The 49,215-nt window shown below is 73.3% G+C and carries 42 protein-coding genes (1 of these 42 only partly in view); 12 read left to right on the forward strand and 30 right to left on the reverse strand.

All coding sequences use genetic code 11. The features are described 5' to 3' along the window. Nucleotides 1–550: the 3' end of a Gfo/Idh/MocA family protein gene (locus ACIG47_RS23690; RefSeq protein WP_397433519.1), read on the forward strand. Its footprint begins 593 nt before the window's first position; the window shows 550 of its 1,143 coding nt (coding positions 594–1,143); the start codon falls outside the window, past its left edge; its stop codon occupies nucleotides 548–550. A 209-nt stretch (nucleotides 551–759) separates the two neighbouring features. On the opposite strand, the gene ACIG47_RS23695 is transcribed toward ACIG47_RS23690, so the two are convergent. Genes ACIG47_RS23695 through ACIG47_RS23730 form a run of 8 tightly spaced genes read right to left on the reverse strand, consistent with a single transcriptional unit; the run spans nucleotide 760 to nucleotide 7,542 of the window. Beyond that, nucleotides 760–1,119 carry a metal-sulfur cluster assembly factor gene (locus tag ACIG47_RS23695; protein WP_397415293.1) on the reverse strand — a complete coding sequence of 120 codons (360 nt, stop codon included), beginning with the start codon at nucleotides 1,117–1,119 and terminating at the stop codon, nucleotides 760–762. Nucleotides 1,120–1,130: 11 nt separating this feature from the next. Continuing rightward, the gene (sufU, locus tag ACIG47_RS23700) at nucleotides 1,131–1,610 is read right to left on the reverse strand and encodes a Fe-S cluster assembly sulfur transfer protein SufU (protein ID WP_397433520.1); all 480 of its coding nucleotides are present in this window, start codon (nucleotides 1,608–1,610) and stop codon (nucleotides 1,131–1,133) included. A 46-nt stretch (nucleotides 1,611–1,656) separates the two neighbouring features. Further along, the gene (locus ACIG47_RS23705; RefSeq protein ID WP_397415291.1) at nucleotides 1,657–2,967 is read right to left on the reverse strand and encodes a cysteine desulfurase; all 1,311 of its coding nucleotides are present in this window, start codon (nucleotides 2,965–2,967) and stop codon (nucleotides 1,657–1,659) included. A 41-nt stretch (nucleotides 2,968–3,008) separates the two neighbouring features. Further along, nucleotides 3,009–3,779 carry a Fe-S cluster assembly ATPase SufC gene (sufC, locus tag ACIG47_RS23710; RefSeq protein ID WP_397415289.1) on the reverse strand — a complete coding sequence of 257 codons (771 nt, stop codon included), beginning with the start codon at nucleotides 3,777–3,779 and terminating at the stop codon, nucleotides 3,009–3,011. A gap of 35 nt (nucleotides 3,780–3,814) precedes the next feature. After that, nucleotides 3,815–4,159, reverse strand: coding sequence for a non-heme iron oxygenase ferredoxin subunit (locus tag ACIG47_RS23715; protein ID WP_397415287.1), 345 nt, complete (start codon nucleotides 4,157–4,159; stop codon nucleotides 3,815–3,817). After that, complete coding sequence (gene sufD, locus ACIG47_RS23720) at nucleotides 4,156–5,358, reverse strand: Fe-S cluster assembly protein SufD (RefSeq protein ID WP_397415285.1); 1,203 nt, start codon at nucleotides 5,356–5,358, stop codon at nucleotides 4,156–4,158. The genes ACIG47_RS23715 and sufD overlap by 4 nt, the downstream gene beginning before the upstream one ends. A 1-nt stretch (nucleotide 5,359) precedes the next feature. Continuing rightward, on the reverse strand, nucleotides 5,360–6,796 hold the full coding sequence (gene sufB / locus ACIG47_RS23725; protein ID WP_397415282.1) for a Fe-S cluster assembly protein SufB: 1,437 nt from the start codon (nucleotides 6,794–6,796) through the stop codon (nucleotides 5,360–5,362). Next, nucleotides 6,796–7,542, reverse strand: coding sequence for a helix-turn-helix transcriptional regulator (locus ACIG47_RS23730; protein WP_397415280.1), 747 nt, complete (start codon nucleotides 7,540–7,542; stop codon nucleotides 6,796–6,798). Before ACIG47_RS23730 ends, sufB begins: the two co-directional genes overlap by 1 nt. 220 nt (nucleotides 7,543–7,762) lie before the next feature. Here ACIG47_RS23730 and ACIG47_RS23735 point away from each other — a divergent pair, with 220 nt between their 5' ends. The 4 genes from ACIG47_RS23735 (at nucleotide 7,763) to ACIG47_RS23750 (ending at nucleotide 11,976) form a co-directional block, all read left to right on the forward strand. After that, nucleotides 7,763–8,746, forward strand: a complete 984-nt coding sequence (locus ACIG47_RS23735) for an ABC transporter ATP-binding protein (protein ID WP_397433522.1) — start codon at nucleotides 7,763–7,765, stop codon at nucleotides 8,744–8,746. Further along, nucleotides 8,743–9,540: an ABC transporter permease gene (locus tag ACIG47_RS23740; RefSeq protein WP_397433523.1), complete on the forward strand. Its 798-nt coding sequence runs from the start codon at nucleotides 8,743–8,745 to the stop codon at nucleotides 9,538–9,540. Before ACIG47_RS23735 ends, ACIG47_RS23740 begins: the two co-directional genes overlap by 4 nt. Nucleotides 9,541–9,696: 156 nt before the next feature. Further along, entirely contained in the window at nucleotides 9,697–10,911 is a 1,215-nt protein-coding gene (locus ACIG47_RS23745; RefSeq protein ID WP_397433525.1) for a S8 family peptidase, read from the forward strand. 141 nt (nucleotides 10,912–11,052) lie between these two features. Next, entirely contained in the window at nucleotides 11,053–11,976 is a 924-nt protein-coding gene (locus tag ACIG47_RS23750) for a heme A synthase (RefSeq protein WP_397433526.1), read from the forward strand. Here ACIG47_RS23750 and ACIG47_RS23755 read toward each other — a convergent pair. Beyond that, nucleotides 11,957–12,649, reverse strand: a complete 693-nt coding sequence (locus tag ACIG47_RS23755) for a response regulator (RefSeq protein ID WP_397433527.1) — start codon at nucleotides 12,647–12,649, stop codon at nucleotides 11,957–11,959. The genes ACIG47_RS23750 and ACIG47_RS23755 overlap by 20 nt on opposite strands. Then, on the reverse strand, nucleotides 12,646–13,536 hold the full coding sequence (locus tag ACIG47_RS23760) for a sensor histidine kinase (RefSeq protein WP_397433528.1): 891 nt from the start codon (nucleotides 13,534–13,536) through the stop codon (nucleotides 12,646–12,648). Before ACIG47_RS23760 ends, ACIG47_RS23755 begins: the two co-directional genes overlap by 4 nt. Nucleotides 13,537–13,667: 131 nt before the next feature. On the opposite strand from ACIG47_RS23760, the gene ACIG47_RS23765 reads away from it, so the two are divergent. The 5 genes from ACIG47_RS23765 to ACIG47_RS23785 all read left to right on the forward strand — a co-directional run bounded on the left by ACIG47_RS23765 (nucleotide 13,668) and on the right by ACIG47_RS23785 (nucleotide 17,822). Continuing rightward, nucleotides 13,668–14,381 (forward strand): ABC transporter ATP-binding protein, encoded by a 714-nt coding sequence (locus tag ACIG47_RS23765; RefSeq protein WP_397433529.1) that lies wholly within the window; start codon nucleotides 13,668–13,670, stop codon nucleotides 14,379–14,381. Continuing rightward, nucleotides 14,378–15,163 carry an ABC transporter permease gene (locus tag ACIG47_RS23770; protein ID WP_397433530.1) on the forward strand — a complete coding sequence of 262 codons (786 nt, stop codon included), beginning with the start codon at nucleotides 14,378–14,380 and terminating at the stop codon, nucleotides 15,161–15,163. The genes ACIG47_RS23765 and ACIG47_RS23770 overlap by 4 nt, the downstream gene beginning before the upstream one ends. Further along, the gene (locus tag ACIG47_RS23775) at nucleotides 15,160–15,918 is read left to right on the forward strand and encodes a hypothetical protein (RefSeq protein ID WP_397433531.1); all 759 of its coding nucleotides are present in this window, start codon (nucleotides 15,160–15,162) and stop codon (nucleotides 15,916–15,918) included. The genes ACIG47_RS23770 and ACIG47_RS23775 overlap by 4 nt, the downstream gene beginning before the upstream one ends. 87 nt (nucleotides 15,919–16,005) lie before the next feature. Next, nucleotides 16,006–17,010 (forward strand): ATP-binding cassette domain-containing protein, encoded by a 1,005-nt coding sequence (locus ACIG47_RS23780; protein WP_397433532.1) that lies wholly within the window; start codon nucleotides 16,006–16,008, stop codon nucleotides 17,008–17,010. Further along, nucleotides 17,007–17,822: an ABC transporter permease gene (locus tag ACIG47_RS23785; protein ID WP_397433533.1), complete on the forward strand. Its 816-nt coding sequence runs from the start codon at nucleotides 17,007–17,009 to the stop codon at nucleotides 17,820–17,822. Before ACIG47_RS23780 ends, ACIG47_RS23785 begins: the two co-directional genes overlap by 4 nt. Here the strand turns inward: ACIG47_RS23785 and ACIG47_RS23790 are convergent. The 14 genes from ACIG47_RS23790 to ACIG47_RS23855 form a co-directional block, all read right to left on the reverse strand. Next, a complete protein-coding gene (locus ACIG47_RS23790; protein WP_397433534.1) occupies nucleotides 17,804–21,316 on the reverse strand; it encodes an AfsR/SARP family transcriptional regulator in 3,513 nt (1,170 codons plus the stop codon). The two genes, ACIG47_RS23785 and ACIG47_RS23790, sit on opposite strands and share 19 nt — an antisense overlap. A 109-nt stretch (nucleotides 21,317–21,425) precedes the next feature. After that, nucleotides 21,426–22,406, reverse strand: a complete 981-nt coding sequence (locus ACIG47_RS23795; RefSeq protein WP_397433535.1) for a hypothetical protein — start codon at nucleotides 22,404–22,406, stop codon at nucleotides 21,426–21,428. A 292-nt stretch (nucleotides 22,407–22,698) separates the two neighbouring features. Next, on the reverse strand, nucleotides 22,699–23,367 hold the full coding sequence (locus tag ACIG47_RS23800; RefSeq protein ID WP_397415252.1) for an NUDIX domain-containing protein: 669 nt from the start codon (nucleotides 23,365–23,367) through the stop codon (nucleotides 22,699–22,701). Continuing rightward, nucleotides 23,364–25,040 (reverse strand): CTP synthase, encoded by a 1,677-nt coding sequence (locus tag ACIG47_RS23805; protein ID WP_397415249.1) that lies wholly within the window; start codon nucleotides 25,038–25,040, stop codon nucleotides 23,364–23,366. Before ACIG47_RS23805 ends, ACIG47_RS23800 begins: the two co-directional genes overlap by 4 nt. 127 nt (nucleotides 25,041–25,167) lie before the next feature. Further along, nucleotides 25,168–26,883: a murein biosynthesis integral membrane protein MurJ gene (gene murJ / locus ACIG47_RS23810; protein WP_397433536.1), complete on the reverse strand. Its 1,716-nt coding sequence runs from the start codon at nucleotides 26,881–26,883 to the stop codon at nucleotides 25,168–25,170. After that, a complete protein-coding gene (locus ACIG47_RS23815) occupies nucleotides 26,880–27,839 on the reverse strand; it encodes a hypothetical protein (protein WP_397433538.1) in 960 nt (319 codons plus the stop codon). Before ACIG47_RS23815 ends, murJ begins: the two co-directional genes overlap by 4 nt. 59 nt (nucleotides 27,840–27,898) lie before the next feature. Then, entirely contained in the window at nucleotides 27,899–28,870 is a 972-nt protein-coding gene (locus ACIG47_RS23820; protein WP_397415243.1) for a copper transporter, read from the reverse strand. A gap of 90 nt (nucleotides 28,871–28,960) precedes the next feature. Next, nucleotides 28,961–30,184: a putative cytokinetic ring protein SteA gene (steA, locus tag ACIG47_RS23825; RefSeq protein ID WP_397433539.1), complete on the reverse strand. Its 1,224-nt coding sequence runs from the start codon at nucleotides 30,182–30,184 to the stop codon at nucleotides 28,961–28,963. A gap of 5 nt (nucleotides 30,185–30,189) precedes the next feature. Beyond that, entirely contained in the window at nucleotides 30,190–31,932 is a 1,743-nt protein-coding gene (recN, locus tag ACIG47_RS23830) for a DNA repair protein RecN (RefSeq protein ID WP_397433540.1), read from the reverse strand. Between the two features lie 8 nt (nucleotides 31,933–31,940). Further along, complete coding sequence (locus ACIG47_RS23835) at nucleotides 31,941–32,888, reverse strand: NAD kinase (protein WP_397433542.1); 948 nt, start codon at nucleotides 32,886–32,888, stop codon at nucleotides 31,941–31,943. After that, nucleotides 32,885–33,829 (reverse strand): TlyA family RNA methyltransferase, encoded by a 945-nt coding sequence (locus tag ACIG47_RS23840; RefSeq protein ID WP_397433543.1) that lies wholly within the window; start codon nucleotides 33,827–33,829, stop codon nucleotides 32,885–32,887. The genes ACIG47_RS23835 and ACIG47_RS23840 overlap by 4 nt, the downstream gene beginning before the upstream one ends. 11 nt (nucleotides 33,830–33,840) lie before the next feature. Continuing rightward, nucleotides 33,841–34,026, reverse strand: a complete 186-nt coding sequence (locus tag ACIG47_RS23845; protein ID WP_397415232.1) for a hypothetical protein — start codon at nucleotides 34,024–34,026, stop codon at nucleotides 33,841–33,843. 295 nt (nucleotides 34,027–34,321) lie between these two features. Beyond that, entirely contained in the window at nucleotides 34,322–35,329 is a 1,008-nt protein-coding gene (locus tag ACIG47_RS23850; protein ID WP_397433544.1) for an HAD-IIA family hydrolase, read from the reverse strand. After that, nucleotides 35,326–36,345 (reverse strand): hypothetical protein, encoded by a 1,020-nt coding sequence (locus tag ACIG47_RS23855; RefSeq protein ID WP_397433545.1) that lies wholly within the window; start codon nucleotides 36,343–36,345, stop codon nucleotides 35,326–35,328. The genes ACIG47_RS23850 and ACIG47_RS23855 overlap by 4 nt, the downstream gene beginning before the upstream one ends. Between ACIG47_RS23855 and ACIG47_RS23860 the strand changes: the two genes are divergently transcribed. Continuing rightward, nucleotides 36,298–37,839 (forward strand): hypothetical protein, encoded by a 1,542-nt coding sequence (locus ACIG47_RS23860; RefSeq protein ID WP_397433546.1) that lies wholly within the window; start codon nucleotides 36,298–36,300, stop codon nucleotides 37,837–37,839. The two genes, ACIG47_RS23855 and ACIG47_RS23860, sit on opposite strands and share 48 nt — an antisense overlap. A gap of 18 nt (nucleotides 37,840–37,857) precedes the next feature. Here the strand turns inward: ACIG47_RS23860 and ACIG47_RS23865 are convergent, their stop codons facing one another. After that, nucleotides 37,858–39,675: an L-lactate permease gene (locus tag ACIG47_RS23865; RefSeq protein ID WP_397433547.1), complete on the reverse strand. Its 1,818-nt coding sequence runs from the start codon at nucleotides 39,673–39,675 to the stop codon at nucleotides 37,858–37,860. A 275-nt stretch (nucleotides 39,676–39,950) separates the two neighbouring features. Between ACIG47_RS23865 and ACIG47_RS23870 the strand changes: the two genes are divergently transcribed. Continuing rightward, on the forward strand, nucleotides 39,951–42,281 hold the full coding sequence (locus ACIG47_RS23870; RefSeq protein WP_397433548.1) for a hypothetical protein: 2,331 nt from the start codon (nucleotides 39,951–39,953) through the stop codon (nucleotides 42,279–42,281). A gap of 48 nt (nucleotides 42,282–42,329) precedes the next feature. Here the strand turns inward: ACIG47_RS23870 and glcF are convergent, their stop codons facing one another. From glcF to ACIG47_RS23895, 5 genes are all read right to left on the reverse strand, one after another. Next, nucleotides 42,330–43,667 carry a glycolate oxidase subunit GlcF gene (gene glcF / locus ACIG47_RS23875; protein WP_397433549.1) on the reverse strand — a complete coding sequence of 446 codons (1,338 nt, stop codon included), beginning with the start codon at nucleotides 43,665–43,667 and terminating at the stop codon, nucleotides 42,330–42,332. Next, complete coding sequence (locus tag ACIG47_RS23880; RefSeq protein ID WP_397433550.1) at nucleotides 43,667–44,950, reverse strand: FAD-binding oxidoreductase; 1,284 nt, start codon at nucleotides 44,948–44,950, stop codon at nucleotides 43,667–43,669. The genes glcF and ACIG47_RS23880 overlap by 1 nt, the downstream gene beginning before the upstream one ends. Then, entirely contained in the window at nucleotides 44,950–46,425 is a 1,476-nt protein-coding gene (locus ACIG47_RS23885; RefSeq protein WP_397433551.1) for an FAD-linked oxidase C-terminal domain-containing protein, read from the reverse strand. The genes ACIG47_RS23880 and ACIG47_RS23885 overlap by 1 nt, the downstream gene beginning before the upstream one ends. Before the next feature lie 100 nt (nucleotides 46,426–46,525). Then, nucleotides 46,526–48,112, reverse strand: a complete 1,587-nt coding sequence (aceB, locus tag ACIG47_RS23890) for a malate synthase A (RefSeq protein WP_397433553.1) — start codon at nucleotides 48,110–48,112, stop codon at nucleotides 46,526–46,528. A gap of 120 nt (nucleotides 48,113–48,232) precedes the next feature. Then, nucleotides 48,233–48,979 (reverse strand): IclR family transcriptional regulator, encoded by a 747-nt coding sequence (locus ACIG47_RS23895; RefSeq protein WP_397433554.1) that lies wholly within the window; start codon nucleotides 48,977–48,979, stop codon nucleotides 48,233–48,235. Nucleotides 48,980–49,215: the final 236 nt, after the last annotated feature.

The following is a 49,215-nucleotide window of genomic DNA, read 5'->3' on the forward strand; positions in this document are numbered from 1 at the left end:
CGAACCGCTTGCGCGCGTGCTCGGCACGTTCGAGAGTCTGTCGGCCGTCGTCGCCAATCAGCGCGGTGACGGCGTCCGCCTCTCCGATGGCGCGTCGCTGCCGAAGGACTCGCCGGACGAGATCGTCGTCGCCGGCGTTCTCGACGGCGGGATCGTCACTTCGCTGCACTACAGTGCCGGGCACCCTGCCGGCACGGCGACGGTATGGGAGATCCAGGGCACCGAGGGCAGTCTGCGTGTGGAGTCGGTGTCGGGCTACATCCACTTCACCGATTTCACGATCACGCTGCGCCGCGGCAGCGAGCCTGTCCAAGTGCTCCAGGTACCCCCCGATCATGCGGGCCCCGACCTGCACCTCGACGCACCCGCGGCGGGGGTCGCCCGCCTCTACGCCCAGTTCGCCGCCGACCTCCGCGACGGAACCGCCGATGCGCCGGATTTCGCGGTGGCACTCGATCGCCACCGGGTACTCGAGGCGATCACACGGGCCGCCGAGACGGGTCAACGGCAGCATCTCTCCCGACCCGGCCGAGTGAGCTCCAGTCGGTGAACCCGGGAGAGACACTGCCTCAGGACCCGAGGAGATGGCGATCCGCGAGCTGACCCTGACTCGAGTCGCACAGAGCTGACCCGCACCGTGTCGGCCCGGCGCTCGGCCGTGCGACCCGCCCGCAGACGCCGGCGGGCTCCACCTCTACGATCACCAGGTCAGGCGGCATTCCCCGCGTTCAGGGACCTGCCGCCTGACCTCGTCGATCCTCAGACGTTGAACCCCAGCATCCGCAGCTGCTCCTTGCCGTCGTCCGTGATCTTCTCCGGACCCCACGGCGGCATCCAGACCCAGTTGACCCGGAACCCGTCCACGATGCCCTCGAGCGCCTGGGCGCTCTGGTCCTCGATCACGTCGGTCAGCGGGCACGCCGCGGACGTCAGCGTCATGTCGATGGTCGCGTGGTTGTTCTGGTCCACCTGGATGCCGTAGATCAGGCCCAGGTCCACGACGTTGATGCCCAGCTCGGGGTCGATCACGTCGCGCATGGCCTCTTCGACGTCCACCACGGTGGTCGGCGACGCGGCAGCCGCCGCTCCCTGCCCGACGTCGGTGCTCGCCTCGGTCATCGCATCTCTCCTCAGCTCGTGGCCAGCGCGCCGCTGCGCGCCAGCGAGTCCTTGAGCGCCGCCCAGCCGAGCAGCGCGCACTTGATCCGGGCGGGGTACTGGGACACGCCCGTGAAGGCGGTCGCGTCGCCGAGGGCGTCCTCGGCGTCGTCGTCGTCCAGGCCCTTGCCGCGGGACGACATCAGGTCGTGGAACAGGCCGTCCAGCCGCGCCACCTCGGCGAGGTCCGCGCCCTCGACGAGCGAGGTCATGACGGACACGGACGCCTGCGAGATGGAGCATCCCTGCCCCTCCCAGGAGACGCCTGCCACGGAGCCCTCCGGCGTGACGTCGACCCGGAGGGTCACCTCGTCACCGCACGTGGGGTTCACCTGGTGCGACTCCCCCGCGAGGTGTCCCGCCACGGAGGCGACGTCGACGAGCCCGCGGCCCACCGGGTGCTTCGCGTGGTCCAGGATCACCTGCTGGTACATCTGCTCGAGCGTGCTCACGACGCTGCCTCTCTCGATCTCACCGAACCAGATCTCCTCGAAGAGATCACTCTGCTCCGAAGAACGCCCGGACCCCCGCCAGGGCTTCCCGGAAGGCGACAACTTCTTCGACCGTCGTGTAGACCGACGCCGAGGCGCGCGCCGTGGCGGCCACGCCGAACCGGCGGTGCAGCGGCTGCGCGCAGTGGTGGCCCACCCGGACGGCGATGCCCTTGTCGTCGAGCACCTGCCCGACGTCGTGCGCGTGCACGCCGTCGACCACGAACGAGACGACGGCGAGGCGGTCGGCGGTGTCGAGCGGGCCGATCACCCGCACGCCCGGGATGTCGGCGATCTTCAGCATCTCGGCGGCGAGCTCCTGCTCGTGCCGCAGCACGCCGGCCATGCCGAGCTCGCCGAGGTACTGCGCCGCGCAGCCCATGCCGACGGCCTGGGCCACCATCTGGGTGCCGGCCTCGAAGCGCTGCGGGGGCGGCGCGTACGTGGTGGACTCCATGGTCACGACCTCGACCATGGACCCGCCGGTCACGGTGGGCGGCATGGCCTCCAGCAGCTCGCGCCGCCCGTACAGGGCGCCGACGCCGGTGGGGCCGAGCATCTTGTGGCCGCTGAACGCGGCGAAGTCGACGCCGAGCTCGTGGAAGTTCACCGGCAGGTTGGGCACCGACTGGCAGGCGTCGAGCACCGTGAGTGCACCCACCCGCCGGGCGGCCGCCACGAGGGTGCCGACCGGGGCGATCGCGCCGGTCACGTTGGACACGTGCGCGAAGGCCAGCACCTTGGTGCGCTCGGTGACGACCTCGTCGAGGGTCGACAGGTCGAGCCGGCCGTCGTCGGCCACCGGGATCCAGCGCAGCACGGCGCCCGTGCGGGCGCACAGCTCCTGCCACGGCACGAGGTTGGCGTGGTGCTCCGCCTCGGTGACCACGATCTCGTCGCCCGGCGCGAGCCGGAACCGCGCGGCCGCCTCTCCCCCGCGCCCGAGGGTCGCGTTGGAGAACGCGTAGGCCACGACGTTGATCGCGGCCGTCGCGCCGGGCTGCCAGACGATCTCGCCCTCGTCCGCGCCGACGAACGCGGCCACGGCCGCGCGCGCCTGCTCGAACGCCTCGGTGGCCTCCTCGGCGAGGAAGTGCGCGCCGCGGTGGACCGCGGCGTTGCGCTGCTCGTAGAAGTCCACCTCGGTGTCCAGCACCACCTGGGGTTTCTGGGAGGTGGCGGCGGAGTCCAGGTACACGAGGGGCCGGCCACCCCGCACCGTGCGCTCGAGCAGCGGGAAGTCCGCGCGGACGGCGGCCAGCTCGGCCGTGGAGAGCCCGGCGGGTGCGTCACCCGGACGCACGGTGGTGGTGGTCATGTTGTCCCCTCGCAGAACCTGGAAGATCGGGCGGTGGCGGGTCAGGCCGAAGCCGTGGCGCCCGCGCCGACGTACTTGTCGTAGCCCTCTTCCTCGAGGCGGTCGGCCAGCTCGGGGCCGCCCTCCTCGGCGATCTTGCCGTCCACGAAGACGTGCACGAAGTCAGGCTTGATGTAGCGCAGGATGCGCGTGTAGTGCGTGATGAGCAGGACACCGACCTCGGTGTTCTCCTTGGCGCGGTTCACGCCCTCGGACACGATGCGCAGCGCGTCGACGTCGAGGCCGGAGTCGGTCTCGTCGAGGATGGCGAAGCGCGGCTTGAAGAGCTCCATCTGCAGGATCTCGTGGCGCTTCTTCTCACCACCGGAGAAGCCCTCGTTCACGGAGCGCTCGGCGAAGGCCGGGTCCATGCGCAGGTTCTCCATCGCGCCCTTGACCTCCTTGCCCCAGGTGCGCAGGGCGGGGGCGGTGCCGTCGATGGCGGTCTTGGCGGTCCGCAGGAAGTTCGCGACGGAGACGCCGGAGACCTCGACCGGGTACTGCATGGCGAGGAAGAGGCCGGCGCGGGCGCGCTCGTCGACGGTCATGGCCAGCAGGTCCTCGCCGTCGAGCGTGACGGTGCCCGAGGTGACCGTGTACTTGGGGTGGCCGGCCAGGGCCGAGGCGAGCGTGGACTTGCCGGAGCCGTTGGGGCCCATGATCGCGTGGGTCTCACCGCTGGCGATGGTCAGGTCGACACCGCGCAGGATCGGCTTGGGGCCTTCCTTGGTCTCGACGCTGACGTGCAGGTCGCGGATCTCGAGGGTGGGCATATCGGTTTACTCCAGGGTTGCGGGAAAGTCAGGGGTCAGGAGACGGGCACGGTGACGTCGATGTCGACGAGCACCTTGTCGCCGTCGATGGTCACCGGGTAGACCGGCACGGGGCGCATCGCGGGGAGCTGGACGGGCATGCCGGTCCGCAGGTCGAACTGCGACCCGTGCAGCCAGCACTCCACCAGACAGCCCTCCACCTCGCCGTCGGACAGCGAGACGGCGCCGTGGGAGCAGATGTCCGAGACGGCGTGGAAGACGCCGTCCGCGTCACGGGCGACCGCGACCGGGACCGGGGCGCCGTCGGCGCCGTCGAGCTCCACGAGCATCGCCTCCTCCGGTCCCAGGTCGTCGGTCATGCACGCCAGCTGCGCGGTCATGCGGCCGGTGCCCCGGTGATCACGCTCATCGACTTCTCCAGCTCGGCCTCGATGGAGGCCAGCAGGCGCTCCTCGACGGACGGGACGCCGATCTCGTGGATGAGCTCGGCGAAGAAGCCGCGCACGACCAGGCGACGGGCCTCGATCTCGGGGATGCCCCGGGCCTGGAGGTAGAAGAGCTGCTCGTCGTCGAACCGGCCGGTGGCGCTGGCGTGGCCCGCGCCGGCGATCTCGCCGGTCTCGATCTCGAGGTTCGGCACCGAGTCCGCACGCGCGCCGTCCGTGAGGACCAGGTTGCGGTTGAGCTCGTAGGTGTCGGTGTTCTCGGCGTTCGCGCGGATCAGCACGTCGCCCACCCACACGGTGTGCGCGCCGGAGCCCTGCAGGGCGCCCTTGTAGGTCACGCGGGACTTGCAGTCCGGCACCGCGTGGTCCACGAAGAGGCGGTGCTCCTGGTGCTGGTCGGTGTCCGCGAAGTAGAGGCCCACCATCTCGACCTCACCGCCCGTGGCGGTGAACTCGGCGTCCGGCGTGATGCGCACGACGTCGCCGCCGAACGTCACCACGACGTGCTTGAGCTTCGCGTCGCGGCCCAGGCGGGCCCGGTGCGAGGAGGCGTGCACGGCGCCGTCGGCCCAGTCCTGGACGCTGACGACGGTCAGGTGCGCGCCGTCCTCGACCACGATCTCGACGGTCTCGGCGAGCGAGCCGACGCCGTTGTGGTCGATGACCACCACGGCCTCCGAGTGCTGCTCGGCGCGGACCAGCACGTGGGCCGCGGTCGCGTCGGACGAGACGCCCTCCAGGCGCACGGACGTCACCTCGGAGGCCACGGCCTCCTTCGGGATCGTCACGATCGTGGCCTGCTCGAACGCGTTCCACGCCGTGACGGCGGTGCGGTCGCCGGGCTTGCCGGCGGTGCCCAGGCGGGCGTCGTCACGGGCGACGGTCTCCACCGTCACCTCGGGGGCCGGGGCCACCTCGACGGTGACACCCGAGGTGCCCAGGTCCGCCTGGAACAGCGGCTGGAGGCGGTCCGCCGGGGAGAAGCGCCACTCCTCCTCGCGGCCGTGCGGGACAGGGATGTCCTCCAGGGAGAACGACGTGAGGCGCTCTGCTCGCGAGCCCTGGGGCTTGACGGCGCCGTGGGAGTGGGCGCCGTCGGCAACAGCGCGCGAGTGATCGGTCGTGAGAGTCATGTCAGCCGACGGACCCTTCCATCTGCAGCTCGATGAGGCGGTTGAGCTCGAGCGCGTACTCCATGGGCAGCTCGCGCGCGATGGGCTCGACGAACCCGCGCACGATCATGGCCATGGCCTCGGTCTCCTCCATACCCCGGGACATGAGGTAGAACAGCTGGTCCTCGCTCACCCGCGAGACCGTGGCCTCGTGCCCCATGGACACGTCGTCCTCGCGGACGTCCACGTACGGGTAGGTGTCGCTGCGGGAGATCTGGTCCACCAGCAGCGCGTCGCAGAGGACGTTGGACGCGGAGTGGGAGGCGCCCTCGAGCACCTGCACCAGACCGCGGTACGACGTGCGGCCGCCGCCGCGCGCCACGGACTTGCTGACGATCGACGAGGACGTGTTCGGCGCCGCGTGGACCATCTTGGCGCCGGCGTCCTGGTGCTGGCCCTCGCCCGCGAAGGCGATGGACAGCGTCTCGCCGCGGGCGTGCTCGCCCAGCAGGTAGATCGCCGGGTACTTCATGGTGACCTTCGAGCCGATGTTGCCGTCGACCCACTCCATGGTGGCGCCCTCGGCAGCGGTGGCCCGCTTGGTGACCAGGTTGTACACGTTGTTCGACCAGTTCTGGATCGTCGTGTAGCGAACGCGCGCGTTCTTCTTGACGACGATCTCGACCACCGCGGAGTGCAGCGAGTCGGACGTGTAGATCGGGGCGGTGCAGCCCTCGACGTAGTGCACGTACGAGCCCTCGTCCGCGATGATCAGCGTGCGCTCGAACTGGCCCATGTTCTCGGTGTTGATCCGGAAGTAGGCCTGCAGCGGGATCTCCACGTGCACGCCCGGCGGCACGTAGACGAACGACCCGCCGGACCACACGGCCGAGTTCAGCGCGGCGAACTTGTTGTCGCCCGCCGGGATGACCGTGCCGAAGTACTCCTGGAAGAGCTCCGGGTAGTCGCGCAGGCCCGTGTCGGTGTCGACGAAGATGACGCCCTGCTCCTCCAGGTCCTCACGGATCTGGTGGTAGACGACCTCGGACTCGTACTGGGCCGCGACACCCGCGACGAGGCGCTGCTTCTCCGCCTCCGGGATGCCGAGCTTGTCGTAGGTGGCCTTGATGTCCTCGGGCAGCTCCTCCCAGGAGGTGGCCTGCTTCTCCGTGGACCGCACGAAGTACTTGATCTTGTCGAAGTCGATGCCCGACAGGTCGGAGCCCCAGCTCGGCATCGGCTTCTTGCCGAACAGGCGCAGCGCCTTGAGACGCTGGTTCAGCATCCACTCGGGCTCCTTCTTCAGGGCCGAGATGTTGCGGACCACGTCCTCGTTCAGGCCACGCTGGGCGATCGCGCCGGCTTCGTCGCTGTCGTGCCAGCCGTACTCGTAGGCGCCGATGCTGGCGATGATCTCGTCGTCGGAGCGCTGCTCTGGCGCTTGCGTTTCTGCGCTCATCACTTTCCTTCGGTGGGGGTCGTGGCGGGAGTGGTCAGGTGCACGGGGATGTTCGTGGTGCAGGCGTGCGCGCCGCCCGCGATGGTCGCGAGCCGTTGCACGTGCGAGCCGAGCAGCTCGCTGAACGCGCGGGCCTCCTGCTCGCACAGCTCCGGGAACTCCTCGGCCACGTGCTGGACCGGGCAGTGCCCCTGGCAGAGCTGGACGGCCGGGGCCACGACACCGGCCGTGGGGCCGGTCAGCGGCGCCGGGACCGGACGCACGGAGGCGGCGTAACCGTCCGCCGACAGGAGCTGGACGAGCTGGGCCGCCCGCCCCTCGGCGGTGTCGGCCGTGAGGTGCGGGGCGTAGCTGCGGGCGACGGCGTCGAACCGCTGCCGGGCGAAGCCGGCCACGGCATCGCTGCCGCCCGTGTCCCGCAGGAACCGCAGGACCTGCCGGGCGATCTCCTGGTAGCCGCCCGCGAGCTCGGACTGGCCGCCGCTCGTGACGACGTACCGGCGGGCCGGGCGACCGCGGCGCGGCGCACCCGACGGCAAGGCCTCGTGGACCGTGATCTTGCCGTCCTCCTCCAGGAGGGTGAGGTGCCGGCGCACGGCCGGGGCCGTCAGCTCCAGGACCGCGGCGAGCGCGCCGGCCGTGACCGGGCCGCGAGACGCCACGAGCTCGAGCACCCGCCGGCGGGTGGTGCCGTCGGTCTCGTGGCTCGCCACGTGGCCGGCCGCCACCTGCGTCGGTGCGCTCATGCTGGTCACCTCCCCGTCGGTCCCGGGGCAGACCTCACCCCGCGTACGTACGCCCTCGCGAGCGCCTGTGCTTTTGAGAACATCCTTGTTCCCTAATTCGAGATGCGCAAGGAAGGCGAGCCTCAGTAACCGCCGATCGCGACACATCTCACACGGACGGCACACACCCGACGCACCCACCGCGACGACGACGCCTCCGGCCGCCGCCTACGATTGTGCGGTGCCCTTGCCCGACGCGCCCGCGATCGACCCCGCCCAGGCGGCCACCGCGGACGCCACCACCAGCCCCGCCGTCCAGGTGCGCGGCCTCGTCAAGCGCTACGACGGCCGCGCCGTCGTGGACGGCCTCGACCTCGTCGCACGACCGGGCGCCGTCACCGCCGTGCTGGGCCCCAACGGCGCGGGCAAGACCACCACGATCGAGTGCTGCGAGGGCCTGCGCTCCCCCGACGCCGGCACCGTGCGCGTGCTCGGCCTCGACCCCGTCGCCGACGCCCGTGCCCTGCGGCCGCGCGTCGGCGTCATGCTGCAGGACGGCGGCCTGCCCACCGGGGTGCGCGCGCTGGAGCTGCTGCGCCACGTCTCCGCCATGTACGCCGCACCGCGCGCCGTCGGCGAGCTCGCCGACCGCCTCGGCCTGCACGCCTTCGCCCGCACCACGGTGCGCCGCCTGTCCGGCGGGCAGCGGCAGCGTGTGGCGCTCGCCGCCGCGGTGATCGGCCGGCCCGAGGTCGTGTTCCTCGACGAGCCCAGCGCCGGCATGGACCCGCAGAGCCGACGCGCCGTCTGGGACCTCGTGCGCGAGCTGCGGGCCGACGGCGTCGCCATCGTGCTCACCACCCACCTGATGGACGAGGCCGCCGACCTGGCCGACCACGTGCACGTCGTCGACCACGGCCGGGTGATCGCGTCGGGCACGGTCCGCGAGCTGACGGACGGCGGCGCCGGCCCGGCCTCGATCCGCGTGGAGGCCACGCCCGGCCTGGACCTCGCCCCGCTCCGCACCACCCTCCGCCCGGGCGAGTGGGTGGTCGGCGAGGGCGAGCCCGGGGTGTACACCGTGACCGGGCCCGTCGACCCGGCGGCGCTCGCCGCCGTGACCGGGTGGCTCGCCGGACAGGGCGTGCTCGCCCGGTCGGTCACCACGGGCAGCCGGACGCTCGAGGACGTGTTCCTCGACCTCACCGGGAGGAACCTGCGATGAGCACCGACACCGCGCCCGCCACGCCCGCTGCCATACCCGCAGCACGCGCCGTCGCCGCTCCCGTGGTGCGCCGGATCGCGGCCCAGGCGTCCTTCGAGACCCGGGCGATCCTGCGCAACGGCGAGCAGCTCCTGGTGACGATCGTGCTGCCGGTGCTGGTCCTGGTGGCCCTCGTGCGCACGTCGTTCATCGACCTGGACACGCACGGGCTCTCGCGCGTCGACTTCGTGACGCCCGGCGTGCTCGCGCTGGCCGTGATGTCCACGGCGTTCACGTCCCAGGCCATCGCCACCGCGTTCGACCGGCGCAACGGCGTGCTGCGGCTCATGGCCACGACGCCGCTCGGCCGCACCGGGCTGCTGTCCGGCAAGGTGCTCGGCGTGCTCGCCGTCGAGGTGGTGCAGGTGGTCGTCATCGCCGGCGTCGCCCTGGCCCTCGGGTGGCAGCCCGAGCTGGGGGCACTGCCCGCCGTGCTCGGCGCGGGGCTGCTGGGCACCGCCGCGTTCACGGCCCTGGCCCTGCTGCTGGCGGGGACCTTGCGCGCGGAGGGTGTGCTCGCCGTGGCCAACCTCGTGCTCGTGCTGCTCACGGTGGGCGGCGGGGTGCTGCTGCCCGCGCAGCAGCTCGCAGGACCGCTCGCGCACGCGGCGGTGCTGCTGCCGTCCGGCGCGCTGGGCGAGGCGATGCGCGGCGCGCTGCTGCACGGCGCCGTACCCCCGTTCTCGGTGGTGGTGCTGCTGGCCTGGACGGCGGCGCTGGGAGCCGGGGCGGCCCGGTTGTTCCGCTGGCACTGAGCGGCGTCCGGGCCCCGCGGGGCAACCGCGCCCGAGGCTCGTCGGGGGAAACGCGTACCTCACCTCATACGCGGGAGGTATGACCTTTTCGTGGGGTTGGCGGGTGAAATTCGCCCATTTAGGGTTCACTTCACCTACATTCCCCAGGGAGGCAGCGTGACTTCCACTCACAGCAACCGCCGTCGGCTGATCGTCGGTGCCGGTATCGCCCTCGCCCTCGCGGCGGCCCCGGCCGCAGCGGCCGTGGCCTCGGCGACGCCGGACGAGGCGCCGGCACCCGTCGCAGGCGCGCTGGTCGACGACTCGTACATCGTGGTCCTCAAGGACAGCGATGTCAGCAAGAGCCAGGTCCGCAGCACCGCCAGCAGCCTGGTGCAGGAGTACGGCGGCCAGGTGCGCCACTCGTACACGAACGCGGTGCGCGGCTTCTCCGCGTCGATGTCGGCGGCCCAGGCCGAGCGGCTCGAGGCCGACCCGTCGGTCGCGTACGTCGAGCAGAACCGCGTCATGACGGCCACCGACACGCAGTCGCCGGTGCCCTCCTGGGGCCTGGACCGGATCGACCAGGAGAGCCTGCCGCTGGACGACTCGTACACGTACGGGAACTCCGGCAGCGGCGTGACCGCCTACATCGTCGACACGGGCATCCTCACCACCCACGAGGACTTCGGCGGCCGTGCGGTCAGCGGTACCGACACCGTGGACAACGACGACGACGCCACCGACTGCGCGGGCCACGGCACGCACGTCGCGGGCACGGTCGGCGGGGCGGCGCACGGCGTGGCCAAGGAGGTCTCGCTCGTCGCGGTGCGCGTGCTGGACTGCAGCGGTTCGGGCACCTACGACGGCGTCATCGCCGGCATCGACTGGGTGACCGCCGACCACGAGGCCGGCGAGCCGGCCGTGGCCAACATGTCGCTCGGCGGCGGCTTCTCGCAGGCCGTGAACGACGCCGTGTCCGCCGCCGTCGCCGACGGTGTCACGTTCGCCCTGGCGGCGGGCAACGACTACGCGGCCGACGCGTGCGACGGCTCGCCGGGCTCCACCCCGGAGGCCCTCACGGTCGGTGCCACCGAGGACACGGACGCTCGTGCCGAGTACTCGAACATCGGCAGCTGCGTGGACATCTTCGCGCCGGGCAGCGACATCACGTCGGCCTGGTACACCGGGGACACCGCCACCAACACCATCAGCGGTACCTCGATGGCCACGCCGCACGTCGCGGGCGCCGCGGCGCTCGTCCTCGGCGGCAACCCGGCCGCGACGCCGGCCGAGGTCGGCGACGCGCTGACGGGCTCCGCGCTGCAGGACGTCGTGACCGACCCGGGCACGGGCTCGCCGAACCTGCTGCTGAACGTCAGCGGTCTCTGACCCCAGGACCCCTGTCGGACGCTCAGGTCACCCAGGTGACCTGAGCGTCCGACGCGTCCTGACAGCTCGTCGGCAAAGAATCACACCCGGTGCGGCACCGGCACGGAAGGCGACGGCGCCCACGGGCACTAGCGTGGACCCGTGACCGCACCCGCAGCCCCCACCTCCTGGCTCCACGCGCTCCCCGCGCGCGTGGACCGCATTCGCCACTGGACCCGCGCCGTCCTGATCGCGAACCTGATCGGCCAGATCGGCATCATCGGCACCGGTGGCGCCGTGCGCCTGACCGACTCGGGCCTGGGCTGCTCCACCTGGCCGCAGTGCGAGCCGGGCAGCTTCACGCCGCAGTTCCACGAGGCGACGACGCTGCACCCGTACATCGAGTTCGGCAACCGCACGCTGACCGGTGTGCTGGGGGTCATCGCGGTGCTGCTCGCGGTGTTGGTGTGCACCGACCTGAAGCGGTCCGCGTCGTACCGGATGCTCGGCCTGGCGCCGATCGTGCTGGTGATGATGCAGGCCCTGATCGGCGGCATCGTGGTGCTCCTCCACCTGCACCCCGGCTGGGTGTCCCTGCACTTCGGCGTCTCGGGCGCGCTGGTCGCGTTCTCCCTCTACCTGTTGCACCGGCACGGCGAGGGCGACGGCGCCCCGCGGCTCGTGGTCTCCCCGCGCGTGCGCAACCTGGCCTGGGCGCTGGCAGGGCTGACCGCCGTCGTCGTGGTGCTCGGCGTGCTGACCACCGGGGCCGGCCCGCACAGCGGTGACTCCGAGGTGGGCTACCGGTTCGCCATCGACCCGGCGCTCCTGACCAGGTGGCACGCCGCTGCGGTGTGGGCGTTCACGATCGTGCTGGTGGGGTTCCTCGCGGCGGTGCGCCGCGGGCCCGCCACCGTGCGGCGTGCGGCCGTGCTCCTGCTGGTGATCACGCTGGCGCAGGGCGCCATCGGATACGTCCAGTACTTCACCGACCTGCCGGAGCTGCTGGTCGGGCTGCACATGATCGGCGCCGCCGCACTCATCGCGGGCACCACCCGGGTGTGGCTCACGACCCGGGTGCGCTGAGCGCGTCACCCGCGGACCCGACCAGGCCGTGCTCGTACGCCGCGATGACGAGCTGCGCGCGGTCACGGGCGTGCAGCTTGGCCAGCAGACTGCCGATGTGCGACTTGACCGTGCCCCTCGAGATCGTGAGCGCCGTGCCGATCTCGTCGTTGGACAGGCCGCGGCCGACCTGCGTCAGCACCTCGGTCTCGCGCTCGGTCAGCACGTCCGGACCGCGCGCCGGCCGCGCCGGTCCGGACCGGTCCAGGTAGTGGGCCACCAGGCGCTGCAGGATGCTCGGCGCGAAGAGTGACTCGCCCGCGCGCGTACGCCGGACGGCGTCCACCAGCCGCTCGGGTTCCGCGTCCTTGAGGAGAAACCCGCTGGCTCCCGCCCGCAGGGCGGCGTGCACGTGCTCGTCGAGCTCGAACATGCTGAGCACCAGCACACGTGTCCCCGCCAGGGCCGGGTCGGCGACGATGCCGCGGGTCGCGTCGATGCCGTCACCGTCGGGCATCCGGATGTCCATGAGCACGACGTCGGGCCGCAGCCGGGCCGCCTGTGCCACAGCGGTGGCACCCGTGTCGGCCTCGCCCACGACCGTGAGGTCGGGCGCCCCGTCGATGACGAGCCGCAGGCTGTGCCGGATGAGGGGCTGGTCGTCCACCACGAGCACCCTGGTCCGGTCGCTCATGGTCGCTCCGGGCGCGCGGCCGGTACGTCGTCCGTGCCCTCGGGCAGGCGGGCCGTGACACGGAAGCCCGGGCCGACCTGGCCTGCCTCGACACTGCCACCCAGGGCCGCCGCCCTCTCGCGCAGGCCAGGCAGACCCTGGCCCGCTCCTCGGTGCGGCTGCCAGCCGGCCACCGGACCGTCGTCCTCCGCGACGACCACCAGCGTGCCGGATTCGCGACCGACCGTGACGCGGGCGACGGTCGGCCCCGCATGCCGGGCCGTGTTGGCGAGGCTCTCCCGGACGATCGCGCACACGGTGAGCTGGACGCCGGCCGACACGTCGGCCAGGTCTGCGGCGGTCAGGACGGCCCGGACGCCGCCGGCCCGTGCGTCCTCGACGATCTGTGGCAGGTCCGCCAGGCGTTCCGCGGGCCGCAGGGGCGGCGCCTCACCGCCGGGAGCCCGGAGCACCGTGAGCATGCGGCGCAGCTCGGTGGTCGCCGCCCGTCCGGTCCGTTCGATGTCCGCCAGGGCTCGCACACGTTCCACGTCGCCCGCGGGGCCCTCCAGCGTGCGCGCGGCGGCAGCACGCACCGTGATCAGCCCCAGCCCGTGAGAGGCGAGGTCGTGCAGGTCGCGGGCGATGCGCAGCCGCTCGGCCTGCGCGGCACGTTCGGCCGCCCATGCCGTGAGGTCCTCCTCGTAGGCCCGGCGCTGCCGGCCCGACGTGGACAGTGCCCAGACGAGCACGAAGAACGTGATCACGGCGCCGACGAGCGCGGTGACCGCGACGGCGACGGGCCGCTCGACGCCGGTGGTCGCGAGCACGACGCCGAGCACCGCGAGGGCGAGGGCCGCGGTGAGCCACACCCGCGAGCGCAGCACGGGTCGAGCAGTCGTTTCCACCCGGCCGAGTCTAGGTTTCCCCGGGGTGCGGCACATCGGACCCAGGTCCGACAGACCATGGTCCGATCGGCCGCGCGAAGTCCTGCCCTGGGTCCGATGACGCGGCAGTGCGCGAGAGCTGGGATGGGGGCATGCTCCTCATCGAAGAAGTCGTCAAGCGGCACGGATCGCGCACCGTCCTCGACCGGGTCAGCCTGCGGGCCCGGCCCGGGCGGGTCACAGCGTTCCTCGGCCCCAACGGCGCCGGCAAGTCGTCGACGCTGCGCGTCCTGCTCGGCCTCGACCGGCCCGACGGCGGCCGGGCCCTGGTCGGCGGGCGCCCCTACCGCGACCTCCGCGACCCGTTGCGTACGGTCGGGTCGATGCTCGACGGCTCGGGTGCGCACCGCTCCCGCAGAGCGCGGGACCACCTGTCGTGGGTCGCGCGGAGCAACGGCATCCCGCAGCGACGGGTCGACGAGGTGCTGGAGCAGGTCGGGCTCGCCGGGTCGGGCCGGGTCCGGGTCGGCCGGTACTCGCTCGGCATGGGGCAGCGTCTCGGTCTGGCTGCGGCGCTGCTCGGCTCGCCGGAGGCACTCGTGCTGGACGAGCCGGTCAACGGGCTCGACCCGGAGGGCATCCGCTGGATCCGTGGCCTGCTGCGCCGCCATGCCGACGGCGGGGGCACCGTGCTGCTCTCGAGCCACCTGATGGGCGAGGTGGCCGGCGTCGCGGACGACCTGGTGGTGATCGCCGCCGGGCGCGTCGTGGCCACCGGGACCCTGGCCGAGGTCACTGCGGGCCACCCGAGCCTGGAGGACGCGTTCTTCGCGCTCACGGGCAGCACGCAGGAGGTGGACCGATGAGCCTTTCGGGCGCGTTCGCCGCGGAGCTGCGGAAGCTGTCGACGTTGCCGGCCGGCCAGATCGCGGTAGCGGGCACCGTGCTCGGCTCCGTGGGCATCACGCTGCTCAACGCCGTCTCCACCCGCGCAGGCCTGGAGGCCGGTTCGGCAGGGCCCACGGCGTTCACCTCCGCGTTCGAGGTCGGGTACGCGGCCGTCCCGCTGGGCACGGTGGGTGCCGTGGTCGTCGGCGTGATCGCGATGAGCAGCGAGTACGCGGCGAACAGCTCCGACGCCGGCACCGGTCGGCAGATCACCGCCTCGCTCGCCGCCGTGCCCCGCCGTGGCCACGTGCTCACCGCGAAGGCACTGGCGGTCGCCCTGCTCGTCGCGGCGACGGCGGTGGTGACGGTGCCGGTGAGCGCCGGGGTCGCCGCGCTCGTGATCGGGGGCGCGGGTGATGCGCTCCCGCTCGGCGTCGCCCTGGCCCGCATGCTCGGTGCGGCCCTGTACTGGATATTGACGGGCCTCATCGCGCTCGCCGTCACGGTGCTGGCTCGCAGCGGGCTGGTTCCACTGGTGGTCCTCGTGGCGAACAGCTCCCTCGTGTCGGTCTCGCTGCTGCTGACCACCGTCACTCCGCTCGCCCACTGGCTGCCGGACCTGGCCGGGCGCCGGCTCCTCGGCGGCCTGTCCACGGTCGAGGGCGGTCTCGACGCCGGTCCCGGTGCGCTCGTGATGTCCGTCTGGGCGTTCGGGCTGCTGGCCGTGGCGGGCGTCGTGCTCTCGCGGCGGGACGCGTGATCGCGGTGCGCCTCGCCCGTGTCACCGCGGCAGAGCTCGACAAGCTCCGGAGCCTGCCCGTGGTCATCCTCACGGTGGCCGGCACGGTGGCGGCCGGGGTCGTGCTCGCCGTCGCCCTCACCGCGGTGTCCGCACAGGGTGCGGGGCCGGCGACCCCGCCCGTCGCCACCGTGTCGGCGGGTCTCCCGTACGTCCAGGCAGGCCTGCTCCTCCTCGGGGTGCTGCCGGTCGCCCAGGAGTACACGGGCCGGCAGCTCGGGACCACGCTCGCGGCCGTCCCGCACCGGGGTGTGCTCCTGACGGCAAAGACGGTGGCGGCGCTCGCGGTGCTGGCATTCACCGCAGCCGTGGCCGTGGGTGCGATGACGATCGCCGCCCTGGTCACGGCCCGGTTGGTCGGCGAGCCTGCCGTCGCGATCGGGGCGGCGTCGGCCGGTGCGGGTGGGGAATCCGTGTCGCTCGCCGGCGCCGGCGCCTACCTGGTGCTGATCGGTCTGCTCGCCCATGGCACGGCGCTGCTGGTCCGTCACCTCGTTCCTGCGCTCGTGGCGGTGCTCGGGCTCGTGCTGATCATGTCGCCCCTGCTCGGCGGGCTCACCCGGCACGCCCGCTGGCTGCCGGACCGTGCGGCCGCGCAGCTCTACCAGCCCACCGACACGGTGCTCACGGAGCTGACCGGCGGCCTGGTCGCGCTCGCGTGGATCGTCGTGCTCGTCGGTGGGGCCGCCGTGCGGTTCGTCCGACGTGACCCGTGAGCAAGGCGTGACCCGTGACAGACCGGTGGCCGGGCGTGACAGCGGTCTGACAGTGCCGTGCGAGCGGCCCCGCGCACGCTGGGGACCATGAACACGAACGCGATCGAGGCACAGGGCCTCGTCAAGGTCTTCGGCGACAACCGCGCCGTGGACGGCGTCGACCTCACCGTCCGCACCGGGACGGTCTACGGGGTGCTCGGACCCAACGGTGCGGGCAAGACCACGACCATCCGCATGCTCGCCACCCTGCTGCGACCTGACGGTGGCGAGGCGCGCGTGCTCGGGTACGACGTGGTCCGCGACGCCGCCGCCGTGCGCTCCCTCATCGGCGTGACGGGGCAGTATGCCTCCGTCGACGAGACGCTGAGCGCCACCGAGAACCTGGTGGTCTTCGGACGCCTGCTGGGCCTGTCGGCGCGGGCCGCCAGGGCCAAGGCCGCCGAGCTGCTGGAGGAGTTCTCCCTGACGGAGGCTGCGAGACGGCCCCTGCGCGAGTACTCGGGCGGCATGCGGCGCAGGCTCGACCTGGCGGCGAGCCTGATCGCCAGGCCCCCGCTCATCTTCCTCGACGAACCCACCACCGGCCTCGACCCCCGCACCCGCAACCAGATGTGGGACACCATCCGCCGGCTGGTCGCGGACGGTTCCACCGTGCTGCTGACCACCCAGTACCTCGACGAGGCGGACCAGCTCGCCGACCGGATCGCCGTCATCGACCGCGGCACGGTCGTGGCCGAGGGGACCGCCGACGAGCTCAAGGCCACCGTCGGCGCCCAGTCGCTCCAGGTCGGGCTCGCCGAGCACGGCGACCTGGGCACCGCGCTCGGCCTGGTGCAGCAGGTGTTCGGCACCGCCGGGTCGGTGACGCCCGAGGGGCAGCGGATCACGGTCCCGGTCCCCCACGCCGAGGCCGTCACCGACCTGCTCGTCCGGTTCCGCGAGGCGGGTGTGCCCATCGCCTCCGTCAGCCTCGACAAGCCGAGCCTGGACGAGGTCTTCCTCACCCTCACGGGCCACGCGGCCGACGGCGACGCCGTCACGCCCGGGAGCCCCGCCGACACCCCGAACCACACCGAGAAGGTGACCGCATGACCACCGCCACCGTCGCCCCTGCGCCGATGCTGACCCGGCCGGGCCGGATCGGCCTCGCTACCACGCTCTCGCAGTCGGTCACCATGGCCTACCGCGGGCTGCTCAAGGTCCGGCACACGCCCGAGCAGCTCATCGACGTGACGATCCAGCCCATCATCTTCACGCTGATGTTCACCTACCTGTTCGGCGGCGCCGTCTCGGGCAGCGTGGCTGCCTACCTGCCGCTGATCATCCCCGGGATCCTGGCGCAGACCGTCATCACGGCGTCCGTGGTGACCGGCGTGCAGCTCCGCGAGGACATGGACAAGGGCGTGTTCGACCGGTTCCGCTCCCTGCCGATCGCCCGCATCGCACCGCTCGCCGGCGCGCTGCTCGCCGACACGGTCCGGTACGTCGTGGCGACCACCATCACGTTCCTGACCGGGCTGGTCATGGGCTGGCGCCCCGGCGGCGGGTTCGGTGGCGTGGTGCTGGCCGGGCTGCTCGTCATCGTCTGCGCCTGGGCCCTGAGCTGGATCTTCGCCTACATCGGGGTGATCGCGCGGTCGGCCACGTTCGTGCAGGGCGTGTCGTTCATGGTGCTGTTCCCGCTGACCTTCCTGTCCAACGCCTTCGTCGAGGTCAGCACCCTGCCCGGCTGGATGCAGGCGCTCGTCGAGGTCAACCCGGTGTCGCACCTCGTGTCCTCGGTGCGAGCGCTCGCGAACGACGGCGCGGTCACCGGCGACGTGGGCTGGACGCTGCTGAGCGCGGGCGTCGTCGCGGTGGTCTTCGCACCGATCGCCGTCCGCGCCTACCTCCGCAAGGCCTGACGGTCCGGCAGCGGCACCGGAACGGCCTCCAGGGTCGTCAGCGCGTGCTCCGCGAGATCCTCGCGCGGCACCGCGGCGACCCTGGCCCGTGCGGCGGCCAGCGCGGCCTCGCCGTGACGGTCGGCCGCGGCGGCGGCGAGCGGCTCGCGCCACAGCGCCTTGAAGTCCTGTCGCGAACCCATCCGCTCCGCCAGGGCGAGCAGCTCCAGCCCCGCGGCGGCGTCGCCGCCCGACCCGTCCGCCACGAGCACCGCCCCCACGGCCAGGCAGGCGGTGCCGAGCACGGGGTGGTCCGGGGTCTGCCGCATCCACTCCCGGTACAGCACCATGGCGCGACGGCGCACGAGGTCGGCCACCTGTCCCGCCCGGGCGAGCCGCCCGGCGTCGGCGAGCCGCACCACCCACGCGGACCCCACGATCACGGCCCAGGGTGCGGTCGGCGACGGTTCGTCGCCGCTTCCGGCCGCGGCGTGCGACGTCCCGGACAGGTCCGCGAACATGCCCGTCGCCTGCTCGTACAGGTCGAGACAGCCGGCGACGTCGCCCCGGGCCCAGAGGATCTCCGCGCGACCCGCCAGGACCACCGCGCGCGACTCGTCTCCCCCGCGCCCGGTCCGGTCACCGTCCCCGGCGCGCTCGACCCGCCTGCAGATCCGCTCGGCCTCCGCCAGGTCCCCGGCGGCGATGGCGGTACCCAGGTCCACCCAGTCGAGCTGGCGCAGTGCGTCGTCGGCCCCGATCGTCGTCAGCCCCGCGCGGGCCACGGGTGACCAGCGTTCCGCGGTCGCCGTGTCCCCCGCGCCGAACGCCGTGGTGGCCATGAACAGCGCGGCCCCGGCGCGGCTGGCCACGTCGCCGATGCCCTCGGACAGGTGGTAGGCCCGTTCCGCCCCGGCGAGCGCCTCGTCGAGGCGGCCGCCGTTCTCGGCCTCCTGGGAGGCGACGAGGTGGGCGAGGAAGGCGATGAGCGGGTCGGGCGAGTCGCGCAGGGCGAGCACCGCCCCTGGTTCGCGGGCGAGCAGCATGCTCGCCACGGCTCGGGTGCGGGGCCCGACCGCGTCACCGTGGTCCCGCAGCACCCGGCGCAGGCGGGCCAGGGCGCGCAGGTTCGCGCCCGTGCGGGAGAACGCGGTGGTGGCCGCCGCGTAGGCGAGGGCGAGCGCCGTGACGTCCGCCTCCGCGGCAGGGACGGGCCACCCGGTGACCGCCTCGACGACGGCGGGTGCCAGGTCCGCCGCGCGGTCCTCCGCACCGCGCAGCGTCCACGCCCCGCCGAGCGCGACGAACCCGTGGACCACCACGTCCGGCCGTCCCGCACGCACGGCCACCCGGATCACGAACAGCAGGTTCTCGTGCTCGCGTCGCAGCAGGTCGACGGCCGCCACCTGTTCCGGCCCGAGCAGCCGGGAGGTGCAGAAGGCGGCCACGGCCCTGCCCCAAGCCAGCAGCGCGTCGCGGACGGCGTCGTCCTCCCCCGCCTCCGCGAGGCGGAGCAGGCCGAACTCCCGCACGGTCTCCAGCATGCGGTAGCGCACGGGTGCGGACCCGTCCTCCTCGACCGCGAGCAGCGACTGGAGCACCAGCCCGTCGATGTCGTCCAGGACGTCGAGCGGCACGTCACCCGTCGGGTCCGTGCCCGCGCCGAGACGTCCGAGCGTCGCGGCCGCCTGCGCGGACAGGCCGTCGGGCAGCACCGCGACCCGCCGCCACAGCGCGCGCTGCGAGGGTTCCAGCAGGTTCCAGCTCCACTCGATGACCGCCTCGAGCGTGCGGTGCCGGTCGGGCGCGGTCCGGTCGCCGCCACGCAGCAGCTCGAACCGGGCGCCGAGGTGCCGCTCGATCTCCTCCACCGAGAGCGTGCGCACACGGGCGGCAGCCAGCTCGATGGCCAGCGGCAGCCCGTCGAGCCGGTCGCACAGGCGGGCCACGACGTCGTCAGGCAGCCGGGCGCCGGGGCGGGCCGCGAGCGCCCGCTGACGGAACAGCTCGACGGCCGGGCCCCGGACGCCTGCGCCCGACGCCGCGGCGAGCGGCGCGAGCGGGTACACCTGCTCCGCCGCGACCTGGAGGGGTGCGCGGCTCGTGGCCAGGATCCGGAGACCGGGTGCCGCCGACAGGAGAAGGTCCGCCCAGCGGGCGGCGCCGACCGGGACGTGCTCGCAGTTGTCCAGCACCAGGAGGGTCCGCGCGGTCCGGACCCGTTCGACGATGCGGTCGTGCAGGTCGCCCGCCAGCAGCCGGTCCCCCAGCCGGGTCGAGCCCGCTACGGACGACACACCCAGGGCGTTCGCGACCGCGAGGATCACGTCGTCGTCGCTGCGGACACCGGCGAGCTCCGCGACCGCGGCCGACAGCCCGCCGAGCGGGCCGGCGGCGACCTCGTCCTCGGCGACGGTGCGCGCGACCTCCTGCGCCAGCCGGGTCTTGCCGAGGCCGCCTGCACCGAGCACGGTCACCACCCGGTGCCGGGTCAGCTCGTCGAGGACGGCACGGACGTCGTCGTCGCGGCCGAGCAGCGGCGTGGCCGCGGCACGCAGGCCCCGGGCGGGGCGTGCGGTGGCCGGCCCGGTCTCCGCCTGGGCCGCGATGCGCGCGTGCAGGGCCACCAGGTCGGGTGCGGGTTCGGTGCCGAGCTCGGCGACCAGGGCGTGGCGCAGCCGACCGAAGACGCGCTCCGCCTCCTGCGGGCGGCCCGACGCCGCGAGCGCCGTCATGGCGTCGCGCGCCGCGTCCTCGTCGAGCGGGTCGGTGGCGAGGGCGTCGGAGGCCAGGGCTGCGGCCGTCGCGTGGTCCCGGGCGGCGACGGCGGCCTGGCGGCGCAGCGCGGTCAGCTCGGCACGGAGCCGGCCGGCGGTGTGGCGCAGCTCGGCCGCGAGGTCCGGCGTCGCCTCGGCCAGCTCGGCGCCGGGGTCGCCGCGCCAGGACGCGAGGGCGGCGTCCAGCAGGGCGGCGGCGTCCACGGCGGCGCCCGGGGCGCCGGGCACGTCCGTGGTGGCGCCGTCGGGCGGGGCCACGTCGGGCAGGACGCCGTCCGGCAGCGCGCCGTCCGGCAGCGCGCCGTCCGGCAGGGCGCCGTCCGGCGGTGCGTCAGCGGGCCGCGCAGCGGCGGGGGCCGACGGCAGGGTCGCCAGCAGCTCGCGCGCCTCGGCCGCGATCTCGTGCGCCCGGCCCAGGTCGCTCGGGCCGCCGAGCACGTACCCCGCGGAGGTGGAGCGTACGGCGCCGGGGCTCAGCGACCGCAGCCGCGACACCAGGTTCTGCAGTGCCGCACGAGGGTTGGCCGGCAGGTCCTCGGCCCACAGCGTGTCGATCAGCGCCGGCACCGGCACGGCACGTGGTGCGGCCAGCGCCAGCGCCGCCACGAGTGCCGCGGCACGGGGTCCGCGCGGGGCGACGGGTCCGGTGTCCGACAGGACGGTGACGGGGCCGAGGACCGCCGCCACGTGCCGTTCCGGGTGTGCCCCGAGCCCGGGGGCGGGGTCGACGGGCTCCATGGGCGCCACTCTAGGCCGTCGGCGCGGTGCCGGCCGTCAGGGCAGGGCGGGCGGCGTCAGACCCCCGGCCCGCCGGAGCGGCCGAGGGTCTGACCCGCGCGCCGAGAGCTCAGACCTCGGGCGTCCAGAGGTCCTCGCCGTTCGCGGGCGTGCCGACGGCGCCCACGCCCGCCGGCACCGGCTCGGGCAGGTCGCCCAGCGCACGCTGCGCCACGGCGCCCGACGAGAAGTTCGCGTAGCACTTCGGGCAGTACCAGTCCGGCGTCGGGACCGGGGTGTCGAACCCGCCGTACACGACGTCCGGCTCGAGCCGCGCCGCGTCGGCCGACTGGCCCCACACGATCCGCTTGGTGGCGCCGCGCTGGCCGCACGACGGGCAGGCGGGGCGCATCTGCGCACGCTGCGACAGCACGGGGTGCGGGTGCAGCAGAGCGTGGCACGGGGCGCACACGAGGAACGTCTGCTCGATCAGCTCCGCCAGCGGGCGCTCGCCGGTCTGGCCGGTGTGGGCGCCGTCGTCGTGGGGGTGCAGCTGCATGACGTCGACGAACCGCTCGCACGACGCGCAGCGCTCCTCGCGGCGCAGGTCGGCACCCGAGACCTGCTTGTGCCCCAGCAGGCGCAGCACGTGCAGGTTGGGCGAGAGCTCGCCGGTCTCGCAGTTGCCGGCGTCGAGCGTGCCGGTGGCGCCGTGCTTGTACTGGTGGGCGATGCCGTCGAGCACCAGGCGCGCGTGCTCCTGCGGCAGCCAGCCGGACGAGCGCGCGTAGGCGGCGGCGCCGTTGAAGAGGTCGTCCCACACCACGGGCTTGTCGGGGCCGAAGACCTCGTCGCTGACCCAGTCCTCACCCTGGCTGGCGCCCATGAGCTCCACCGCGGCGACGATGCCCGGTTCGGAGCCCACGACGGTGACGACGACGTCGCCGCGCTGCGGGCCGTCCGCGCCACCGGGCAGGCGGTGCTCGTGGCTGCGGCTCGCGATCGCCACCGCCTCGCCCAGCCAGTCCTCGGACCAGTTGAGGTAGACGGACGGGACGAGCCACGCCGGGAGGGACGAGACGTTGGGAAGCATGTCGGGTTCGCTGGTCACGCGGGGAGAATAGCGCAGCGCGGTGACGTCGTTATGACACGTCTGGTACGCGACCCGCGCGGCTGACCGGAACCCCCGGCTCGCGTCCGGCGGGCCAGGCACGTTCGGTCGGTTGCCGGGGGCGGCCAGACACGTTCGGTCAGTTGCCCCGGCCCGACAGACACGTTCGGTCGGTTGCCGCGAGTTCGGTCCGTGGATGGACCGAACTCGGAGCAACCGACCGAACCCGCGGAATCCGCGCCCGCATCTGACCGAGCTCACGACAGCACCCGGCACCCCAGGCCCCAGGCGCTCAGTTCTTGCGGTACTCCCAGGGAGCGTCGACCGGGCGCAGCGTCTCCCAGTCCGAGGCCCGCCCGATCGCGGCCGCGAGCACGCCCGCGATCGTCGCGGCGTTGTGCAGCCTGCCCGCGAGCGCGAGCGCCGCGGCCTCCTCCAGCGGCACCGGCACCACGACCATGTCGGCCTCCTCGGCCTCACGGACGTGCCTGTCCTCGTCGGGCACCGGGGTGAGGTCGCGGGCCAGGTAGACGCGCACGGCCTCGTTGCTGCCGCCCGGGGTGGGCAGCAGGTCCAGAAGCACGTCCCAGGTGGCGGCGTTCATGTCCGCCTCCTCGGCCAGCTCCCGGGCGGCGGCGACGTGCGGGTCCTCCCCGTCGAGGTCGAGCAGGCCGGCGGGCGCCTCCCAGAGGAAGGCGCCGACCGGGTGCCGGTACTGGCGCAGCAGCAGCACGTCGCCGTCGTCGGTGAGCGCCACGACGACCACCGCACCCGGGTGGTCGACGTACTCGCGGCGGACGATGCCGCCCGCCTCGCCCAGGTCGACCTCGTCGGAGACCATGTCCACCACGAAGCCCTGGAACGGCACGTCGAGCCGCCGCGCGGGACGCGGGTCGATGACGTCGGTGACCTCGTCCGAGCTGATGTCCGAGCTGACGTCCGAGCCGGTGTCGGTGCTCATGACGACCGCTTCTCGAGCGCGGCCGCGATCAGGCCCGCGAACAGCGGGTGCGCCCGCGTGGGGCGCGACTTGAACTCGGGGTGCGCCTGGGTGGCCACGAAGTACGGGTGGGTCTCCGCCGGGAGCTCCACGAACTCCACGAGCGACGAGTCGGGCGACGTCCCCGAGATCAGCAGGCCGGCCTCCTCCAGGTCGCCGCGGTAGGCGTTGTTCACCTCGTAGCGGTGCCGGTGCCGCTCGGAGACCTTCTCGCTGCCGTAGGCCTTCGCGACCACCGACCCGGCCGCCAGCGACGCCTCGTACGCACCCAGGCGCATGGTGCCGCCCATGTCACCCTCGCCCTCCACGATCGCCTTCTGCTCGGCCATCGTGGCCACGACGGGGTGGCTGCTCGCGGGGTGGAACTCGGTGGACGAGGCGTCCTCCCAGCCCAGCACGTTGCGGGCGTACTCGATGACCATCGACTGCAGACCCAGGCAGATGCCGAGGGTCGGCACCAGGTTCTCGCGCGACCAGCGCAGCGCCCCGACCTTGCCGTCGATGCCGCGCACGCCGAAGCCGCCCGGCACCAGCACCGCGTCGACGCCCCGCAGCGACGCCTGCGCGCCCTGGGGAGTCTGGCAGTCGTCGGCGGCGACCCAGCGAATCCGAACCTTGGCGTCGTTGGCGAAGCCGCCGGCACGCAGCGCCTCGGTCACCGACAGGTACGCGTCGGGCAGGTCGATGTACTTGCCCACCAGCGCGACCTCGACGGTGTGCTCGGGCTCGTGCACGCGCTCCAGGAGGCGGCTCCAGCCGTCCCAGTCGACGTCGTGGAACGGCATGCCCAGGCGGCGCACCACGTACGCGTCCAGGCCCTCGGCGTGGATGACGCGCGGGATGTCGTAGATCGAGGGCGCGTCGGCGCAGTTGATGACGGCCTCGTTGTCGACGTCGCACATGAGCGCGATCTTGTTCTTGATGCCCTCGGGCACCACGCGGTCGGAGCGCAGCACGATCGCGTCGGGCTGGATGCCGATGGAGCGCAGCGCGGCCACGGAGTGCTGGGTCGGCTTGGTCTTCAGCTCGCCCGACGGGCCGATGTACGGCACCAGCGACACGTGCAGGAAGAACACGTTGTCGCGGCCGAGCTCGTGCCGCACCTGGCGGGCCGACTCCAGGAAGGGCTGCGACTCGATGTCGCCGACGGTGCCGCCGATCTCGGTGATGATCACGTCGACGTCGTCGGAGGCCTGCTCACGCATCCGGAACTTGATCTCGTCGGTGATGTGCGGGATGACCTGCACGGTGTCGCCCAGGTACTCACCGCGGCGCTCCTTCGCGATGACGCGGGAGTACACCTGGCCGGTCGTCACGTTCGAGGACGCGGGCAGCTCGACGTCGAGGAACCGTTCGTAGTGCCCGATGTCGAGGTCGGTCTCCGCGCCGTCCTCGGTGACGAAGACCTCACCGTGCTGGAACGGGTTCATGGTGCCGGGATCCACGTTCAGATAGGGATCCAGCTTCTGCATCGTGACGCTCAGGCCACGGGAGCGGAGCAGGCGACCGAGCGATGACGCCGTCAGTCCCTTGCCGAGAGAGGACGCCACACCACCGGTGACGAAGATGTGCTTGGTCGGCGTCGAGGCGCCGGACCGATGACGGGACTGGAGACTGCTTCGGTGTTCGACCACGGAACTCCATCCTAAACGAGGTATGGCGTGCCGGTGGTGTAACGACCGGCACACGCGCCCACCACGTGGGGATCTTCGGTGCGGTTCCGTCGAGTGTGCTCCTGTCGAGCCCGGCGCGCTCGCTAAGTCAGGCCCTTCGGGAGAACTTCCTCCGCACCGTGCGCACGACCGGCCCCACGGCGGTGCGCAGGTCGCGGTCCAGCAGCACCGCGACCAGCAGCGCGACCAGGGCCGCCAGCAGGCCGACGGCGAGCCCGAGGCCCAGGTCGGCGGCGAACGCGGGGCCGTCGAACTCCGTCTCGGCCGCGGGCACGGTCGTCAACCATCCCGACGGCCGCCCGGCCTGCCACCAGGCCGCCAGCAGGCCGGCAGCGGCTCCCAGCGCCGTGGCCACGACCAGCGCGCCCAGCGCCCGCCAGACGCCGTCCAGCGCCTCCGGGCCGAGGTGCCGCCGGACGGCGAGGAGCAGCCCGAGGCCGGCCACCACCATGGCCACCGTGCTGACCGCGCCGAGGGCGGCCATGACCTCGATGCGCAGCAGCTCACCCGGGTCCCGCGCGGCGAACAGCAGCGGCACCAGGGCCGCCCCGAGGGCGGCCACGCCCCACCCGCTCGCGGTCGCGACCACTGCCGCACGCCCGTGGTCGACGGCATACAACACCCGCGACAGGTGCAGGATCAGGGCGAAGCCGACCAGGCCCGGCGCCATCGCCATGAGCCCGGCGGCCAGGCCGGGCGCGTCGCCCCGGACGATGAGGTCGAAGACCCGCTCCACGTACGGGGCGGCCGCGACGAGCGCCGCCACACCGAGCGACGTGACCAGCAGCAGGGTGCGCGTGGTGCGCGCCACGAGCGCGCGCAGCTCCGGGAGGCGCCCGGCCGACGCGTGCTCCGCGAAGTGCGGGAAGGCGCTGGTCGCGATCGGGAACGCAAGGACCGCGTAGGGCAGCAGGTAGACCTGCTGGGCATACAGGTAGACCGACAGCGTGCCGTCCCCGCCGGCCGCGTTGGCGGCGCGCAGCGTGAGGAAGATCGAGACCTGCTGCGCCACCAGCGCGCCCACGCCCGCGAAGGCCAGGCGCGCGGCGCGGGGACCCTCGCCGCCCGGGAAGCGCAGCGTGGGCCGCAGCCGCAGCCCGGTGCGCCAGACGGGCACCACGAGCGGCAGCGCGAGGAACAGCACGCCCACGGTGGTACCCCACGCCAGCCAGTCCAGCGCCCGGCCGGACAGCGCCGCGACGTCCTGCTGGTCGCCGTGCGCCAGGGCACCGAAGACCGCGTAGACCACGATCACCACGACGCTGGAGACCAGCGGTGCGAACGTGGGCCAGAAGAACCGCTTGTGCGCCTGCAGGATCCCGCCCAGCACGACGGCCAGCCCGTAGAGGGGTACCTGCACCGCGAACACCCGCAGGAAGCTCGTGGCGACGTCGGCGTGCACCGGATCGTCCAGACCGGTCAGGCCGATGATCGGGCGCGCCAGGAGCGCCATGAGCCCGGCGAGCGGGATCAGCACGACCAGCGTCCAGCCCAGCAGCGCCGACGCCGTCCGCGAGGCCTGATCCTTCGCGGCGGCGGAGTCCTGCCCGCCGCCCGCGGGCAGCAGGGCCCGGCTCAGGGGCCCGGCCAGCAACGGTACGACGGCGCCCGCGAGCGCGCCGCCGGCCGCGACCTCGAACAGCAGGTTGGGGAGCTGGTTGGCGGAGTTGAAGACCGTCCCGACGCCGTCGGACCCGAGCCATGCGCCCTGCGCGAGCCAGCGGCCGAAACCGACGATGCGGCTGGCGAGGGTGACGACCGTGACGAGCAGCGCGGCGCTCGCCAGGCTGGAGAACCTGCTCACGCGCCCGGGGAGGCCATGGGGTCGGAGGCGGAGGTCGAGCGGACGCCGCTCTCGATGGCGGGCTCAGCGGCGGGCTCGGTGTCCGGGTTCGCCGCGAGCGGCTCGTCGGCCGGCGCCGCGGCCGGCCGACGGCCGAGCATGTCGATCCGGTTGAGCCACTCGTTCCCGGCGATGACCTTGGAGAAGCTCACCTTCTCCGACGCCAGCATGAGGCCGACGACGCTCGCGAGCGCCGCCCACCGGACGGCGCGGGGCGCACCGAAGGCGATCTGGCTGCCGACCAGCGCACCCAGGGCGTTGGCACCGCCGTCGCCCAGCATGTCCCGCTCCCCCAGGTCGCCGGGGGCGGCCGCGGCCGCGGCTCCCAGGACGGCGCCGGTGGCACCCGCGCCGGTGGGCGCGAGCGCCAGGCTCGCCGCCGCACCGACCTTCAGGGCGCGGCCGGGTCGCAGGTCGAAGAGGTTGACGAGGTTCGCGGTGCCGCCGATGAGCGCGCCGTTGAGGCCGACGTCGACCAGGTGGCCGAAGGCGCCGCCCGTGCGTCGCGTTCCCACGGCCGCGGCGACGAGCGCCGCGCCGGAGATGCCGAGCACCTTGAGCCCGCCGGTGGTCAGGCGGCCCTGTGCGAGGGCGCCGAGGTGGCCCCGCAAGCCCTTGGTGCGCTCGGACGTGTCCTCGGCGAGGTCGTCGACCAGGCCGAAGCCGCCGGCCGCCGCCGTGGCCAGCGCGGTCGCCCCGGGGGCGTTTCCGCCGCCGACGGCCGCGCCCGCGACGAGGCCCGCGGCGACCGCGGGGCCCTCCAGCAGGCTGATGGGCTCGCCGCGATGGTTGGTCCGCGTCCACGTCGAGGGGCCGCCGAGCCCTCCCGCGGCCACCTTCTCGTCGAGCTTGCGGCGCGCGAGCACCGTCGCGGCTCCCGCGACGACGCCGGCCAGGATGAACCTGCCTGCCCCCATGACTACCCCTCGGTCGGTCTCGGTTGTCTGTCGGTTGTGGTGCTGTCCGTGCGGTGGTGCTACTCGGGCCCGGTGCCGGCCGGGGCGGGCGGCAGGACCGCCGTCGCGTCCTCCTCCAGACCGTACTGGCCCACGGTGCCGTCGAGGCGCGCGGCGATCGCGAGCGGCACGGTGATCCGGCCCGTGAGCCGGCCGATGCCGCTCACGGTGGTGACCTCCGCGGCGATCTCCTCGTCCTCGCGCACGGCCTGGACGACGTCGCCCGGGTCCTCCGTCGGCCCGGCGAGCACCGCCGCGCCCGAGACCTGCTGCACCGCGCGCGTCACAGCGGTCCAGGTGTCCGGGGCCGGCTCCGCCTCCTCGGTGGCGCCGTCGGCCGTCTCCTGGGGCTGCCCGGCCGCGCCCACGAGGAGCAGCACGGCCTGCGCGGCCTCGGTCTGGTCGTCGCCCGGCTCCACGAAGCCGAACCGCTCGAGCTGCGCCTCCAGGTCCGTGGCCTGTGCGCTGCGCCCGGGGCCGCCGCCCTCGCTGCCCGTGAGGGCGAGGGCCAGGGCGGTGCCGAGCGTCGTGCCGGCGTCGTCGTCCTCGGGGGCGTCGTCGCCGAGGTTCGCGCGCAGGCCGTCGGCGACGGTCTCGCGCGACGACTCGTCGGCCGTGTCGGTCCAGGCGTCCGTGAGCACCGTCGTGGACACGACGCTGGCGCCCGCGGTCTCGAGCTGGGCGAGCACGCCCTCCTGGGTGTCCTCAGAGACGTCCGCGAGCTGCACGACGGCCACCCGGTCCCCCTCCAGGGAGCCGGGGACGATCTGGGTACCCACCGCCTCGATGAAGCGCTCGTCGCCGTCCAGCGCGGTCTGCGTGGAGTCCAGCTCGGTGCGCAGGTCGGTGCGCTCGGCGCGCAGCGCGTCCACCTGTTCCGTCAGGGTCTCCCCGATCGCCCCCTGGAGGGGTCCGGCACCGAGGATGATGCCGACCGCGAGGGCGAGGAAGACGGAGATGAGCGAGACGAGGTGGTATCGGAAGTCGATCACGGTACGGAGAGGTCCTTAGGCATGGTCCGGGCGGTCGGCGCCCGGCAGAGGTCGGGGCGGCAGGGTGTCCTGGAGCGGGCTCCGGACGGGTCAGCCGCCGAAGAGGTGACTGATCCAGGAGACGACGTCGTCGAAGCGCGCCCCGATCAGTCCGAAGAAGGTCTGCCCCGCCGAGGTCGAGGCCAGGGCCGCGAGCACGGCGGCGACTCCCGCCGCCGACAGCAGCGTGAGCTGGGTGTTCGAGATCCGCGTCCGGTACAGCTGCGAGACGCCCTTGGCGTCCACGAGCTTGCCCCCGACGCGCAGGCGGGTGAGGAACGTCGAGGCCATGCCGGCACGACCCTTGTCGAGGAACTCGACGAGCGTCGCGTGCGTGCCGACGGCGACGATGAGCTCGGCACCCTTGTCGTCGGCGAGCAGCATCGTGATGTCCTCGCTGGTGCCGGTCGCCGGGAAGACGACCGGGTCCACACCCAGCGCCTTCACGCGCTCCAGCCCCGGGGCCTTGCCGTCGCGGTAGGCGTGCACCACGATCTCGGCGCCGCAGGCCAGCGCCCGGTCGGAGACGGAGTCCATGTCGCCCACGATCATGTCGGGCTGCCAGCCCGCGTCGATGATCGCGTCCGCACCGCCGTCGACGCCGATGAGCACCGGCGAGTTCTCCCGGATGTAGGACCGCAGCAGGGCGAGGTCCTCCCGGTAGTGGTAGCCGCGCACCACGATCAGCACCTGCCGGCCCGCGATCGGGGTCCGGATGTCGGGCACGCCGACGCCGTCCAGCAGGAGGTCCCGCTCGCGGCGCAGGTACGTCATGGTGTTCTCGGCGAACCGCTCGATCTCGGCCGACAGGCCCTCGCGCGCGGCCGTCATGCTCTCGGCGACGGTCCGGGGCGTCTGGTAGGTCCCCTGCGCCACGACCTCGCCGCCCACGACGACCTCGCCGCCCACGATCTCGACGTCCGCGTGCTCGTCGATCGCCATGATCGAGGGGCCCAGGTCGTCCACCAGGACGATCCCGGCCTCGACCAGGATGTTCGGGCCCGTGTTGGGGTACCGGCCCGAGGTCGACGGGGCGGCGTTCAGGACGGCCACGGGTGCCGCGGAGACCAGCGCGTCCGCGGCGACGCGGTCGATGTCCACGTGGTCGATCACGGCGACGTCGCCCGGGTTGAGCCGGGCGGTCAGCTCCTTCGTGCGGGCCCCGATCCGGGCGGGCCCGTGCACGGCGGCTCCGGGGACGGTCGCCTCGTCGGCGTCGGCGCTCTTCGACGGGCCCTTGTCGGCGCGCTTGTCGGGTCGGGAGATCAGCTTCATCCGCTCTATCGTCCCACGACCGAGGACTCCAGGAGCTCCAGCGCGTGGGTACGCGCCGTCTCCGAGTCGTCCTGGCCGGACAGCATCCGCGCCAGCTCGCGGACCCGGGCGTCCGCGGTCACCTCGCGCACCCCGGTGACCGTGATCATCCCGTCATCTGCGGCGTCCTCGTCGGAGCTCTTGGTGACCACCAGGTGCGCGTCCGCGAACGCCGCGACCTGCGCCAGGTGGGTCACGACGACCACCTGGGTGCTGCGGCCGAGCTGCGCCAGGCGGCGGCCCACCTCGACGGCGGCACGGCCGCCGACACCGGCGTCGACCTCGTCGAAGACGAACGTGCTGCGCGGGGTGTCCGCCGTGCGCTCGGCCGCGGCACCGCCGGACGTCGCCAGCGCCACCTCCAGCGCGAGCATCACCCGGGAGAGCTCACCGCCCGACGCCCCCTTGCCGAGCGGCCGCTCGGGCGCCCCGGGGTGCGGCACCAGGAGGAACGTCACCTGGTCGGCGCCGAACGGCCCCGGTTCCTCCAGCGGCTGCACCGAGACCACGAGGTGGGCGCCACCCATCGCCAGACCGTGCAGCTCGTTCGTGACGGCCGTGGCCAGCTCGGACGCGCCACGCGTGCGCTCGGCGGTGAGGATCTCCGCCAGCCGGGCCAGCTCGCCGTCCAGCTCGGCCACGCGGTCCCGCATCGAGGCGAGCCGGTCGCCGCCGTCGTCCAGGTCGAGCAGGCGCAGGCCCGCGTCGCTGGCCCACTGCAGCACCTCGTCGATGCTCTCGCCGTAGGAGCGGGTCAGGGCGTTCAGCTCCGCCATGCGGTTGTGCGCCGTCTCCAGACCCGCCGGGTCCGCCTGCAGGTCGTCGACGTAGGCGGCCACGTCGGTCGCCACGTCCGACAGGAGGTAGCCCACCTCGGCGAACCGGGTGGCCAGCGCACCGAGCGCCGCGTCCGAGTGCGCCGCGGACTCCAGGGCACGCCGCGCCCGCTCCACCAGGGCGATCGCGTTCTCGCGCGCTCCCTCGGCGTCCTCGCCCGCCACCGCCTCGTGCGCCTCGGTGGCCGCGGTGCGCAGGCCCTCGGCGTTGGACAGCCGCTCGATCAGGGCCTGCAGCTCGGCGTCCTCCCCCGACTGGGGGTCCACCCGCTCGATCTCCTCCAGGCCGATCCGCAGCAGCTCGACCTCGCGCGCCCGCTCGGCGCCGCGCGCCTCCAGGTCCGCGATCTCGGCGAGCAGCCCCCCGCGCTCGGTCCACGCGGCGCGGTACGACGCCAGGACGCGCTGATGGGCCGGGCCCACGAAGGTGTCCAGGGCGTCCCGCTGCTTGGCCGCCGTGCGCAGCCGGAGCTGGTCGGCCTGGCCGTGCACGGTGAACAGGTCCTCGGCGATCTCCGCGAGCACCCCCTGGGGCACGGCACGCCCGCCCAGGTGGGCACGCGACCGGCCGTCGGCGATGGTGCGCAGGATCACGACCGTGCCGTCGTCCTCCACCTCGCCGCCCGCCTCGTCGACGCGTTCCAGCACGGCGTCCCGGCCCGAGACCCGGACGCGGCCCTCGACCGCCGCCGACGACGAGCCCGGGCGCACCGACTGCGGGTCCGCCTTGGCGCCCATGAGCAGGTTGAGGCCCGTGAGCACCATCGTCTTGCCGGCACCCGTCTCGCCCGTGATGACGGTCAGGCCGTCGGACAGGGGTACCCGGGCCGAGCGGATGACGCCCAGGTTCTCGATAGCGATCTCCTCGAGCACCTGACTCCTTAGGTCTCTGGTGTGGTGTCGGCTGGGTCAGAAGGTACATCCTGCGCCTGCGCGTGCCCCGACCCGACACGGTCCCGCCAACCCGACACGGGCAGGTTGAACTTCGACACGAGCCGGTCCGTGAACGGGGCGTTGGACAGGCGTGCGAGGCGCACGGTACCGCCCTGGCGCACCACGACGCGAGACCCGCGGGGCAGCCGGATCTCCCGGCGCCCGTCACAGGTCAGCACGCCCTCGACCGTCGACTGCGGCAGCACGTCGACCGTGTACCGCGACTTCGGGCCGATCACGAGCGGCCGCGCGAACAGCGCGTGCGCGGACAGCGGCACCATGAGCACGGCGTCGACGTCGGGCCAGATCACCGGGCCACCGCCCGAGAAGGCGTGCGCCGTGGAGCCGGTCGCCGTGGCCATCACGACCCCGTCGCAGCCGAAGGACAGCAGCGGGCGGCCGTCCACCCCGATCGCCACCTCCAGCATGCGGTCGCGCGTCGCCTTCTCCACGGTGGCCTCGTTGAGGGCCCAGCCCACCACGGGCTCCGCCGTGCCGGGCAGGTGCACGGTCACGTCGACCGTCGCGCGCTCCTCGACCTCGTAGTCCCGCGCGGCCAGGCGCTGCACGGCGGCCCGCAGGTCCTCCCGCTCGGACTCCGCGAGAAAGCCCACGTGGCCCAGGTTCACGCCGAGCAGCGGCACGTCCGTGCCCCGCGTCAGCTCTGCGGCACGCAGGATGGTGCCGTCACCGCCCAGCACCATGACGACCTCGGCGTTGTGCACGCCCTCCGCGACCCGCTTGGCGGCCATGTGGTCGCCGAACTCCTCGGCCAGCGCGTCGTCGTGCAGCGTGTACTCGAAGCCCGCCGACTTCAGCTCGCGCAGGGCCTCGGCCAGCGCCGCGACCGCCTGGGGACGCCCGCCATGGGTCACGATCAGCACACGCCTGGTCACGGCTCCCGCTCCTCTCGCTCGTCCACCCGTTCCCCGACGACGACGGCCGGCGGCTCCGGCGGGTGACCGGGTACCGCCGCGGGCCCACCCTGGGCAGGATCCCACGCCACGGCCGCGGCGACGGCGTCGGCCACCGCGCCGTCCGTGTCTCCGTCAGCTCCGTGGTCCGCGTCCGCCGACCGGCCGGGTGTCAGCCACAGGAAGAACTCACGGTTGCCGCTCGGTCCGGGCAGGGGGCTCGGCACGACCGCACGGGTCCGCAGGCCCGATCCGGCAGCGGCCCGGGACACGGTCCGCACCGCGTCGGCGTGCAGCGCGGGGTCACGCACCACGCCACCGCTGCCCAGCCGCTCGCGCCCGACCTCGAACTGCGGCTTGACCATCAGCAGCGCCTGGGCGCCGGGTTCCAGCACGCCCGCGACGGCCGGCAGCACCACGGTGAGCGAGATGAAGGAGAGGTCGGCGACCACGAGGTCCGGGGACCGGGCCAGGTCGTCCGGCGTCAGGTCACGCACGTTGAGACCCTCGACCACCGTCACGCGGTCGTCATGACGCAGCGCGGGGACGAGCTGGTCGTGCCCCACGTCGACGGCGACCACGTGCGCCGCCCCCCGCCGCAGCAGCACGTCGGTGAAACCGCCCGTGGACGCACCGAGGTCGGCGCAGTACGCACCCTCGACCTGCGGCCCGCCCGGCACACGGGCCAGCGCGTCCAGGGCACCGGCCAGCTTGAGCGCCGCCCGGGAGGCGAACTCGTGCTCGGGGTCGGCGCCGGGCACCACCACCACGTCGGCGCCGTCCGCCACCGCCGACGACGGCTTGACCACCGCGCGTCCCGCGACCCGCACCCGCCCGGCGGCGACGAGCTCCGCGGCATGCCGCCGGGACCGGGCCAGCCCGCGGCGCACCAGCTCCGCGTCCACCCGTGTGCTCGCTGTCATCGTCACCACCGTCAGGCGTCACCGCTCAGGTGCGCCCGCAGGGCGTCGTGGACCGCCTCGAACCGGGCGACATGGTCGGCCGGGGGCAGCTCGTCGAGCCCGTCGAGCGCGTCGAGGGCGCCGCGGACCCCCTCCTGGGCATCCGCCGGGGCACCGGCCGGGTCCAGGGGTTCCTCGATCTCGTAGAACTCGTCCATCGTGCGTCAACGCTCCACTGTGCTCGTCGTGCCCAACTGTGCTCGTCGTGCCCGTCGACCCACCGCCTCCGCGCACGGCTGGTCCTGCGTCCTGCCTGACCATCCTGCCTGACACGGTACCCGCCGCCCCCGACAGAACCCGGGAGCACGGAACACCTGCCCCGTACCTCCGGACCGCACCTGCCCCGCGAGGCGAGGTCACTCTGCGTCGACAACGTCTACACCGAGTGACCAGTGCCCGCGAGGCCACCTGCCCGGCGACCCGGCTCGCCGGGCCGCCGTCGGCCCGTACGCGTCAGACCGGGAGCTCGGGCACCGTCGAGGGGTCCAGCTTCTCCCCCGCGTCGACGGCCGCCCAGGCCGCGGCGCACGCGGCACGGGCCAGGTCGATCCCGCTGCCGTCCAGCCGCAGTGCGCCGTCGGCCACCTGCGCGGCCGACGTACCGCAGACGTGCCAGCCGTCCACCAGGGCCGGGGCCGCGTGCGGCTCCAGGAGCCCCCGCAGGTCCGCAGCCAGGTACGACGGGCGCTCCCCCGGCACCGCCAGCACCGCGTCACGCGCCGTGGAGACGCCGGTCAGCACGTGCAGTCCCGGGTACCCGCCACCGCGCGCGCCGGCCAGGTCGGTGTCGAGGCGGTCGCCGATCACCAGCGGACGGCTGGCCTCGGCGCGCTCGACCGCGAGCCGGTACATGGTGGGCGACGGCTTGCCCGCGCTGTCGGGCACGACACCCGTCGCCGACCGCACGGCCGCGACCAGCGCCCCGTTCCCGGGCGCGAAGCCACGCGCGGTCGGCAGCGAGAGGTCCAGGTTGCTCGCCACGTGCCACGCCCCGCGGCCCACGGCGTACGCGGCCTCGGCGAGCTGGGTCCAGCCGACCTCGGGGGCATAGCCCTGCGCGACGGCGTCCGGATCGTCGTCCGCCGACTCCACCACGGTGAAGCCCGCCGCGCGGACGGCGGTCACCAGCCCCTTGCCGCCCACCACCAGCACCTTCGCCCCCGGATCCAGCCGGGTGGTCAGCAGCGCGGCGCACGCCTGCGCCGCCGTCATCACCTCGGCCGGCTCGGTCGGGATGTCGAGGCCGGTGAGCTGGTTCGCGACGTCCTCCGGCTCACGCGAGGCGTTGTTCGTCACGAACACCAGGCGCATCCCGCCCGACCGCGCGGCGGTCAGGCTTGCCGAGGCGTGCTCGACGGGCAGATGCCCCTTGTAGGCCACGCCGTCGAGATCGACGAGCGCGAGGTCGTACGCCGTCGCGAGCGGGACGTCGCTCGCGAGCAGTCCGCCCGCGCCCGTCATGCCTTCTCCTGCCCGACGTCGGACCGGTCGCCCGAGGCGGCGTCCGCACTCACGTCCGTGGTGGGCTCCGCGGCGATCGGCTCCGTGTCCGTCTTCGGTTCAGGGTCGGACTCGAAGTCAGACTCGGGGTCGCTCGGTTCGTCGACGGCGTCCGCCTGCGGCTCGTCGAGGTCGTCCTCGTCGTCCTCGTCGTCCTCCTGATCGTCCGGCGAATCGGCGGAGTCCGCGGAATCGGCGGAGTCCGCAGAGTCAGCGGAGTCCGCAGAACCGGGCGAGTCCGCGGAGTCAGCCGAGTCCGCGGAGCCCGGCGAACCGGCCGAGCCCTCGTCCTCGTCCTCGTCCTCGTCCTCGTCCTCGTCCTCGGCAGCATCCTCGTCCTCGGCAGCATCCTCGGGCTCGTCCGCCGCGAACTCCTCCGGGTGGTCGGCGGCGTACTCCTCCTCGGCGAGCGCCGCGTCCTCCTCGACGTCGAACACCGTGATGTCCTCCTCGGGGACGGTCGCACCGATGGCGCGTTCGAGCGCCTCGCTGTCGACCGTCGCGAGCAGGGCCGCAGCCTCGTCGTCCCGGCCCGCGGCCTCCAGCGCCACGGCACGGGCCTGGAGCACCCGCAGGCCGAGGTCGCCCGGGGCGTCCGCGGGAGCGATCTTGTCGAGCACGGCCAGGGCGGCGTCGTGCTCGCCCAGGTCGGACCGGGCGCCGCTCGCCACGATGGCGAGCTCGACCCGGCCGGTCGCGTCGAGCGACGCGGCCTCCTCCGACGCCGCGAGCGCGAGCGCACGCTCGGGCCGGCCGAGTCCGCGTTCGGCGTCGGCCATGATCGGCAGGTGCTCGGACGAGCCGTTCAGCCGACGGACGGTGCGCAGCTCGCGCAGCGCCTCCGCGAACCGGTTGGTGCGGTAGGCAGCCAGGCCTGCGGCCTCGCGGACGATGTCGATCCGGCCCGCGTGCCGCAGCGCGACCTGTGCGTGCTCGTACGCACGCTCCGGGTCGACGTCGAGCAGCCGGCCCGCCATCACCAGGTGCAGCCCGACGTGCTCGGCGTGCTCCTTGCTCAGCCCACGCAGGCGAGAGCGCGCCTCCCGGTCGAGCTGACCGAACGAGACGTCGTCGGCGATCTCCGGTTCCGGGACGCGCGGAGCACGGTCGTCATGGTCTCGGCGGTCCTGGTCCCGACGGTCATGGTCCCGACGGTCATGGTCCCGGCGGTCGCGGTCGTCGCGGCCGCGGTCGTCACGACCGCGCGCGGGACGGTCACTGCCCCGGTCGAAACGACGGTCGCCACCCCGGCGATCGTCACCCCGGCGGTCGTCACCCCGGCGGTCGTCACGACGATCGTCACCCCGGCGGTCGTCACGACGATCGTCACCCCGGCGGTCGTCACGACGATCGTCACCCCGGCGGTCGTCACGACGATCGTCACGCCGGAACGGACGGTCGCCCGCACCACTGTCCCGACGCGGCCGGTCGCCCCGGTCGTCGAACGAACGGCGCGGACGGTCGTCCCGCCCGCGGTTGTCCCGCCCGCGGTCGTCCCGGTCCCCGTAGGAGCGGCTCGGCCGGTCGTCGCGCTCGAAGCTGCGCCGCGGACGGTCGTCCCGGTCCCCGTACGAGCGCTGCGGGCGGTCGTCGTGACGGCGGAACGGGCGGTCACCGACCCGGTCGTCACGACGCGGACGGTCCCCACCACGGTCCTCGAACGACCGACGCGGACGGTCGTCCCGGTCGAAGCTGCGACGCGGCCGATCCTCGTCACGGCGGAACGGACGGTCACCCACCCGGTCGTCACGACGCGGACGGTCCCCACCACGGTCCTCGAACGACCGACGCGGACGGTCGTCCCCGTACGACCGGCGAGGACGGTCGTCGCTGTCGCCGTACAGACGCCGCGGGCGGTCGTCCCCACGACGGAAGGGACGGTCACCGACCCGGTCGTCACGACGCGGACGGTCCCCACCGCGATCCTCGAACGACCGACGCGGCCGGTCGTCGTCGCGGCGTGCCGGACGGCCCGCACCACGACCGTCCCGGTCCTGGTAGGAGCGGCCCGAACGATCGTCGCCGCCCCGGTACGGGCGGTCACCGCGGGTGCCGCGGTCGTCGCGTCCGCCCCGGTAGCCCCTGTCGCCGTCGCCCCGCTCGCCGGAGGTGCGGCGCGGACGGTCGTCACCGCGCCCGAAGGACCTGTCGCCCCCGCGGTCGTCCCGGCCCGGACGGTCGTCCCGACGCGGACGGTCGTCGCGGTCGAAGGTCCGCCGCGGACGGTCGTCGTCGTACCGTCGCGAGCCGCCGCGAGCGCCGTCGTACCGGCCGCCCCGGTCTCCACCGCGCTCGTCGCGGCGGGGCCCCCGGCCCTCGGCCCGGCTGCCGCTCCTGCGTTCGCCGCGGCGGTCGCCCTCGCGGTCGTTCCCCTGGTCACGGGGCGTTTCGTTCACGGTGTTCCCTTCGATGACAGATGCCCGCACATTCTCCCATGCGCGCAGCCGTCTCCGAGGGTCAGAACGCTGTGACGTGCGCTGCCGGCGGCCTCACACGCGTGCCGGGACCACCTCCGGGTTGTAGGCGTCCGGGGTCCGCACGATCCGCACCCCGATCACCACCAGCGCCGCCACGACGAGCAGCAGCACCACCAGTCCGGCGTTGAACCCGAGCCCGAAGATCCACAGGTACCCGATCCCGCCCGCCGCGAGACAGTAGTAGGTCATCGGCAGGATCGTCCTGCGGATGAGGTCGCCCTCGCGGCCGAGCAGGCCCACGGTCGCGGCGGCCGCGACGACGTTGTGCACGGCCACCATGTTGCCCGCCGCACCGCCCACGGCCTGCAGGGCGGCGACGGTCTCGGGCGACGCCGCACCGATGCCGAGGCCGGTGTTGAACTGGAACAGCGAGAACATCATGTTGGACACCGTGTTGGACCCCGCCACGAACGCACCCAGGGCACCGATGAACGGCGACACGATCGGCCAGCCCTGGCCGGCGAGGTCGGCAGCCGCCTGGGCCACCGTGACGGGCATCGAGTCGAGCCCGGCCCCGTTGAAGTCGGGCCCGGAGTTGATGAAGATGCGCACCAGGGGCACCGCGCACAGCAGCGCGAACGCCGCCCCGCCGAGCTGGGCGCCCGCGACCCGCCACGAGGCGGCGATCTGCGACCGCCGCATGCCGTGCAGCACGTAGGTGACCAGGCACGCGAGCAGGAAGATCGCCCCCGGGGAGTAGAGGAGGTCCATGTTCTGGCTGATCCCGGTGCCGAAGATGTCGGGTACCTCGATGACGGCGGGGCCGGTGAGGAACTCCTTGATCGCGGGGACGTTCCGGGTCAGGAGCAGCAGCGCAGCCACGATCACGTACGGGGACCAGGCACGCACCATCGACATGCTGCGGGTCAGCGTGGCCGCCTCCTGCGTGGGGTCCACGGTGCCCATCCAGCGGTCGCTCCAGCGTTCCCGCGGTGGGAAGTCCCACACGTCCTTGGGCATGAGGAAGCCCTTGGACGACGTGAACATCACCAGCACCAGCCCGAGGAACCCGCCGAGCAGCGACGGGAACTCCGGCCCCAGCACGTAGGCCACGGTCACGTACGGCACGATCATCGCGAGGGCCGCGTAGACGGCGAACGGCGCGACGGCGAGCCCGGCCCGGAACGACCGCTTCTCGCCGTAGAACCCGCACATGAGCGTGACGAGGATGAGCGGCACCAGGATGCCGACGATGGCGTGGACGGTCGCCACCTGCGTGGCGGTGTGGGCGACGAAGCCCAGGTGGTCCAGCCCGAGCGCGTCGGCGCGCGCCTGTACCTCGGGCGCCAGGGCGCCGGACGTGTCGGCCAGCCCAGTCCCGAGCCCGGTCAGCATGGGCGTCCCGACGGCGCCGAAGCTCACCGGCGTGGACTGGATGATGAGGCCCGCCATCACGGCGGCCGCGGCGGGGAACCCGAGCGCCAGGAGGAGCGGCGCGACGACGGCCGCCGGCGTGCCGAACCCGGCCGCACCCTCGATGAACGACCCGAACAGCCAGGCGACGATGATCACCTGGACCCGCCGGTCGGGGCTGATGGTGGTGAACCCGGCCCGGATCGTGTGCAGCGCGCCGCTCTTGGTCAGGGTCTCCAGCATGAGCAGCGCGCCGAAGATGATCCAGAGCAGGCCCACCGCGATGAGCAGCCCCTGCACCACGGACGCGCCGACGGCCACCGGTGACATCCGCCAGGCGAACAGAGCGATCACCACGACGACGGCGAGCCCGACGGGCATGGCGGTGCGGGCGGGCCAGCGGAACCCGAGGAGCAGGGTGCCGACCACGAGGATCGGGAGGAGAGCGAGCAGGGCGAGGACGCCGAGGTTGTCCATGGTGACTCCAGACCGGCCACGCTGCCGGGTAGGGTTCAGCGGATATTTCGCATGTCGGAACTATCACTCCACGTACTGACAAACGTAGCAGTTACCTCCGGTCATGGGGAATGCCCGCCACGAAGTCGCGACGCATATCTTCGACTGCCCCCGAATCACCCCACCCAGAACCCTCCTTTCGTTGAGCCGGGCATCCAGCCGTGCCAGCGTCGAACTGGGCCCGCCGACAGACATACCGCGGGTAGTCAGCTCGACGAGGAGAACGGACGCAGATCATGACCCCCACCAGGAGATCCGCCGCCGCCTGGGCGGCGGCGGCCTGTGCGACGAGCCTGCTCGCGGCGGGCGTCGCGGTCGTACCGGCAGCGACGGCCGCGACCGACCCCGGCATCCTGCTCGTGGACCCCGTGCCCACCGAGGTGCTCGCCTCGGCCGGCGACCTCGCCGCCCTGGGCACCGCCGTCGACGCGCACCTGGCCGGCGACACCGTGTTCGTCGAGGTCAGCACCCCGCAGGGGCGCCGCGTCTACTGGCGACCGTTCGACGACGACACGGCCGCGTGGTCGGGTACCTGGGGCAACCGCACCCTGACCGGAGACCTGCTGGCCGCCGAGAACGACGCCCTCCTGCTCGACGTCGGCAGCACCCGCGTGCTGGCCTGGTCGCGCGACGGCGGCGGCAGTCGCACCCTGCCGGACGACGCCGTGCTCGGCCAGGGCGCGCAGTACGTGGCCTTCACCGGCGACGGCTACTACGAAGCACCCGGCCCGGTCACGCAGCTCGTGACCGGTGGTGACCAGATCCCCGTCAAGCCGGCGAACCCGTCGGACGGCTCGCTTCCCGACATCACCAGCGGCTTCGCCATCGCCGGCAGCACGTTGTACGGGGTGGACGTCTTCGAGTGGCCGGCAGCCTCGGCCTGGGACGCCGCCACCGGGAACCCGTGGCCGGCCGTCGGCGGCGACCCGTGCGACCAGCCACGTGACCTGGACGACCTCCGCATCGAGGACGCCCACGGCCGCTTCGCGCTCGCCAGCTGCCAGGACGGCGTCGTCGGGCTCACGGGAGACAGCGCCGAGGTGTACCGCGACGTCATGCTCGCCGTCCCGATGGAACGCACCACCAGGCACCCGCAGCTCGGCGACGGCTTCGTGCTCGGCGTCTCCACCACGCGCGGCGACCTGCTCGCCGCGCCCGCCCTCGGCGGCAAGCCCGGCACGCTCGGCCGGGCCACGGCCTTCGACCTGAACGACGCCGGCACCAACGTCGTCCTCGTGGACGACACCGGGGACGTACGAATCGCCCGCGACCTGACACCGTGGTCGTCAACGCCCGCAACGGAGATCGTGGACCACGCGGCGCCGTCCGTGCAGGTCTTTCCCACGCCTCTCGAGCCCGCCACGCCGGAAACCGGCAGGTACGAGACCTACGTCCAGGCCCGCGACGTGGCGACTCCGCCGTTCGAGGAGTCGGGCGTCGCGGAGACCGAGACCGACCTGCGCGCCCGCATCAAACTTGCAGGCGAGACGGACTTCGGCAACCCGGTGCCCGTGCCCGAGGGCGAGCCGGTCGAGTACCCGGTGGGCGCGACGGTCTGCTGGGAGGGCCGGGCGGTGGACAACGCCGGCAACGACAGCGGCTGGCAGGGCGAGAAGTGCGAGGTCGTACCCGACGTCACCAACCAGCTGGTTGCTGAGCCACTGCCCCCGGCGACGGACGCGAATCAGGGCAGCATCTTCTTCTACTACAAGGGCACGGACGATCTGTACTTCGCCGAGTCCGACGTGCGATACCGCGTCTACCAGCGAGGTGAGACGCCACCTGACTGGACCCTCGTGGAGGGCAACGGTGGCGGCTGGAGCCGCCTCTACGGCGCCGATGTGCCGAACGGCAGCTTCGTCTGTTTCCAGGCGCGCGGATACGACCTGAACGGGACCGCCGGGGACTGGACGCCCGAGGAGTGCACGTTCTCCGACGCGTCCGAGCCCCGGATCAGGAGCCTGGCCTACCCCCGGTGGATCAAGCCCAGCCAGACCCGCGTGGTCGACGGCGTGCGCACCGCGGACCCGGTGTTCACCTGGGCCTTCTACGAGAACTTCGGTATCGAGGGCTACCTGGTGCAGCGCAGCCTGTCCCGCACCGAGGTCGGTGCCGAGCGGCCGTTCTGGACGACGAGCACCTCGTACACCCGCCCCCTGACCGAAGCCGGCCAGCACTGCTTCCGGGTCCGGGCCAAGGACCTGGCCGGGCACCTGAGTGCCTGGTCGGGCTGGCGGTGCTCCACCATGCCGGTCAGCTCGGCGAAGCTCGACGGTATGTCGTTCGGCCCGTACCACCACCGGGTCTGGCCCGGTACCGGCGACCTCGTCACCACCCGCGGCTACAGCGGCGTCGCGATCTACGCCAAGGTCAACACCGGACCCCGCTACGGAAGCATGAAGGTCTACATGGGATCGCGGTTCCTCGGCACGGTCAACGCTCACGCGACCGAGACCGGCAGCAAATGGGTCTGGCTCAGCCCCGGCGGCACCCTCGACGGCAAGGTCCGCTTCGTGGCGAACGCGGGCGACTTCGTCGACCTCCGAGAGTTCTACATCTCCCGCTAGAACCCACTCGCGCCCGGCACCGGCTCCCCCGGTGCCGGGCGCGAGCCGTCACCGCACCAGCTCCTCCGGCCCGACGCCGCGCAGCGACGCGTCCAGCACGAGCACCATGTGCGCCGTCGGCAGGTCCCGCCCGCGCCGCCGCAGCGCGTCCGTGATCTGCAGCAGGCACCCCGGGTTGGACGTGACCAGCAGCTCGGCGCCGGTAGCCGCCACGTTCGCGGCCTTCCGGTCTCCCAGCTCCCGCGCAGGCTCGGGGTTGGTGAGGTTGTAGATTCCGGCCGACCCGCAGCACATGTCGCCCTCGGCGATCTCCTTGACCACCAGCCCCGGGATCGTCGCGAGCACTGCCCGCGGCTGCGCCCGCACGCCCTGCGCGTGCCGCAGGTGGCACGCGTCGTGGTAGGCCACGGTCATCGGCAGCGGATGCCGGGGCGCGACGGGCTCCAGCTCCGCCAGCACCTCCGAGATGTCGCGGGTCCTCGTGGCGAACGACGCCGCCCGCTCCGCGTACTCGGGGTCGTCCGCCAGCAGGTCCGCGTAGTCCTTCATCGTCGACCCGCACCCGGCCGAATTGGCCACTATCCGTTCCACGCCCGCGCCCGAGAACGTGTCGATGAGCGCCCGTGCGTAGTCGAGCCCCTCGGCCTCCCGCCCCGCATGCACGGACAGCGCGCCGCAGCATCCCTGGTCAGGCGGCACGACGACGTCGCAGCCCTCCGCCGCCAGCACCCGCGCCGTCGCCGCGTTGACGCCCGGATAGAACTCGCGCTGCACGCAGCCCAGCAGCATCCCGACGGTCATCCGCTTCGTGCCCGCGGCGGGCACGAGCGCGGGCACCGGGATACGCGGCCCGACCGGCGGCGCGATCGCCTCCATCGTCGCCAGCGTCGGGGAGATCCGGGCGAGCACCGGCCGCACCAGCCTCGACAGGCCCGTGCGCTGGTACAGCGCGAGCAGCGGCCGGATCAGCCGCAGCCGCTCCGGCCGCGGGAACAGCGCGAAGATCGCCGACCGCAGCAGCCGCTGACCGCGCGTGCGGTGCTCCGCGCCGCGCCGTTCGACCTGCTGCCGTGTCGCCTCCACCAGCTTGTCGTACTGCACGCCCGACGGGCAGGCGGTCACACAGGCCATGCACCCGAGGCAGGCGTCGACGTGCTCCACCAGGGCGGGCGACATCGGCTCGCCCTCCAGCCCCTCCTTCATGAGGTAGATCCGGCCGCGCGGGGAGTCCATCTCCTCGCCCCAGAGCGAGTACGTGGGACAGGCGGGCAGGCAGAACCCGCAGTGCACGCAGTCGTCCACGAGCTCGCGTCGCGGCGGGTGGTGCGCGTCGAACGCCCCCGACCCGTCGAACGAGCCCAGCAGGTCCGGCTTGGCCTCGGTCATCAGATGCCTCCCACGAATCGGCCGGGTGCGAGGTTCCGCCCGGGGTCGAGCTGCCGTTTGACGGCACGCATCAGGTCGAGCCCGCCCACCGGGCCCCACACGTCCAGCGCGGCCCGCACCTCGTGCGACGCGCGCAGCACGGTCACGGTCCCTTCCCGCGGCGTGGCCGCAGCTGCCCGCAGGTGCCCGACGGCGGACGCGGTCGCCTCGGGTGTACCCGTGACCGCGCCGTACAGCACCCCCGCGGCAGTCCCGCGCAGCGCGGCGCCCACCCCGTACCGCTGCTCGGCGTCGCGCGCCGCCGCGAGCAGGCCGGCCACCCCGGTGAGCGTGGCGGTCGCCTTGACGAGCGTCCGGGGCACCGCTCCCGCCGGGACCGACGGGAGCGCGCCGCTGCCGCCCGGCAGCGCCGCCCACCACCCGGGCGGCTCCTCCTGGACCTGTCCGCCCGCCAGCTCCGCCGCGGCGGCGGCCCGCTGCCCGACGGCGGTCTCCGCCCCCTCCAGCAGCACCGCCACGGTCGCGACGTCGCTCCCGGCGGGCCGGTCGATCTCGACCGCAGCGGGTGCGAGCTGGGACGCGACGACCGCCCGGGCCCGTGCCGCGACGTCGGCCAGCGGTCCGGAGGCGACCACGTACGCCCGCTCCGGCCGCGCCGGATGCAGCCGGAACGCGGCCCGCACGACGACACCGAGCGTGCCGTACGCACCCGTCAGGAGCTTGGCGAGGTCGTACCCGGCCACGTTCTTGACCACCTTGCCGCCGGAGGAGGCGACGGTGCCGTCGGCGAGCACCACGGTTGCCCCCAGGACGAGGTCACGGATCCCGCCGCGCTGCAGGCGCCGCGGCCCCGACATCCCCGTCGACAGTGCACCGCCCACCGTCGACCCACCCGCGAGCCGGTCGGGCGGGAGGTCCACCACGAGCTCCTGCGCCGCACGACCGACGTGGTCCAGGAGCGCCGCCACCGGCAGCCCGGCCTCGGCCACGACCACCAGGTCACCCGCCTCGTGCTCGACGAGCCGGTCCAGGCCCGTGGTGTCGAGAATCAGGTCGGCACGCTCGGGCGGCGCTCCCCAGTCGAGCGCCGTCGCTCCCCCGCGCGCCACGGTGGCCAGCCCCTGCGCGGTCGCCTCGCGCAGCACGGCAGCCACCCCCTCCGCCGACGCCGGCCGTGCCACCGCCGACGCCGCCACCCCGTCGACGACGTCGCCCGGCCCCGCCTCCCGGACCTCGCCGCCGTGCGGGCGCACCACAGCCTCGAGCCGCTCCAGGTCGGCCATCAGAAGAGCTCCGCCGCGCCGGACTCCACGAGCGGATGCGTGCCACGACGCCGCCCGGGGTGCTCGCCGCACAGCCGCGGCGTGGGGAACACCTTGCCCGGGTTGGCGATGCCCTCCGGGTCGAACGCGCAGCGCACGGCCTGCATGGTGTCCAGGTCGGCGGGCGTGAACATGCGGGGCATGTGCTTGGCCTTGTCGGCGCCCACGCCGTGCTCGCCCGTGATGGACCCGCCGTGCTCCAGGCACAGGTCGAGGATGCCGCCGGCCACCGCCTCGGCGCGCTCCACGGCGCCCTCGACCGCGCCGTCGAACAGCACGAGCGGGTGCAGGTTGCCGTCACCGGCGTGGAAGACGTTGGCCACGCGTACCCCGGCGCCGTCGCCGAGCTCGGCGATCCGCCGCAGCACCTGGGGCAGGGCCGTGCGCGGGATCACGCCGTCCTGCACGATGTAGTCGGGGCTGATCCGCCCGACCGCCGCGAACGCGGACTTGCGGCCCTTCCAGATCAGGGCGCGCTCGGCGTCGTCGGCCGCGACCCGCACCTCGAACGCGCCGGCCGCCTCGCACAGCCGCACCGCGTCGTCGAACTCTCCGGCGACGTCCGGCGCGGGACCGTCCAGCTCCACGACCAGCACCGCGCCGGCGCCCTCGGGGTAACCGCAGTGCACGGCCTTCTCGGCGGCCTCGATGGAGAGGGCGTCCATCATCTCGATCGCAGCGGGGATCACACCGGCGGCGATGATCGCGGAGGTGGCGGCCCCGGCGTCGTCCATGGTGCGGAAGGCTGCCAGGAGCGTGCGCACCTCCTGCGGCAGCCGCGTCAGCCGCACCGTCACGGCGGTGACGACGCCGAGCGTGCCCTCGCTGCCGACCACGGCACCGAGCAGGTCGTACCCCGGCGGGTCGGGCGCCTTGCCGCCGATCTCGACCTGTTCGCCTGCGGGGGTCACCAGGTCCACGCCCGTGACGTGGTTGGTCGTGAAGCCGTACTTGAGGCAGTGCGCGCCGCCCGAGTTCTCGGCGACGTTCCCGCCGATGGAGCACACCGACTGACTGGACGGGTCGGGCGCGAAGTAGTACCCGTCAGGACTGGTCGCGGCGGTGAGCTGCAGGTTGATCACCCCGGGTTCGACCACGGCACGCTGGTTGGCGACGTCGGCCTCCCGCACCTCCCGCATCTGGGACAGCACCACCAGCACCCCCTCGGGGTGCGGCAGTGCACCGCCCGACAGACCTGTACCGGAACCACGCGCGACGAACGGCACGCCGTGCCGCGCACAGACCCGTACCGTCGCAGCCACGTCGTCCGCGCTGCGTGCGAGCACCACCACGCCCGGCACCACGCGGTAGGCCGCCAGCCCGTCGGACTCGTAGGTGCGACGGCGCTGCCGGTCGGTGACCACCCGTCCCTCGCCGAGCTCGGCCGACAGCTCGGCGATGACGGCCGCCAGCCCGCCCGAAGTGCTAGATCCCATCCGGCAACCTCCTCGTTGCGCGCGGTACTCCGTTGAGTGCGGGATCTTCGCCCTCGAAACCGCGTCTCGAGGGCGAAGATCCCGCGCTCAACGGGAAGGGTCAGGGCATGCGGTCGTATGCCGGCAGGGTCAGGAAGTCCGCGTAGTCGTCCGCCACCGCCACCTCCAGGAACGTCTGCTTCGCCTCCTCGTAGTCTGCCGCGTCACCCGGCAGCTTGGCGATCTCCTCCTCGACGATCTGGTCGATCAGCTCGCGCGTGACCCGGTGCCCGGTGTCGGCGAGGGTCACGTCGTTGTGCAGCCACTGCCACACCTGCGACCGGGAGATCTCCGCCGTGGCGGCGTCCTCCATGAGGTTGAAGATGGCGACGGCGCCGAGCCCGCCGAGCCAGGCCTTGAGGTACTGGATGCCCACGGAGATGTTGTTGCGCAGCCCGGCCTCGGTGACGTCGCCGGGCGTGGCGGCGACGTCGAGCAGCTGCGCCGCGGTGACCTGCACGTCTTCGCGGGTGCGGTCGATCTGGTTCGGCTTGTCGCCCAGCACCGAGGTGAAGACCTCCGTGCAGAGGTCCACCATGCCGGGGTGCGCCACCCACGAACCGTCGAACCCGTCGTTCGCCTCGCGCGTCTTGTCGTCGCGCACCTTGGCGAACGCGGCGGCGTTGACCTCCTCGTCGCGGCTCGGGATGAACGCGGCCATACCGCCGATCGCGTGCGCGCCCCGGGTGTGGCACGTCTTGACCAGCAGCTCGGTGTAGGCGCGCATGAACGGCACCGTCATGGTGACGGCGTTCCGGTCCGGGAGCATGAACTCCTTGCCGCGCGTCCGGAACGACTTGATCACCGAGAACATGAAGTCCCAGCGCCCGGCGTTCAGGCCCGAGCTGTGCTCCCGCAGCTCGTAGAGGATCTCCTCCATCTCGAACGCCGCCGGGTAGGTCTCGATGAGCACCGTGGCGCGGATGGTGCCCTGCGGGATGCCGAGATAGTCCTGGGCCAGCACGAACGCGTCGTTCCAGAGACGCGCCTCCAGGTGCGACTCCATCTTGGGCAGGTAGAAGTACGGCCCCTGCCCCTTCTCGATCTGCCGGAGCCCCGCCGTGGCGAGGTACAGCGCGAAGTCCACCAGGCTGCCCGAGGTCGGGCGGCCGTCGACCAGGACGTGCTTCTCCGGCAGGTGCCAGCCGCGGGGACGGACGATGATCGTCGCCAGCTCCGCGTCGGGTTTGAGCGCGTAGTGCTTGCCGTTGTCGCCCGTGAAGTCGATGGTCCGGTTGATCGCGTCGAGCAGGTTGAGCTGTCCGCCCACGACCGCGCTCCACTGCGGGGTGTTGGCGTCCTCGTGGTCCGCGAGCCACGCCTTCGCACCGGAGTTCAGCGCATTGATGGTCATCTTGCGGTCGGTGGGGCCGGTGATCTCGCAGCGCCGGTCCTCGATGCCCGGCGCGGGCGGCGCCACGCGCCATGTGGGGTCCTCGCGGATGTGCCGCGTCTCGGGCAGGAAGTCGAGCGTGCCACCGGCGGCGAGGCGCTCGACCCGCCGGCGTCGTGCCTCCAGCAGCTCGAGCCGCCGGTCGTCGAGCGCGCGGTGCAGTGCAGCGACCAGTCCGAGCGCCTGCGGGGTCAGCACCTCCTCGGCACGCGGTGCGATGTCAGCGGTGAGGGTCAGGCCGTCCGGAGTGTCCACTGTCAGTCCCTTGGTCGAGCGGCTGTGCGTCGGATCCCGCAACCTTCTTCCACAATGCGGAATCCAAATACTTCCTAGTGGAAACCCTAAGCGCCGCGGTCCCCGGGGTCAACGCGTCGCTCAGCTCCCGGACAGCTCGCGCGCCACATCCTGGGCGACGTCCCGCAGCAGCGGCACCGCCCGCTCGCCGAACTCGAACGACACCCGGGCCGACGGCCCCGACACGGACAGCGCCGTCGGTACGGGTACGCCGGGCACGACCACGGCAAAGCACCGCACGCCCACCTCCTGCTCCCCGTCGTCGACGGCGTAGCCGCGGTCCCGGATCTCGCCCATCGCGGCAAGCAACGCGTCGACGTCGGTGATCGTCCGGTCGGTCGCAGGCTCCAGACCGGCACGGATTGCGATGCCCCGGACCGCGTCGTCCGAGAGCTCACCCAGGAGCGCCTTGCCGACGCCGGTGCTGTGCAGGTGCACGCGCCGCCCCACCTCGGTGAACATCCGCATCGAGTGCGACGACGCCGCCTGCGCCACGTACACGGCCATCTCACCGTCGAGCATCGCGAGGTTCGCGGTCTCCCCCAGCTCCCGGGCGAGCCGCGCCAGATGACGCCGCGCCCCGGCGCCGAGCTGACGACCGGCCGCCTCCCCCAGGCCCATGGCCCGCGCACCGAGCGCGTACCGGCGGGACGGCAGACGGCGCGCGTAACCACGGGACACGAGGGTGCGCATCAGCCGATGGATCGTCGGCAGGGGCAGACCGGAACGCTCCGAGAGCTCGCTCAGGCCGGCGTCGTCGCCGAGCTCCGCCAGGATCTCCAGCAGGTCGAGCGCTCGCTCGACCGACTGCACGCCAGCCTCTGCCATGTCGTCCTCCCCGCCGAACCGGCGGCCGGCAGGCCGCCGGAACCAGCATTCCACACGACGGAAGACGAAGATGCGGCCTTGTTCAGGGCATAAAAATGCGTCAGGGGATGAACCGCTCCCGGCCACCCCCACCAGGGGGTGGTCCGGGGGTTCATCCCCTGACGCTGAATGGTTGTCCGGCGGCGTCCTACTCTCCCACCCCGTCTCCAGGGCAGTACCATCGGCGCTATGAGGCT

It is taken from the genome of Promicromonospora sp. NPDC052451, from assembly GCF_044547525.1.
Classification (GTDB): domain Bacteria; phylum Actinomycetota; class Actinomycetes; order Actinomycetales; family Cellulomonadaceae; genus Promicromonospora.

What these genes read in the sequence shown, in the direction of transcription:
- ACIG47_RS23695 (WP_397415293.1), bottom strand. Translation starts at nt 1,119, where the DNA reads ATGACCGAGGCGAGCACCGACGTCGGGCAGGGAGCGGCGGCTGCCGCG.
- ACIG47_RS23705 (WP_397415291.1), bottom strand. Translation starts at nt 2,967, where the DNA reads ATGACCACCACCACCGTGCGTCCGGGTGACGCACCCGCCGGGCTCTCC.
- sufC (WP_397415289.1), bottom strand. Translation starts at nt 3,779, where the DNA reads ATGCCCACCCTCGAGATCCGCGACCTGCACGTCAGCGTCGAGACCAAG.
- ACIG47_RS23715 (WP_397415287.1), bottom strand. Translation starts at nt 4,159, where the DNA reads ATGACCGCGCAGCTGGCGTGCATGACCGACGACCTGGGACCGGAGGAG.
- sufD (WP_397415285.1), bottom strand. Translation starts at nt 5,358, where the DNA reads ATGACTCTCACGACCGATCACTCGCGCGCTGTTGCCGACGGCGCCCAC.
- sufB (WP_397415282.1), bottom strand. Translation starts at nt 6,796, where the DNA reads ATGAGCGCAGAAACGCAAGCGCCAGAGCAGCGCTCCGACGACGAGATC.
- ACIG47_RS23730 (WP_397415280.1), bottom strand. Translation starts at nt 7,542, where the DNA reads ATGAGCGCACCGACGCAGGTGGCGGCCGGCCACGTGGCGAGCCACGAG.
- ACIG47_RS23740 (WP_397433523.1), top strand. Translation starts at nt 8,743, where the DNA reads ATGAGCACCGACACCGCGCCCGCCACGCCCGCTGCCATACCCGCAGCA.
- ACIG47_RS23755 (WP_397433527.1), bottom strand. Translation starts at nt 12,649, where the DNA reads ATGAGCGACCGGACCAGGGTGCTCGTGGTGGACGACCAGCCCCTCATC.
- ACIG47_RS23765 (WP_397433529.1), top strand. Translation starts at nt 13,668, where the DNA reads ATGCTCCTCATCGAAGAAGTCGTCAAGCGGCACGGATCGCGCACCGTC.
- ACIG47_RS23770 (WP_397433530.1), top strand. Translation starts at nt 14,378, where the DNA reads ATGAGCCTTTCGGGCGCGTTCGCCGCGGAGCTGCGGAAGCTGTCGACG.
- ACIG47_RS23780 (WP_397433532.1), top strand. Translation starts at nt 16,006, where the DNA reads ATGAACACGAACGCGATCGAGGCACAGGGCCTCGTCAAGGTCTTCGGC.
- ACIG47_RS23785 (WP_397433533.1), top strand. Translation starts at nt 17,007, where the DNA reads ATGACCACCGCCACCGTCGCCCCTGCGCCGATGCTGACCCGGCCGGGC.
- ACIG47_RS23790 (WP_397433534.1), bottom strand. Translation starts at nt 21,316, where the DNA reads ATGGAGCCCGTCGACCCCGCCCCCGGGCTCGGGGCACACCCGGAACGG.
- ACIG47_RS23800 (WP_397415252.1), bottom strand. Translation starts at nt 23,367, where the DNA reads ATGAGCACCGACACCGGCTCGGACGTCAGCTCGGACATCAGCTCGGAC.
- ACIG47_RS23815 (WP_397433538.1), bottom strand. Translation starts at nt 27,839, where the DNA reads ATGGGGGCAGGCAGGTTCATCCTGGCCGGCGTCGTCGCGGGAGCCGCG.
- steA (WP_397433539.1), bottom strand. Translation starts at nt 30,184, where the DNA reads ATGAAGCTGATCTCCCGACCCGACAAGCGCGCCGACAAGGGCCCGTCG.
- ACIG47_RS23840 (WP_397433543.1), bottom strand. Translation starts at nt 33,829, where the DNA reads ATGACAGCGAGCACACGGGTGGACGCGGAGCTGGTGCGCCGCGGGCTG.
- ACIG47_RS23845 (WP_397415232.1), bottom strand. Translation starts at nt 34,026, where the DNA reads ATGGACGAGTTCTACGAGATCGAGGAACCCCTGGACCCGGCCGGTGCC.
- ACIG47_RS23850 (WP_397433544.1), bottom strand. Translation starts at nt 35,329, where the DNA reads ATGACGGGCGCGGGCGGACTGCTCGCGAGCGACGTCCCGCTCGCGACG.
- ACIG47_RS23855 (WP_397433545.1), bottom strand. Translation starts at nt 36,345, where the DNA reads ATGGCGGGCCGGCTGCTCGACGTCGACCCGGAGCGTGCGTACGAGCAC.
- ACIG47_RS23865 (WP_397433547.1), bottom strand. Translation starts at nt 39,675, where the DNA reads ATGGACAACCTCGGCGTCCTCGCCCTGCTCGCTCTCCTCCCGATCCTC.
- ACIG47_RS23870 (WP_397433548.1), top strand. Translation starts at nt 39,951, where the DNA reads ATGACCCCCACCAGGAGATCCGCCGCCGCCTGGGCGGCGGCGGCCTGT.
- glcF (WP_397433549.1), bottom strand. Translation starts at nt 43,667, where the DNA reads ATGACCGAGGCCAAGCCGGACCTGCTGGGCTCGTTCGACGGGTCGGGG.
- ACIG47_RS23880 (WP_397433550.1), bottom strand. Translation starts at nt 44,950, where the DNA reads ATGGCCGACCTGGAGCGGCTCGAGGCTGTGGTGCGCCCGCACGGCGGC.
- ACIG47_RS23885 (WP_397433551.1), bottom strand. Translation starts at nt 46,425, where the DNA reads ATGGGATCTAGCACTTCGGGCGGGCTGGCGGCCGTCATCGCCGAGCTG.
- ACIG47_RS23895 (WP_397433554.1), bottom strand. Translation starts at nt 48,979, where the DNA reads ATGGCAGAGGCTGGCGTGCAGTCGGTCGAGCGAGCGCTCGACCTGCTG.